The 55,806-nt window shown below is 67.9% G+C and carries 57 protein-coding genes (2 of these 57 cut by a window edge); 32 read left to right on the top strand and 25 right to left on the bottom strand.

The features are described 5' to 3' along the window. The 8 genes from xseA to OXM58_09425 form a co-directional block, all read right to left on the bottom strand. Nucleotides 1-956, bottom strand: the 5' portion of a protein-coding gene (gene xseA / locus OXM58_09460; GenBank protein ID MDE0148590.1) for an exodeoxyribonuclease VII large subunit. Its footprint begins 514 nt before the window's first position; the window shows 956 of its 1,470 coding nt (coding positions 1-956); its start codon is at nt 954-956; its stop codon lies beyond the left edge, outside the window. Further along, nucleotides 953-1,777, bottom strand: coding sequence for a pyrroline-5-carboxylate reductase (gene proC, locus OXM58_09455; protein MDE0148589.1), 825 nt, complete (start codon nt 1,775-1,777; stop codon nt 953-955). The genes xseA and proC overlap by 4 nt, the downstream gene beginning before the upstream one ends. Before the next feature lie 11 nt (nt 1,778-1,788). Continuing rightward, on the bottom strand, nt 1,789-2,289 hold the full coding sequence (locus OXM58_09450) for a YbjN domain-containing protein (GenBank protein ID MDE0148588.1): 501 nt from the start codon (nt 2,287-2,289) through the stop codon (nt 1,789-1,791). Between the two features lie 321 nt (nt 2,290-2,610). Then, nucleotides 2,611-2,895, bottom strand: a complete 285-nt coding sequence (locus OXM58_09445; protein ID MDE0148587.1) for an accessory factor UbiK family protein — start codon at nt 2,893-2,895, stop codon at nt 2,611-2,613. Nucleotides 2,896-2,994: 99 nt separating this feature from the next. Next, nucleotides 2,995-4,104, bottom strand: a complete 1,110-nt coding sequence (gene modC, locus OXM58_09440) for a molybdenum ABC transporter ATP-binding protein (GenBank protein MDE0148586.1) — start codon at nt 4,102-4,104, stop codon at nt 2,995-2,997. Then, the gene (modB, locus tag OXM58_09435; protein ID MDE0148585.1) at nt 4,097-4,804 is read right to left on the bottom strand and encodes a molybdate ABC transporter permease subunit; all 708 of its coding nucleotides are present in this window, start codon (nt 4,802-4,804) and stop codon (nt 4,097-4,099) included. The genes modC and modB overlap by 8 nt, the downstream gene beginning before the upstream one ends. Before the next feature lie 12 nt (nt 4,805-4,816). After that, nucleotides 4,817-5,611, bottom strand: coding sequence for a molybdate ABC transporter substrate-binding protein (gene modA, locus OXM58_09430; protein MDE0148584.1), 795 nt, complete (start codon nt 5,609-5,611; stop codon nt 4,817-4,819). A gap of 106 nt (nt 5,612-5,717) precedes the next feature. Next, on the bottom strand, nt 5,718-6,074 hold the full coding sequence (locus OXM58_09425; protein ID MDE0148583.1) for a hypothetical protein: 357 nt from the start codon (nt 6,072-6,074) through the stop codon (nt 5,718-5,720). 867 nt (nt 6,075-6,941) lie between these two features. On the opposite strand from OXM58_09425, the gene lgt reads away from it, so the two are divergent. From lgt to OXM58_09355, 14 genes are all read left to right on the top strand, one after another. After that, entirely contained in the window at nt 6,942-7,799 is an 858-nt protein-coding gene (gene lgt, locus OXM58_09420) for a prolipoprotein diacylglyceryl transferase (GenBank protein MDE0148582.1), read from the top strand. Continuing rightward, the gene (locus tag OXM58_09415) at nt 7,796-8,944 is read left to right on the top strand and encodes an SAM-dependent methyltransferase (GenBank protein MDE0148581.1); all 1,149 of its coding nucleotides are present in this window, start codon (nt 7,796-7,798) and stop codon (nt 8,942-8,944) included. Before lgt ends, OXM58_09415 begins: the two co-directional genes overlap by 4 nt. A 376-nt stretch (nt 8,945-9,320) precedes the next feature. Then, nucleotides 9,321-10,628, top strand: coding sequence for a type III glutamate--ammonia ligase (gene glnT, locus OXM58_09410; protein ID MDE0148580.1), 1,308 nt, complete (start codon nt 9,321-9,323; stop codon nt 10,626-10,628). A gap of 35 nt (nt 10,629-10,663) precedes the next feature. After that, entirely contained in the window at nt 10,664-11,452 is a 789-nt protein-coding gene (gene pgeF / locus OXM58_09405; protein ID MDE0148579.1) for a peptidoglycan editing factor PgeF, read from the top strand. Continuing rightward, the gene (locus OXM58_09400) at nt 11,452-12,603 is read left to right on the top strand and encodes a Xaa-Pro peptidase family protein (GenBank protein ID MDE0148578.1); all 1,152 of its coding nucleotides are present in this window, start codon (nt 11,452-11,454) and stop codon (nt 12,601-12,603) included. The genes pgeF and OXM58_09400 overlap by 1 nt, the downstream gene beginning before the upstream one ends. 198 nt (nt 12,604-12,801) lie before the next feature. Then, on the top strand, nt 12,802-14,220 hold the full coding sequence (locus OXM58_09395; protein MDE0148577.1) for a pyridoxal-dependent decarboxylase: 1,419 nt from the start codon (nt 12,802-12,804) through the stop codon (nt 14,218-14,220). Nucleotides 14,221-14,259: 39 nt separating this feature from the next. Further along, nucleotides 14,260-14,862, top strand: a complete 603-nt coding sequence (locus tag OXM58_09390) for a DsbA family protein (protein ID MDE0148576.1) — start codon at nt 14,260-14,262, stop codon at nt 14,860-14,862. Between the two features lie 18 nt (nt 14,863-14,880). Next, complete coding sequence (locus tag OXM58_09385) at nt 14,881-15,162, top strand: HigA family addiction module antitoxin (GenBank protein ID MDE0148575.1); 282 nt, start codon at nt 14,881-14,883, stop codon at nt 15,160-15,162. Continuing rightward, nucleotides 15,159-15,869, top strand: a complete 711-nt coding sequence (locus OXM58_09380) for an SDR family NAD(P)-dependent oxidoreductase (GenBank protein MDE0148574.1) — start codon at nt 15,159-15,161, stop codon at nt 15,867-15,869. The genes OXM58_09385 and OXM58_09380 overlap by 4 nt, the downstream gene beginning before the upstream one ends. Nucleotides 15,870-16,030: 161 nt before the next feature. Continuing rightward, complete coding sequence (locus tag OXM58_09375) at nt 16,031-17,818, top strand: extracellular solute-binding protein (GenBank protein ID MDE0148573.1); 1,788 nt, start codon at nt 16,031-16,033, stop codon at nt 17,816-17,818. Between the two features lie 19 nt (nt 17,819-17,837). Next, complete coding sequence (locus OXM58_09370) at nt 17,838-18,935, top strand: microcin C ABC transporter permease YejB (GenBank protein MDE0148572.1); 1,098 nt, start codon at nt 17,838-17,840, stop codon at nt 18,933-18,935. A gap of 66 nt (nt 18,936-19,001) precedes the next feature. Next, complete coding sequence (locus OXM58_09365) at nt 19,002-20,168, top strand: ABC transporter permease (GenBank protein MDE0148571.1); 1,167 nt, start codon at nt 19,002-19,004, stop codon at nt 20,166-20,168. After that, complete coding sequence (locus OXM58_09360) at nt 20,165-21,793, top strand: ABC transporter ATP-binding protein (GenBank protein ID MDE0148570.1); 1,629 nt, start codon at nt 20,165-20,167, stop codon at nt 21,791-21,793. Before OXM58_09365 ends, OXM58_09360 begins: the two co-directional genes overlap by 4 nt. A gap of 37 nt (nt 21,794-21,830) precedes the next feature. Then, nucleotides 21,831-22,775, top strand: coding sequence for a glyoxylate/hydroxypyruvate reductase A (locus OXM58_09355; protein ID MDE0148569.1), 945 nt, complete (start codon nt 21,831-21,833; stop codon nt 22,773-22,775). Between the two features lie 15 nt (nt 22,776-22,790). On the opposite strand, the gene OXM58_09350 is transcribed toward OXM58_09355, so the two are convergent. The 5 genes from OXM58_09350 to OXM58_09330 all read right to left on the bottom strand — a co-directional run bounded on the left by OXM58_09350 (nt 22,791) and on the right by OXM58_09330 (nt 27,533). Next, on the bottom strand, nt 22,791-24,182 hold the full coding sequence (locus OXM58_09350) for a leucyl aminopeptidase family protein (GenBank protein MDE0148568.1): 1,392 nt from the start codon (nt 24,180-24,182) through the stop codon (nt 22,791-22,793). 62 nt (nt 24,183-24,244) lie between these two features. Continuing rightward, a complete protein-coding gene (locus tag OXM58_09345; GenBank protein ID MDE0148567.1) occupies nt 24,245-24,817 on the bottom strand; it encodes a TetR/AcrR family transcriptional regulator in 573 nt (190 codons plus the stop codon). A 145-nt stretch (nt 24,818-24,962) separates the two neighbouring features. Then, the gene (locus tag OXM58_09340; GenBank protein MDE0148566.1) at nt 24,963-25,442 is read right to left on the bottom strand and encodes a peroxiredoxin; all 480 of its coding nucleotides are present in this window, start codon (nt 25,440-25,442) and stop codon (nt 24,963-24,965) included. 138 nt (nt 25,443-25,580) lie between these two features. Then, complete coding sequence (locus OXM58_09335; protein MDE0148565.1) at nt 25,581-26,981, bottom strand: amidase family protein; 1,401 nt, start codon at nt 26,979-26,981, stop codon at nt 25,581-25,583. Between the two features lie 39 nt (nt 26,982-27,020). Then, nucleotides 27,021-27,533, bottom strand: coding sequence for a DUF192 domain-containing protein (locus OXM58_09330; GenBank protein ID MDE0148564.1), 513 nt, complete (start codon nt 27,531-27,533; stop codon nt 27,021-27,023). Nucleotides 27,534-27,757: 224 nt separating this feature from the next. Here OXM58_09330 and clpB point away from each other — a divergent pair, with 224 nt between their 5' ends. From clpB to uvrB, 5 genes are all read left to right on the top strand, one after another. Further along, nucleotides 27,758-30,409 (top strand): ATP-dependent chaperone ClpB, encoded by a 2,652-nt coding sequence (clpB, locus tag OXM58_09325; protein MDE0148563.1) that lies wholly within the window; start codon nt 27,758-27,760, stop codon nt 30,407-30,409. 37 nt (nt 30,410-30,446) lie between these two features. Beyond that, nucleotides 30,447-31,082, top strand: coding sequence for a DNA-3-methyladenine glycosylase I (locus OXM58_09320; protein MDE0148562.1), 636 nt, complete (start codon nt 30,447-30,449; stop codon nt 31,080-31,082). 210 nt (nt 31,083-31,292) lie between these two features. Beyond that, on the top strand, nt 31,293-31,445 hold the full coding sequence (locus OXM58_09315) for a hypothetical protein (GenBank protein ID MDE0148561.1): 153 nt from the start codon (nt 31,293-31,295) through the stop codon (nt 31,443-31,445). A 30-nt stretch (nt 31,446-31,475) separates the two neighbouring features. Continuing rightward, nucleotides 31,476-31,772, top strand: coding sequence for a HigA family addiction module antitoxin (locus OXM58_09310; protein ID MDE0148560.1), 297 nt, complete (start codon nt 31,476-31,478; stop codon nt 31,770-31,772). 365 nt (nt 31,773-32,137) lie between these two features. Continuing rightward, entirely contained in the window at nt 32,138-34,282 is a 2,145-nt protein-coding gene (uvrB, locus tag OXM58_09305; GenBank protein MDE0148559.1) for an excinuclease ABC subunit UvrB, read from the top strand. 12 nt (nt 34,283-34,294) lie between these two features. Here the strand turns inward: uvrB and OXM58_09300 are convergent, their stop codons facing one another. Beyond that, nucleotides 34,295-34,732 carry a CBS domain-containing protein gene (locus tag OXM58_09300; GenBank protein ID MDE0148558.1) on the bottom strand — a complete coding sequence of 146 codons (438 nt, stop codon included), beginning with the start codon at nt 34,730-34,732 and terminating at the stop codon, nt 34,295-34,297. Between the two features lie 148 nt (nt 34,733-34,880). Then, nucleotides 34,881-35,618, bottom strand: a complete 738-nt coding sequence (locus OXM58_09295) for a glycosyltransferase family 2 protein (protein ID MDE0148557.1) — start codon at nt 35,616-35,618, stop codon at nt 34,881-34,883. Between the two features lie 226 nt (nt 35,619-35,844). Between OXM58_09295 and OXM58_09290 the strand changes: the two genes are divergently transcribed. After that, nucleotides 35,845-37,491, top strand: a complete 1,647-nt coding sequence (locus OXM58_09290) for a glycosyltransferase family 39 protein (GenBank protein ID MDE0148556.1) — start codon at nt 35,845-35,847, stop codon at nt 37,489-37,491. Nucleotides 37,492-37,507: 16 nt separating this feature from the next. After that, nucleotides 37,508-38,371, top strand: coding sequence for a MaoC family dehydratase N-terminal domain-containing protein (locus OXM58_09285; GenBank protein MDE0148555.1), 864 nt, complete (start codon nt 37,508-37,510; stop codon nt 38,369-38,371). Between the two features lie 7 nt (nt 38,372-38,378). Here the strand turns inward: OXM58_09285 and OXM58_09280 are convergent, their stop codons facing one another. From OXM58_09280 to ppk2, 4 genes are all read right to left on the bottom strand, one after another. Continuing rightward, complete coding sequence (locus OXM58_09280; GenBank protein ID MDE0148554.1) at nt 38,379-39,251, bottom strand: carbon-nitrogen hydrolase family protein; 873 nt, start codon at nt 39,249-39,251, stop codon at nt 38,379-38,381. Then, nucleotides 39,248-39,511, bottom strand: a complete 264-nt coding sequence (grxC, locus tag OXM58_09275; GenBank protein ID MDE0148553.1) for a glutaredoxin 3 — start codon at nt 39,509-39,511, stop codon at nt 39,248-39,250. Before grxC ends, OXM58_09280 begins: the two co-directional genes overlap by 4 nt. Nucleotides 39,512-39,684: 173 nt before the next feature. Continuing rightward, nucleotides 39,685-40,482, bottom strand: a complete 798-nt coding sequence (locus OXM58_09270; protein MDE0148552.1) for a ComF family protein — start codon at nt 40,480-40,482, stop codon at nt 39,685-39,687. Then, nucleotides 40,475-41,473: a polyphosphate kinase 2 gene (gene ppk2 / locus OXM58_09265; GenBank protein MDE0148551.1), complete on the bottom strand. Its 999-nt coding sequence runs from the start codon at nt 41,471-41,473 to the stop codon at nt 40,475-40,477. Before ppk2 ends, OXM58_09270 begins: the two co-directional genes overlap by 8 nt. A 135-nt stretch (nt 41,474-41,608) precedes the next feature. On the opposite strand from ppk2, the gene OXM58_09260 reads away from it, so the two are divergent. From OXM58_09260 to OXM58_09250, 3 genes are read left to right on the top strand one after another with little or no spacing between them, the layout of a single operon-like run. Beyond that, nucleotides 41,609-42,364, top strand: coding sequence for a glucose 1-dehydrogenase (locus OXM58_09260; GenBank protein ID MDE0148550.1), 756 nt, complete (start codon nt 41,609-41,611; stop codon nt 42,362-42,364). Between the two features lie 10 nt (nt 42,365-42,374). Then, nucleotides 42,375-42,794, top strand: a complete 420-nt coding sequence (locus tag OXM58_09255; GenBank protein MDE0148549.1) for a hypothetical protein — start codon at nt 42,375-42,377, stop codon at nt 42,792-42,794. A gap of 4 nt (nt 42,795-42,798) precedes the next feature. After that, complete coding sequence (locus tag OXM58_09250) at nt 42,799-43,728, top strand: methyltransferase domain-containing protein (GenBank protein MDE0148548.1); 930 nt, start codon at nt 42,799-42,801, stop codon at nt 43,726-43,728. Here the strand turns inward: OXM58_09250 and pheT are convergent. The 3 genes from pheT to OXM58_09235 all read right to left on the bottom strand — a co-directional run bounded on the left by pheT (nt 43,725) and on the right by OXM58_09235 (nt 46,976). After that, complete coding sequence (pheT, locus tag OXM58_09245) at nt 43,725-46,148, bottom strand: phenylalanine--tRNA ligase subunit beta (GenBank protein MDE0148547.1); 2,424 nt, start codon at nt 46,146-46,148, stop codon at nt 43,725-43,727. The genes OXM58_09250 and pheT overlap by 4 nt on opposite strands. 131 nt (nt 46,149-46,279) lie before the next feature. Next, nucleotides 46,280-46,678 (bottom strand): type II toxin-antitoxin system VapC family toxin, encoded by a 399-nt coding sequence (locus OXM58_09240; GenBank protein ID MDE0148546.1) that lies wholly within the window; start codon nt 46,676-46,678, stop codon nt 46,280-46,282. Beyond that, nucleotides 46,671-46,976 carry an AbrB/MazE/SpoVT family DNA-binding domain-containing protein gene (locus OXM58_09235; GenBank protein MDE0148545.1) on the bottom strand — a complete coding sequence of 102 codons (306 nt, stop codon included), beginning with the start codon at nt 46,974-46,976 and terminating at the stop codon, nt 46,671-46,673. The genes OXM58_09240 and OXM58_09235 overlap by 8 nt, the downstream gene beginning before the upstream one ends. Before the next feature lie 210 nt (nt 46,977-47,186). Here OXM58_09235 and OXM58_09230 point away from each other — a divergent pair, with 210 nt between their 5' ends. The 3 genes from OXM58_09230 (at nt 47,187) to OXM58_09220 (ending at nt 49,656) form a co-directional block, all read left to right on the top strand. Further along, complete coding sequence (locus OXM58_09230) at nt 47,187-47,603, top strand: Fur family transcriptional regulator (GenBank protein MDE0148544.1); 417 nt, start codon at nt 47,187-47,189, stop codon at nt 47,601-47,603. A gap of 192 nt (nt 47,604-47,795) precedes the next feature. After that, a complete protein-coding gene (locus tag OXM58_09225; GenBank protein MDE0148543.1) occupies nt 47,796-48,212 on the top strand; it encodes a rubrerythrin family protein in 417 nt (138 codons plus the stop codon). 109 nt (nt 48,213-48,321) lie between these two features. After that, nucleotides 48,322-49,656, top strand: a complete 1,335-nt coding sequence (locus tag OXM58_09220; GenBank protein ID MDE0148542.1) for a heterodisulfide reductase-related iron-sulfur binding cluster — start codon at nt 48,322-48,324, stop codon at nt 49,654-49,656. A 110-nt stretch (nt 49,657-49,766) separates the two neighbouring features. Here the strand turns inward: OXM58_09220 and OXM58_09215 are convergent, their stop codons facing one another. Beyond that, on the bottom strand, nt 49,767-51,101 hold the full coding sequence (locus OXM58_09215) for an aminotransferase class III-fold pyridoxal phosphate-dependent enzyme (protein MDE0148541.1): 1,335 nt from the start codon (nt 51,099-51,101) through the stop codon (nt 49,767-49,769). A 158-nt stretch (nt 51,102-51,259) separates the two neighbouring features. On the opposite strand from OXM58_09215, the gene OXM58_09210 reads away from it, so the two are divergent. The 5 genes from OXM58_09210 to OXM58_09190 all read left to right on the top strand — a co-directional run bounded on the left by OXM58_09210 (nt 51,260) and on the right by OXM58_09190 (nt 54,370). Beyond that, the gene (locus OXM58_09210) at nt 51,260-51,895 is read left to right on the top strand and encodes a TetR/AcrR family transcriptional regulator (protein MDE0148540.1); all 636 of its coding nucleotides are present in this window, start codon (nt 51,260-51,262) and stop codon (nt 51,893-51,895) included. Between the two features lie 120 nt (nt 51,896-52,015). Beyond that, entirely contained in the window at nt 52,016-52,468 is a 453-nt protein-coding gene (locus OXM58_09205; GenBank protein ID MDE0148539.1) for a DUF2852 domain-containing protein, read from the top strand. A 194-nt stretch (nt 52,469-52,662) separates the two neighbouring features. Then, nucleotides 52,663-53,595: a cation diffusion facilitator family transporter gene (locus tag OXM58_09200; GenBank protein ID MDE0148538.1), complete on the top strand. Its 933-nt coding sequence runs from the start codon at nt 52,663-52,665 to the stop codon at nt 53,593-53,595. A 152-nt stretch (nt 53,596-53,747) separates the two neighbouring features. Continuing rightward, a complete protein-coding gene (locus tag OXM58_09195) occupies nt 53,748-53,981 on the top strand; it encodes a type II toxin-antitoxin system prevent-host-death family antitoxin (protein ID MDE0148537.1) in 234 nt (77 codons plus the stop codon). A 2-nt stretch (nt 53,982-53,983) separates the two neighbouring features. Further along, nucleotides 53,984-54,370, top strand: a complete 387-nt coding sequence (locus OXM58_09190) for a type II toxin-antitoxin system VapC family toxin (GenBank protein MDE0148536.1) — start codon at nt 53,984-53,986, stop codon at nt 54,368-54,370. Between the two features lie 66 nt (nt 54,371-54,436). Here the strand turns inward: OXM58_09190 and OXM58_09185 are convergent, their stop codons facing one another. Then, nucleotides 54,437-55,648, bottom strand: a complete 1,212-nt coding sequence (locus tag OXM58_09185; GenBank protein ID MDE0148535.1) for an MFS transporter — start codon at nt 55,646-55,648, stop codon at nt 54,437-54,439. A gap of 48 nt (nt 55,649-55,696) precedes the next feature. Continuing rightward, nucleotides 55,697-55,806, bottom strand: the final stretch of a protein-coding gene (locus OXM58_09180; GenBank protein ID MDE0148534.1) for a fumarylacetoacetate hydrolase family protein. Its footprint extends 727 nt past the window's final position; only the last 110 of its 837 coding nucleotides appear in the window; its start codon lies off the right edge, out of view — the gene reads right to left on this strand; the stop codon is at nt 55,697-55,699.

Below are 55,806 nucleotides of genomic sequence, written 5' to 3'. Positions count from 1 at the left end.
TCCGGCAAGCCGCGGCCGGCGGACTCCAGGCGCAGGCGGTACTCCTCGCGCAGCCGCCCCATCGCCGACACCAGCCGCCGGCCGTCGTCCAGGATTTGGGCGACCAGTTCGCTGCGCACCGGCACGGCCATTTCGGCCGCTGCGGTCGGGGTCGGCGCGCGGCGGTCCGCGGCATGGTCGATCAGCGTCGTGTCGGTCTCGTGGCCGACCGCGCTGACCAGCGGAATGTCCGAGGCTGCCGCGGCCCGGACGACACTTTCCTCGTTGAACGGCCACAGATCCTCGATCGATCCGCCGCCCCGTGCGACGATCAGCAGATCGGGCCGCGGAATTCCGGAATCGCCCCGGATCGCATTGAAGCCCTCGATCGCGTCGGCAACTTCCCCGGCCGCCGAATCGCCCTGCACCCGCACCGGCCAGAGTAGGACGCGGCGCGGGAACCGGTCCTCCAGGCGGTGAAGGATGTCCCGGATCACGGCGCCTGTGGGCGACGTCACGACGCCGATGACGGCCGGCAGGAAGGGCAGCGGCCTCTTCCGGCTCTCGTCGAACAGCCCCTCGGCCGCCAGCTTGCGCCGGCGCTCCTCGAGCAGCTTCAGAAGCGCGCCCTCGCCGGCGGCCTCCAGCGCCTCGATGACAATCTGGTATTTCGAGCGGCCGGCGTATGTGGTCAGCTTGCCGGTCGCGATGACCTCGAGGCCGTCTTCCGGCTCGACCGCCAGGCGTCCGGCCGCGCCGCGCCAGCACACGGCGTCGAGGACGGCGCTGTCGTCCTTCAGGGCCATGTAGAGATGGCCCGATCCGGCCCGCTTGAATCCGGAGATTTCTCCACGTACCCGGACGCGGCTGAATTCGCCTTCGACCACCCGCTTGAGCGACGCGGACAGTTCCGAGACCGTGGCGACCGGGGTATTGTGACCGGGGCCGGTCTCCGGCCCGTCCTCGAAAGCGCTCATCCGCCCAGCTCCCGCGAGCGGCGGGCCGCAGCGGCGATGGCCCTTTTCATCAGGGCGCCGAGCCCGTCGTTGGCCATCAGGACTTTCAGTGCAGCCTCGGTCGTGCCGCCGGGGCTGGTGACGTTGCGGCGCAGGGTGGCGGCATCTTCCGGCGCGCGATGCAGCAGCTCGCCGGCGCCGGCCACGGTCGCCCGCGCCAGCGCACCGGCCGCTTCCGGCGAGAGCCCCTGGGCGATGCCGGCGTCGGTCATGGCCTCGACCAGATGAAAGACATAGGCCGGCCCGCTGCCGGATACGGCGGTGACGGCGTCGATCTCCGCTTCGTCCGTTACCCAGACCACCGCGCCCACGGCGCCCAGCAGGGCTTCGCACAGGGCGCGGCCATCCGGCGGCACATTGGCGTTGCAGATTGCTGCGGTCACGCCACGCCCGACGGCCGCCGGCGTGTTCGGCATGGACCGGACGACCGGCACGTCGCGCCCCAGAATCAATTCGAAGAAGCGGATCGGCGTCCCTGCCGCGATGGAAAGAAACACGGCGCCGGAACCGGCATAGGGCCGATAGTCGGGGACCACGGCGTCCATCACCTGCGGCTTGACGGCAAACAGGACGACGTCCGGGCGGAAACCCGAAGGCGTTTCCTCCACCCTGCGGACGAACACGGGGCCCGGACCTTCGGCGAAGGCACCTGCGGCTTCAGGTGCGGGCTCCACAGCGACGATGTTGCCGGCGCGGGCGCCGGCCGCGAGCCAGCCGCGCGCCAGGGCGCCGCCCATCTTCCCGCAGCCGACCAGCAACAGGCGCGCTGCGGCAAGGTCCATGATTTTGCCCCTTATGCTTCTCCAACGGTGTCCAGCAGGGAAGCGGTCACCGCCTCGTTGGCCGTCTTGCCGCCCCAGGTGACGAACTGGAAGGCGGGATAGAATCGCTCGCACTCGGACAGGGCGATGTCAACCAGGTCTTCGAGCTGTTCGACGCTGGCGCCCTGGTGGCCGCGCAGCAGCACCGTGTGCCGGAAGACCGGGTTCGAATCCTCTTCCGGAACGACGAAAGTGCCCAGCCAGAGCTTGTTGTTTATCTTCAGCAGTAACTGCGAGATATCGATCAGTTTCTTCTTGGGAATGCGCATGTCCATGAAACAGGAAAGATGAATGGCGTTCAGATCCTCGCTCCACACGAAATGCATGTGGTAGCCGCACCAGTGGCCCGGATATTCGACGGCCATTTCGTCGTCGCCGCTGCGCTCGAACGACCATTCGTTCGCAGCGACGATTTCTTCCAGTGTGTCCAGGGGGTTGGGCGTTGTCCAGGTATCGAGCGCGATGCCAGACATGAGTCGCTCTCCTGTAGCGGCTCCTGGAAAGAGAGGAGCCGGAGCGTGAACGCGGGGCGCCGCCCGCCGCGGCCGGCGATACCGCGCGCGACCGATCACTGACCTTTATCTTGTGGTATTGGAACGGCCGCATACCACCAGATGTGGAGCCTGCCACCGTACGTATTTTCTCGCAACAAGATTTATTAGTGCAAATCAGGTTTTACACAAGATATTGATTCGCCGTTTGCCGCAAGTTGCGGCGCTCCCGTATCGACATTGCGCCCGGCGGCGTCGCGGAAAAATTGCCGGTGTTTCGGCGTACAGATTTTTTGCGGGCGATCACGCGCCCTTGCGGCGGCCGCGCGCCGGTTTTTCGAGCTTTTCCAGGCGCTGCTGGAGTTCGGTCAACCGCGCTTCGAGGGCCTCCTGCCCGTCGCGCGCCTTTGCCGCCATGTCCCGGGCGACGTCGAACTCCTCGCGGGTCACCAGGTCCATGTCGGCCAGCAATCCCTGGAGCCGGGCCTTGACCATCGCCTCCGCTTCCGACCGGACACCGGCGGCGACGCCCAGCATACCCGTCGTGACCCGGGCGAAATCGTCGATCAGCTTGTTGTTGGCCTGCATGGCGATGCCTCCTGCCGCCCCGACTTTCAATGGCGCATTACATGGGCGCGCCGCCGCCGCACGGCAAACGCCGCGTCGCCGCGCCGGACGGAAGCCGGGTCATGTCACGATCTCGTCGCGCGGCGGCAGCGCCATGCTGCGCCGGTCCATCGCCACCGACTTGATCAGCGCGAAGACGTCCACGCCCGGCGCCAGTTCCAGATCGCGAACCGCGTTGGCGGTCACCGTGGCGGCGATGCGGCTTTCCCCCGTCTCGCCGGCGATGGAAATCGCCACGGTCCGGAACGGCCCGTCGGATTCCGTCACCGACCGGACCGTTCCTGGCAGGATGTTGCGGATGCTGACGCGGTCCGGCTTCTCCAGGGCGACGGAGACGTCCCGCGCCCGGATCCGCACCCGGATCGCGCTGCCCACCGGCAGCGGCACGGAGGGCACCCACAGGCTGCCGCCGGGAATGGCGAGCCGGCTCATCGCGCCGGCGACGTCCTGTTCGGCGACGCGGGCGGCCAGTACGGCGCCGGCCTGGAACCGGCCTGTCAGCGGCATCAGCTCCGGGCGGGTGAAGACCTCGTCGACCGAGCCGGTGGCCGCGACCGATCCGTCCGACAGCAGGACGACCCGGTCGGCAAGGCGCGCCACTTCGTCGATCTGGTGGCTGACATAGACGACGGGCAGGCCGGCCTCGTCGCGCAGCCGCTCGATATAGGGCAGGATTTCCGCCTTCCGGGCGGCGTCGAGGGACGCCAGGGGTTCGTCCATCAGCAGGATGTCGGGCTCGGACAACAGGGCCCGGCCGATCGCCACGCGCTGCTGTTCGCCGCCCGAAAGGGTCGCCGGCTTCCGTTCCAGAAGCGCTTCGAGGCCCAGCATGCCGATGACGCCGCTGAACCGGCCGTTGCGTCCGGCCGCTCTCGCGTAGAGCAGATTGCGGCGGACCGTCAGGTGCGGGAACAGGCGGCCTTCCTGGAACACGACGCCGACCCGGCGCTGCGGCGTTGCGATATCGATGCCCTTTGCGCCGTCGAACAGGATACGGCCGCCCAGCGCGATCCGCCCGGCGTCCGGCGTCATGAGCCCGGCGATCATCTGGACCGTGCTGGTCTTGCCGGCCCCGGACCGGCCGAACAGGGCCGTCACGCCGCCGGCACTTTCGAACCGTATATCGAGCGCCGTTTCGCCGAGGCGCTTTCTCGCGTCGACGTCAAGCATCGCCGGACCGCTCCGTGGCAGACAGGCCGCGGCGCGCCCGCCGGGCCAGGATTTCCGACGCCACGACGGCGAGAACCGAAATGGCGATGGCGATCAGGGTGAGGCGGAATACGGCGCTCTCCTCGCCCGGCACCTGGAGCAGCGCGTAGACCGCGAGCGAGAGGGTCTGCGTTTCGCCCGGGATATTCGAGACCAGGGTGATGGTTGCGCCGAATTCGCCCAGCGCCTTGGCGAAGCCGAGCACGGCGCCGGCCAGCACGCCGGGCATCGCAAGCGGCAGGGCGATCGTGGCGAAGCGCCGCCACCGCCCGGCGCCAAGCGTCGCGGCGGCCTGTTCCAGCCGCACGTCGACGGCTTCGAAGGAGAGGCGGATCGGCCGCACGATCAGCGGAAAGGCCATGACGCCGGCCGCCACCGCCGCCCCGGTCCAGCGAAAGGCGATCTCGATGCCGAACCAGTCCTTGAGCCAGCTGCCGATCCAGCCCTGGTTGCCGAACAGGATCAGCAGCACGAAACCGGTCACGACCGGCGGCAGGACCAGCGGCAGGGTGATGAAGGCATTGACGAGCAGCTTGCCGCGAAACTCTTTGCGCGCGAGCACCCAGCCGAGCGCAACGGCGACCGGCAGGGCGATCAGCAGGCTCCAGAAGGAGACCTTCAGGCTGAGCAGCAGGGCGTCGGTTTCCGCTTCGCTCAACATCGGCGCGGGGCCCTAGCGGTCCTTCGGCATGCCGTAGCCGGCATCGGCGAAAATCCTGCGGTAGGCCGGGCTGTGGAGCGCCTCGAGCCAGCGCCGGGCGCAGTCCGCGTCGCCGCCCCTGACGATTGCAGCGTCGTAGCGGATCGGCGGATGGGCGGCTGCCGGGATGCGCGCGGCGATGCGGACGCGCGGCTCGGCGATCGCGTCGGTTTCGTAGACGATGCCCAATGCCGTTTCCCTGCGGACGACATAGGCCGCAACGACGCGCACGTTCGCGGCCAGCACGATATTGCGCCGCGCCCGCTGCCACAGGCCGAGGGACTGGAGCGCCGCCTTCGCATAGCGCCCGGCCGGCACATGGCCCGGATCTCCGATGGCCAGACGCTCCCGCCCCAGGCGGCGCGCCGTCGCCGTGCCGGGCGCAAGCCGTTCGGCACGTCCGGACCGTCCACCGGGACCGTGGGCGATGGCGACCAGACGGTTGGTGAACAGCGTGCGCCGCGCCGCCGGATCGATCCGGCCGTTGCGTTCGAGATAGTCGAGCCAGCGCGGATCGGCGCTGACGAACAGGTCGGCCGGCGCGCCGAACCGGATCTGGCGGGCGAGGATGCCGCTCGATGCATAGGACACGCGGATCGTGCCGCCCGGCGCGAGGCAGCGCCGTTGCGTCACCAGCCGTTCGACCGCGCGGTCCAGCGGCGCCTTCAGGCTGGCCGCCGCGAAGATGACGCCGTTGCCGCCGATCTTCGCATGCGCCGGCGCTGCAACAAGCGGAAGGGCCGAAACAAGGGCGCTCGCAAGTCTCATGCCGCTTTCTATACGCAGGAATGCCGAAACGCCCAATCCCGAACATTGGCCCGAACATTGGCCCGGACACTGGACAGCGCCCCGGTAAGGCGCCGATCCCCGTCAGTCATTTCGACCCCGTCATTTCGACCGGAGCGGCGCAGCCGCGCAGTGGAGAAATCTTTTCAGTCTGATACTTCGGACCTTGCTCCGCCGGAAAAAGATTTCTCCGCTCCGCCCCGGATAAATCCGGCGCTCCGGTCGAAATGACGGCGAAGAAAAGGGCTCGGTTCGGCGCCACAAGTCGAACCGAGACGCTGCCGGATCGCCTGCCAGCATTCTTGTGCGGTCGTTCAATATTCGATTCCGGCAAATAGGGCAGAGAAACAGGAGGTTGGCCCGCTTCCCTGATCTGGACAGACCGTTCCATAAAAATAAAAAAATCCGGAACGGCCCGGCCATGGCCCGGCGGCGCTGCGCGCAAAGCCTTGTACCGCGTGGCTTTCCGGGCCGGCGGCGACTCGGAGCGTCAGGCCGGATTTGACGCAAATTCATTTCTTACAGGATCATATTCCTTGTTGACGTTCCCAATTGTTCCCCGTTTGTTTCCGACAAATGGGCCGGAAAAACAGAGGCTTGGCCGGTGTTCCTGACCCGGGCCCGGCCCGGAAAGGGCACCCCGCGTTGTGCAGAAAATTGGCCGAAAACGCCGGGTCGCGGCGTTTCGGGCTGCGCCCTGCTCTTTCTCCGTCATTCCGACCGGAGCCCCGGATTTAATCCGGGGCGGAGTGGAGGAATCTCGTCGCCGGACTCCGGGTTTCGCATTGTCGCGATCGAGCCGAGATCCCTCCGCTCGCTCCGCTCGGTCGGGATGACGATGAGGGGACGGTCGGTCGGGGTGACGGTCCCGGGATATGTCATGAAATGTCATGCCGCATCCTCCTACCTAAAGAGGGACGCGGTGTATTGCCGGCTGGATTGAACGGAAAGGCCGCCCGTGGGGCACTCCCGGATGCGTTTCGGGCGCAACTCGGGCGTTGACAGGGGCCGATATAGGAGACAAAAACTGGCATGTCAAGAAAAAAGTGATAAAATAGGTGAAAATTCTATAGCCTGCCCAAGCGCCATCCCGCCGGCGCCGCATGCCGAACCGGATACGGCCGGACATTGCCGCCGTTCGGCCGCAAACGTATAAGGCGTCCACAATTCCGGTTGCCGGGTCCGGTCGCCGGGTTCGGTCGTCTCGCCGTCTGTCCGGCGAACGTCCGGATGGCGGTGTGCGGGCTGACGCAACCCGCAGGTTACCGGCCGACGACCCCTGTTGCCCTGCTGCGGACCGCCGATGGATCCGATCCTCCTCGCGCTTGCCTATCCGTCGATCGATCCGGTGCTGGTCCGGCTCGGGCCGGTCGAAATCCGGTGGTATGCGTTGGCCTATGTCGGCGGGCTGGCCTACGCCTGGTGGTTCATGCGCCGCCTGGCCGGCACACGGCCGGCCGGATCGCGGGCCGGATCGCGGACCTTGGACGACCGGGCGGTCGACGACCTGATGTTCTGGGCGACGCTGGGCGTGATCGTCGGCGGCCGGCTCGGCTATGTGATTTTCTACAAACCGGGCTTCTATCTGGAGAACCCCGAACGGATCCTCGCCTTGTGGCAGGGCGGCATGGCATTCCATGGCGGGCTGATCGGCGTGGCGCTCGCCATCGTTCTGTTCTGCCGCAAGCGGCGCATTGACATGCTCTCCGCCGGCGACCTCGCGGCCTGCGCCGTGCCGCTGGGGCTGCTGCTCGGGCGGCTGGCCAATTTCATCAACGGCGAACTCTGGGGGCGGGTGAGCGACGTGCCCTGGGCGATGGTGTTTCCGGGCGGCGGGCCGCTGCCGCGGCATCCGTCGCAGCTCTACGAGGCCTTTCTCGAAGGGCTGCTGCTGTTCGTCGTCATCAACCTGTGGCGCCGGCGGACGGGCGCCCTCGACCGGCCCGGCGAATTGACCGGCCTGTTCTGCGCCGGCTACGGCATCGCCCGGTTCATCGTCGAATTCTTCCGCCAGCCCGACGCCTTCCTGCCCGGCAGCGGTTTCCTGTTCGGCTTCGTCACCATGGGCCAGCTGCTGTCCCTGCCGCTGGTCGCCCTGGGCGTCTGGCTGATCCTGCGCGCCCGGAAAAGAGCGGCCGTCGCCGTCAACCCGGCGGCGGACAAAGGGTGACGCCGCTCGACCGGCTGGTCCGGCGCATGATCGCGCAGAGCGGGCCCATGCCGGTCTTCCGGTTCATGGCGCTCGCCCTGCAGCATCCCGAGTACGGATATTACCGGCAGGCGGCGGCGATCGGGCGCGGCGGCGACTTCATCACCGCACCGGAAATCAGCCAGGTCTTCGGGGAACTGGTTGGCCTTTGGGCGGCGGAAGCCTGGGAGCGGGCCGGGCGACCCGATCCCTGTATCCTGTGCGAGGCCGGCCCCGGGCGGAGTGCGCTGATGGCCGATGCCCTGCGGGCGATCCGGCATGTCGTTCCCGGTTTCGCCGCTGCCGCGCGCCTTCACCTGATCGAGAGCAACGCGACGTTGCGCGCCGTCCAGGCGAAGGCCCTGGCCGGGGCGGCGCCGGTCTGGATCGAGCGGCTGGACGGGCTGCCGGAAGGCCCGGTGTTCCTGGTTGCCAACGAGTTTCTCGATGCCCTGCCGGCCCGGCAGTTCGTCATGACGCCGGACGGCTGGCGCGAGCGGACGGTGGCCCTGTCTGAACTGGGGTCTGAATTGGGGTCTGAATCGGGGTCAGAATCCGGGTCCGAATCCGGGTCCGAAGCCGGCCGGCTGGTCTTCGCCGCCGGCGACAATCCGGCCGATGCCGTCGCGGCGTCCGGCCTGTCGCTGCCGGCAAAAGCCGAACCCGGCGCGATCGGGGAAATACAGCCGGATGCGCTCGCTTTCGTTCGCGACCTGGCGCGGCGGCTCGTTGCAGCCGGCGGTGCCGCGTTGCTGATCGATTATGGCGGCAACCTGCCTGCCGGAAGGTCGACGCTCCGCGGCATCCGGGGGCACCGGCTGGTCGATCCGCTGGACGGGGCCGGCGAGACCGACCTGAGCGTCGATGTCGATTTCGCCCGACTCTGCGAAGCGGCGGGAACCGAGGGCGCCGCCGTCCTGGGCCCGGTCGGGCAGGCCGCCTTTCTCCGGTCGCTGGGGATCGAAGCCCGCCGGACGGCACTCAAGGCTTCGGCTTCGGCGGAAGACGCCGCCATCATCGACACCGCCATCGACCGGCTGATCGATCCGGCCGCGATGGGAACGGCCTTCAAGGCAATGGCGGTCACCGCGCCGTCCTGCGCCGCGCTGCCCGGGTTTCCGCCCTAGACGCCTTCGGCGGCAGTTCGCGGCGCGCCGCTTGGTAGTGTCTCGGATTGACTTTTCGTGGCGGCCAGAGTCGATTCCCTCTCCGTCATTTCGACCGAAGCCTCGGATTTATCCGGGGCGTAGCGGAGAAATCTTTCATCTGCGAAGCCTGGTCCCAAGCATTGTTCCGGAAAGATTTCTCCGCTACGCGGCTGCGCCGCTCCGGTCGAAATGACGGGGAACGAATGGATTCGGTCCAGCGTCGCAAATCAAGTTGAGTCACTACGCGCGCCTTCGCCGGTTTGCATATCGCGCCGAATTTCGGCAACATCCTTCGACCGGCGGCCGGGCGCGGCGAGCGCCCCGGCCGGCCCCGGGACAGGAGGAGGATGGAGCGATGGCCGTCAATCTTGCCGAGACCGCAAAACAGAAGGAAATCCGCTATTTCCTGATCAGCTTCGTGGACCTGTTCGGCGTGCTGCGGGCCAAGCTCGTCCCCGCCGAAGCCATCGCGGACATGCAGGAGGAAGGCGCCGGTTTCGCCGCCTTCGCCGCGTGGCTCGACTCGTCCCCCGCCGAGCCCGACATGCTGGTCAAGCCCGATCCCGGCAGCCTGATCCAGCTACCGTGGAAGCCGGAGATCGGCTGGCTCGCCGGCGATTGCTGGATGGAGGGCGAGCCGATGCGGGATACGCCGCGGCTGCTGCTCAAGGGCAGGCTGGCGGCGGCGCGGCAGATGGGCTACCGTGTCAAGACCGGCGTCGAAGCGGAATATTTCATTGTGACGCCCGACGGCGAGGCGATTTCCGACCCGCTCGATATCCAGGCCAAGCCCTGCTACGATCAGTCGGCCCTGATGCGCCGCTACGACGTCGTCTCCGAGATCTGCGACGCCATGCTGAGCCTCGGCTGGGGGCCCTACCAGAACGACCACGAAGACGCCAACGGCCAGTTCGAGATGAACTGGAGCTACGACGACGCCCTTGTGACGGCCGACCGCCACGTCTTTTTCAAATTCATGGTCAAGTCGATCGCCGAGAAGCACGGGCTGCGCGCGACCTTCATGCCCAAGCCCTTCCCCAACCTGACCGGCAACGGCTGCCACGCGCACATTTCCTTCTGGGACGACGCCGGCGAGACCAACCTTTTCGACGACGCGGACGAGGGGTTCGGCCTGTCCGCGCTCGCGTACAATTTCCTCGGCGGCATCGTCCACAACGCGCCGGCGCTGTGCGCGATCTGGAACCCGACGGTGAACAGCTACAAGCGCATCAACGCGCCGGTCACCCTGTCGGGCGCGACATGGTCGCCCAACATGGTCGCCTATGGCGGCAACAACCGCACGACCATGGTGCGGATTCCCGACGCCGGGCGCTTCGAGCTGCGCCTCATGGACGGCTCGGCCAATCCCTACCTGCTGCAGGCGGGCATCGTCGTCGCCGGGCTCGACGGCATCGAGAATGCGCGCGATCCCGGCAAGCGCACCGACCTCGACCTCTACGCCGAGGGCCACAAGCTGCGCGGCGCGCGCAGGCTGCCGCTCAACCTGCTCGATGCGCTGCGCCTGTTCGAGCGCGACAAGGTCGTGCGCGCCGGTTTCGGAGAGAGCTTCGTCAAGAGCTACGTCAAGCTCAAGACCGGGGAATGGAACGAATACGCCGGCGCCATCTCGGACTGGGAGCGGCGCAACACCCTCGATTGCTGAGGCCGATTGCTGAGGCGGAACGGGCCTGCGCCCGCATGTCCCTGACCGTTGCTTCCGTGCCACCGTTCGAGGGGCTGCCCGGCATCCGCTACGGCTTTTTCGGCAGCCGGGGCGGAGTCAGCGCCGGCATCTATGCCTCGCTGAACGGCGGGCAGGGGTCCGGCGACGACCCCGGCGCGGTCGCGGAAAACCGGCGCCGCGTGGCCGGTGAACTGGAGGTCGAAGAAAGCGCTCTCGTGTCGGCATTCCAGTGCCACAGCGACCGGACCGTGACGGTTTCTGAGCCCTGGACCCGCGAGACCCGCCCGCGCTGCGACGCCATGGTGACGGACCGGCCGGGCATCGGGCTCGGCGTGCTGGCGGCGGATTGCGGGCCTGTCCTGCTCGCCGACGCCGAAGCCGGGGTGGTCGGCGCAGCCCACGCCGGATGGAAAGGCGCCCTTGCCGGCGTGCTGCCGAACGCGGTCGCGGCGATGGAAAGGCTGGGCGCCGACCGGTCGCAGACCGTCGCGGCGCTGGGGCCCTGCATCCGGCAGGCCTCTTACGAAGTCGGCCCGGAGTTCCCCGCGCCATTTTTCGAGCAGGACCCGGACAATGCACGCTTCTTCGAGACCGGCGCCAGGCCGGGACATCACCAATTCGACCTGGGCGGCTACATCGTTGCGCAGCTGGAGGCCGCCGGCCTCGCCGCCGTGTACGACACCGGGCTCGATACCTATGCCGACCCCGACCGGCTGTTCAGCTTCCGGCGCAACACCCATCGCGGCCATCGGGATTACGGCCGCAACGTCTCGGCGATCTGCCTGACCGGGGACGCCGGATAATGCCGCTGCATTTCTCCGAAGCCGAACTGGCCGACCGGCGGCGGCGGACCTGCGCGGCGATGGCCGAGGCCGGCTTGGACGGCCTGCTGTGCTTCCGCCAGGAATCGATGTTCTGGCTGACCGGCTACGACACCTTCGGCTTCGTCTTTTTCCAGTGCCTCTATCTCGGCGCGGACGGCACGATGACGCTGCTCACCCGCGCGCCCGACCTGCGCCAGGCGCAACAGACGTCCGTCATCGAGGACATCCGCATCTGGGTCGACCTGCCCGACGCCGGCCCGGCGGAACAACTGCGCGCAATTCTGGACGAACATGGCTGCCGCGGCAGGCGCCTCGGCGTGGAGTGGGAGGCCTACGGTCTCACCGCCAATAACGGGCGCGCCGTCGAGGCTGCGATGGACGGGTTCTGCACGCTGGAAGATGCGTCGCGGCTGGTCAGCCGGCTGCGGCTGATCAAGAGCCCCGCGGAGATGGGCTATGTCCGCCGCGCCGCGGAGCTGGCCGACGCGGCCTGGGCGGCGGCGGTCGACCTCGCCGAACCCGGCGCCTTCGAAGGCGATATCCTGGCCGCGATGCAGGGCGCGGTCTTCCGCGGCGGCGGCGACTATCCCGGCAACGAATTCATCGTCGGCTCCGGGCCGCAGGCGCTGCTGTGCCGCTATTTCACCGGCCGGCGGCACCTGGATGCGCAGGACCAGCTCACCCTGGAATTCGCCGGCGTCTACCGGCGCTATCACGCCTGCCTGATGCGCACCCTGTGCATCGGCGCGCCGCCGGCCCGGCAGGTCGAAATGCACAAGGTCGCCGTCGAGGCGCTCGACGCCGCAAGGGACGCGCTCCGGCCCGGCCGGTCGGTGGGCGAGGTGTTCGACGCCCATGCACGGGTGATCGATGCGGCCGGCATGCAGGCGCACCGGCTCAACGCCTGCGGCTATTCCCTCGGGGCCACCTTTGCGCCGATCTGGATGGACTGGCCGATGTTCTTCCACGGCAATGCCGTGGAGGCTGCGCCCGGCATGGTCTTCTTCATCCACATCATCATCTTCGATTCGGACGCCGGCCTTGCCATGACGACCGGCCAGACCGTGGCCGTCACCGGGACGGGGTGCGAGGCGCTGACCGGGGCGCCGCTCAACCTCGTCGTGAAATAGTGGTCGTGAAGTAGCCGGCCGATGCCCTGGATGTTCATGTTTCTGCTGTTCTGCCTGCTCGGGCTGGTCGCGACCTGCGTGCTGATCTGAACGCTGCCACGGTTCCGCCGCCGGGCGTAATCTGCACGGCTTCGATCCGGCATCCGGCCTGCCCCGGACGGGCGCAAGTTCGACGGGATACCGACCCAGGAATTCGATATGGACGATTTCGATTTTCGCCACTGGTCGCACAAGGCGGCGGACTGGAGCGCCGACTATCGCGAGACGTTGCGCGACCGGCCGGTGCGGGCGCAGACGACACCCGGCGAGATTGGCGCCGCGATCGCCGATGCGCCGCCGGAAGCCGCCCACGACATGGCGGACATCTTCGCCGACTTCGAACGGCTGATTCCCGGCGGCATGACCCATTGGCAGCATCCGCGCTTCTTCGCCTATTTCCCGTCCAACGCCGCGCCCGCCGCGGTGGTCGCCGAGCAGCTCGCCGGCGCCATGGCGGCGCAATGCATGCTCTGGCAGACCTCGCCGGCAGCGACCGAGCTGGAAATCAAAATGGTCGACTGGCTGCGCCAGGCGGTCGGCCTGCCGGCGGATTTCAAGGGCGTGTTCCAGGATACGGCCTCGACCGCCACCCTGTGCGCCGTGCTGACCATGCGCGAGCGCGCCCTCGACTGGCAGGGCAACCGGGAGGGGCTGTTCGGGAAGGCGCCATTGCGCATCTACGCTTCGGACCAGACTCACAGCTCGATCGACAAGGCCCTCTGGGTTGCCGGCCTCGGGCAGGACAATCTGGTCAAGCTGCCGACCGATGCGGCGCTGGCGATGGATGTCGATGCGCTGAAACGGGCGATCCGCGACGACCGGGCAGCGGGGATGACGCCGGCCGGCATCGTCGTCTGCGTCGGCGGCACCTCGGTCGGCGCGATGGACGATGTGCGCGCCGTCTGCACCGTGGCGGCGCAGGAGGGCCTCTACAGCCATGTCGACGCCGCCTGGGCCGGTTCCGCCATGATCTGTCCGGAGTACCGGCATTTCTGGGACGGCGTGGAGCTGGCCGACAGCATCGTGCTCAATCCGCACAAATGGCTCGGCGCGCCGGTCGAATGTTCGGCCCATTTTGTCCGGTCGCCGGAGACGCTGGTGCGCACGCTGGCGATCCAGCCGGAATATCTCCGGACCCACGGCAGGGACGGCATCGTCAATTTCAGCGAATGGTCGGTCACGCTCGGCCGGCGGTTCCGCGCGCTCAAGGTCTGGTTCCTGCTGCGCGCCTACGGCCTGGACGGCCTGCGCCGCCGCATCCGCAACCATGTCCGCTGGACCGAAGCTCTTGCCGCCCGGCTGGCGGTGGAACCCGGATTCGAAATCGTCACGGCGCCGGTCCTGTCGCTGTTTTCCTTCCGCTATGCGCCGGACGGCGTTTCCGAAGACGATCTGGACGATCTTAACCTGCGGCTGGTCAACGCGATCAACGACGACGGCGCGATCTACCTGACCCAGACCGTCCATGGCGGCCGGGTGGCGATCCGGTTCGTCGCCGGGCAGTTCGACGCTGCGGAAGAGGATGTCGCGGGCGCGTTCGACGCAATCGCAGGGGTTGCGCATTCCCTGCCGACCTGATTGCTTGACGCGCGTCAGCAAAACCGAAGAGACCGCCTCATGGCCGACCCGATTACCCTCTACTTCGACCTCCCCTCCGCCCATACCTATCTGGGCATCGCGGAATTGCAGAGGGTGGCGGCGAAACACGGCCGCGGGATCGACTGGGTGCCGATCTCGCTGATGACGGTCTGGAAGATTCACGACTACATGCCGATCGGCAATCCGATCGCCAAGGGCCGCTACATCAAGAAGGATTTCACGCGCACCGCCGGCCTGCTCGGCCTGCCGCTCAACATTCCCAAATCCTTCCCGCGTGGCGATCTCAGCCAGGCGCGCCACCTGATCTGGCGCATCCGGTTGCAGGACCCGGAGCCGGCCAACCGCCTGTCCGCCGCGCTGATGCAGGGCTACTGGGCCGAAGGGGCGGACCTGTCGGAGTCGGACGCGCTGAAGGAAGCCGCCTCCGCGGCCGGGGTTTCGACGGCCGATGTCGACGCCGCGGCAGACGATGCGGCAGCGGCCGAAGCCTGCGCCAACACCAGCCGGGAGGCCGCCGAAGCCGGGATATTCGGCACGCCCCACATGGTCGCCGACGGCGAACCGTTCTGGGGCCACGACCGCATCCGCTATCTCGACATGTGGCTGGACAGGAATTCGTAGGGCAGGGCGATAGAACCGATGGAGAATCCCTCCCATCCGGGCGAGGTGCTCGCCCAATTGTTTCTCGAACCGCTGGGCATGAGCGCGATCGCGCTTGCGAAACGGCTGAACGTGCCCCGGACCCGGATCGAACGGCTGGTCAGGGGCGAGACGTCGCTGACGGTCGATACCGCCATGCGGCTGGCAAGGTTCTTCGGCAATACCCCCGAATTCTGGATGAATTTGCAGCGGGCTCACGACCTCGCCCAGGCCCGCAGGACGCTCGATCTCTCGAACATCGTCCCCCTGGAGGCGGCATGACGGACCGGAAACCCGCCTGCCTCGTCATCGGCGTCGGCCCCGGCACGGGCGAGGCGCTGGTCCGGCGGTTTGCCGAGGGCGGCTATGCCGTCGCCATGATCGCGCGCAAGGCCGGGCGGCTGGAGCGGATCGCCGGCGAGGTTGCGGACAGCCGCGCCTATCCGTGCGACGTGACCGATCACGAGGCGCTGCGGGCGACGCTCGCGCGGATCGTCGCCGATCTCGGCGTGCCGAAGGTGGCGATCTACAACGGGGCTCTCGCGGTCTTCGCGCCTTACCGGGAGATCGACATCGGCGACTTCGAGCGCACCTTCCGGGTGAACGTGTCCTCCCTGCTGGTCGCGGCGCAGGAACTGGCGCCGGCCATGGTCGAGCGCGGCGATGCCGCCCTGCTGGTCACCGGCAACACCGGCGCCTGGCGCGGCAAGCCGCATTTCACCGGCTTCGCGCCGACCAAGGCGGGCCAGCGCATCCTCGCCGAAGCGCTGGCCCGGGAGCTCGGGCCCAAAGGGCTCCACGTCGCCCACATCACCGTCGACGCGATGATCGATATCCCCTGGGTGCGCGAACGGATGGGCGGGGACCGGCCGGACGACGCCTACGCCAAACCGGCCGACATTGCCGGCGAGTTTTTCCGCATCGCCCACCAGCCGCGCAGCACCTGGAGCTTCAACGTCGAACTCCGGCCGTATCGCGAGCCGTGGTAAGCGCGGCAAAGATCTTACCCGTTCGAGCGTGCCTGAATCTCTCGCCTTACTTTCGCCATCGGTTTACCGCGAATAGCCTCATGCGCTGGATCGCTGCAATTCCGGCTGCTCTCGCTTCGCTTGTCGCTCTGTCGGCACATAGCGTCGCCGACGAAGCTGCCTTGGCGTCAGGCATCGTCGAGAGCCACGCCATCGCCATGCACGGGACGCCGAAATATTCGGCCGGCTTCCCGCATTTCGACTATGTCAACCCGAAGGCGCCGAAGGGCGGCAGCCTGTGGCTGGCGGCCCAGGGCACCTTCGACAGCCTGAATCCCTACATCGTCAAGGGCACGGCGGCGAGCGGGGCCGGGCTGATCTACGACACGTTGATGCGCCGGGCGGATGACGAACCGTTCACGCTCTATCCGCTGCTCGCCGAATCGATCCGCTATCCGCAGGGCCGGTCCTGGATCGAGTTCACGCTCAATCCCGCGGCGCGCTGGCACGACGGTCGGCCCGTCACCGTCGATGACGTGATTTTCTCCATGAACATCCTGCGCAAGCAGGGCCGGCCGTTCTACCGCTACTATTTCCGCGATATCGCCCGGATGGAGCGGACCGGGCCGCGTTCGGTGAAGTTCGTCTTCCGCGGCGGCACCAACCGCGAGCTGCCCCTGATCGTCGCCGGAGACCTCAACATTCTGCCCAAGCATTATTGGGAAAAGCGGGACTTTTCGAAATTCTCCCTCGATCCGCCGCTCGGCAGCGGACCCTACCGGATCGGCAAGGTCTCTCCCGGCCGCCGGATCGAATTTCTCCGGGTCAAGGACTATTGGGGCCGGAACCTGCCGGCGAATGTCGGCCATTACAATTTCGACCTGATCCGCTACGAGTATTTCTTCGACGCCTCGGTGATGCGCGAGGCGCTGAAGGCGGGCCAGTTCGACTATCGCGCCGAGAACACGGCCTCCGCCTGGGCGCGGGCCTACGACATCGCCGCGAAGCGCGAGGGGCTGCTGGTCCAGAAGACCTTCCCGACCGGCCAGCCCAGCGGCATGCAGGCCTTCGTCTACAATTTGCGCAATCCGCTGTTCCGGGACTGGCGGGTGCGGCGGGCGCTGGTCTACGCCTTCGATTTCGAATGGACCAACCGCAACCTGTTCTTCGGCCAGTATGCCCGGACCCGGAGCTTCTTCGACAATTCCGAACTCGCATCGCGCCCCGGCAAGCCCAGGGGCGCGGTGCTGAGGCTGTTGCAGGATTTGAAGCGGCGCTATCCCGGCGCGGTGCCGGACCGGATATTCGCATCGCCCTACACGCTGCCCGTCTACAGGGACAGCAACATCCGTCCGGGCCTGCGCGCGGCCTTCAGTCTGCTGAAAGAGGCCGGCTGGGTCGTCCGCGATTTCCGCTTGGTCAACGCAAAGACGGGCCGGCCGTTCAGCTTTACCCTGCTGTTGCGCTCGCCGGCCTTCGAAAGGATCGTGCTGCCCATCCGGCGCAATCTGAAACGGCTGGGCATCGACATGCGCATCCGGCTGGTCGATTTCTCCCAGTATGTCAACCGGGTGCGCAAGTTCGATTTCGACGTCGTCGTCCTCGGCTGGGGCCAGTCGCTCTCGCCGGGCAACGAGCAGCGCGGTTTCTGGACGACGGCTGCCGCCAAACGGCCCGCCAGCAACAACTGGAGCGGCCTGCAGAACCGGGCCGTCGACGACCTGGTGGAGCAGTTGATCGCCGCGCCCGACCGGAAGAGCCTGGTGCTGCGGACCCGGGCGCTCGACCGGCTGCTGCTCAGCCAGCATTTCGTCATCCCGAACTGGCACATCCCCTATGATCGCATCGTGTTCTGGGACAAGTTCGGCTATCCGGACAAACCGACGATCGGCGGCGCGGATATCATGACCTGGTGGTTCGACCCTGCGAAGGCGGCCCGGCTGCGCGGCCGGATCGCGAGCCTGAAATAGCGGTCGCGGGAAACGCGCGATGCTGGCCTATATCGTCCGCCGCCTGCTGCTGATCATCCCGACCTTGCTCGGGATCATGGTGATCAACTTCGTCATCATCAACATGGCGCCGGGCGGGCCGATCGAGCAGCTGATCGCAAACCTGCGCCAGGGCGGCGACCAGGTCGCGGAGCGCACCGGTTCGTCCCGCGGGCAGGAGGCCGGCATCGGGCAGCAGGAGCGGCAGCCGGGCGCCGAATCGCGCGCCGGCCGGGGCCTCGATCCGGAGCTGCTGGAGAAGCTGCGCAAGCAGCTCAATCTCGACAAGCCGCCCCACGAACGGTTCGTCCTGATGGTCGCCAACTACGCGGCCTTCGATTTCGGCCAGAGCTTCTTCAAGAACCGGCCGGTGGTCGATCTGGTGCTGGAGAAGATGCCGGTCTCGATATCGCTGGGGTTGTGGACGACGCTGATCGTCTATCTGGTCTGTATCCCGCTCGGCATCCGCAAGGCGGTGCGCGACGGCTCGGCCTTCGACATCTGGACCAGCGGCGTCGTCGTGGTCGCCAACGCAATTCCCGGATTCCTGTTTGCTATCATGCTGGTCATCCTGTTCGCGACCGGGGCGGTGTTCCAGTGGTTCCCGCTCAAGGGGCTGGTGTCGGAGAATTTCAGCGAGCTTTCCACGGCCGGGCAGGTGCTGGACTATCTGTGGCACATTGCATTGCCGGTGCTGGCGCTCGTGATCGGCGGCTTTGCGGCGCTGACGCTGCTGACCAAGAACAGCTTTCTCGAAGAGATCAACAAGCAGTATGTCGTGACCGCGCGCGCCAAGGGCATGGGCGAGCGGCGGGTGCTCTACGGCCATGTCTTCCGCAACGCGATGCTGATCGTGATCGCCGGCTTCCCCGGCGCCTTTATCGGCATCCTGTTCACCGGCTCGCTGCTGATCGAGATCATCTTCAATCTCGACGGCCTCGGCCTGCTCGGCTTCGAGGCGATCGTCAACCGGGATTATCCGGTCGTCTTCGCAACCCTGTTCTTCTTCTCGCTGATCGGCCTGCTGGTGAAGCTCATCACCGACCTCACCTACATCTGGGTCGATCCGCGGATCGATTTCGAGGCCCGGCAAGCATGAGACTCCAGGCATGAGTATCCGGGCATGAGTATCCGGCCATGAGTATCCGGCCATGAGTATCCGGCCATGAGCGTCGCCCCGGCCCGGAAGGACAGCGTCCTGTGGTGGCGGATCACGCCGGTGACGGCGCGGCGGCTGGCCAATTTCCGCGCCAACCGGCGGGGCTATTGGTCACTCTGGATCTTCGCCGCGCTCTTTGTCCTCAGCCTGTTCGCCGAGTTGATCGCCAACGACCGGCCGATCGTCGTCTGGTACGACGGCGGCCTCTACCTGCCCTCGGTCAGCCGCTATGCCGAGACGGCCTTCGGCGGCGAGTTCGAGACCGAGGCCGACTACACCGACCGCTTCGTGCAGCAGAAGATCGGCGAGAAAGGCTGGATGGTCTGGCCGCTCATCCCCTACCGCTACGATTCCCAGGTCATCGGCCTGCCCGAACCGTCGCCGACGCCGCCATCGGCCGCCAACCCGCTCGGGACCGACGACCAGGCGCGCGACGTGCTGGCCCGGGTGATCTACGGTTTCCGCCTGTCCGTCCTGTTCGGCTTGGTCCTGACGCTGCTCAGCAGCGTGATCGGCGTGGCGATGGGCGCGATCCAGGGCTATTTCGGCGGCTGGACCGACCTGTCCCTGCAGCGCTTCATCGAAATCTGGGAATCCGTCCCGATCCTCTACCTGCTCATCATCCTTTCGGCCATCGTGGAGCCGAATTTCTGGTGGCTGCTCATCATCTTGCTGCTGTTCAGTTGGATGGCGCTGGTCGGCGTGGTGCGCGCGGAATTCCTGCGCGCGCGCAATTTCGATTATGTCCGCGCCGCCCGGGCGCTCGGTGCGAGCAATGTCACCATCATGTTCAGGCATGTCCTGCCCAACGCGATGGTCGCGACCCTCACCTTCATGCCCTTCATCCTGTCCGGCTCGATCGTCGCGCTGACGTCGCTCGATTTCCTGGGCTACGGCCTGCCGCCCGGCTCGCCGTCGCTGGGTGAATTGCTCAAGCAGGGCCGGTCGAACCTCGAATCGCCCTGGCTCGGCGTCACGGCGTTCTTCGTGCTCGCCGCCCTGCTGAGCCTGCTCGTGTTCATCGGCGAGGCGGTGCGCGACGCCTTCGATCCGCGCAAGGGCATCGCCGCCGCCGCGCCGCCGCCGGAGCAGGATCCGGATTCCGCAGCAGCAATTTCGAACGTCCGCCAGCCGGCCGACGGCGCGCTCGCCGCCGCGGGACGGGTCCCATGAGCGCCGAACGCCTGCTTACCGTCGACAATCTGAAGGTCGATTTCAACGTGCCGGACGGCACGGTCCATGCCGTCAAGGGCGTTTCCTTTCATGTCGATAAAGGCGAAACGCTGGCGATCGTCGGCGAAAGCGGCTCGGGCAAGTCGGTCTCGGCGCTGTCGGTGCTCCAGCTCCTGCCCTACCCGCAGGCGAGCCATCCCGCCGGCGCCGTCGACTTCCAGGGCGAAGAGCTGATCGGCGCATCGAAGCAGGTGCTGCGCCGGATTCGCGGCAACCGCATTTCGATGATCTTCCAGGAGCCGCTGACAGCCCTCAACCCGCTGCACACCGTCGAGAAGCAGATCGGCGAAATCCTGCGCATCCACAAGGGCATGGTGAAAGGCGCGGCGCGCAAGCGGGTGCTCGAACTGCTGGAGAAGGTCGGCATCAAGGAGGCGGAGCGGCGGCTCGGCTCGTTCCCGCACGAACTCTCGGGCGGTCAGCGCCAGCGGGTGATGATCGCCATGGCGCTCGCCAACGAGCCCGACCTGCTGATCGCCGACGAGCCCACGACGGCTGTTGACGTGACGATCCAGGCGACGATCCTCCAGCTCCTGAAGGACCTCCAGAAGGACATGGGCCTCGGCATCCTGTTCATCACCCACGATCTCGGCGTGGTCGAACATTTCGCCGACCGGGTCGCGGTCATGCGCCTCGGCGAGATCGTCGAGGAGGGCGCCGTCGCCGACGTGTTCGGCCGGCCGCAGCACGAATACACCCAACGCCTCCTGGCCTCGGAGCCGAAGGGCACGCCGCCGGAGGTGCCGGACAGCGCCGCCGAAATGCTCGCCACCGAAGGGTTCCGGGTCTGGTATCCGATCAAGGCCGGCGTGTTCCGCCGCACCGTCGATCACATCAAGGCGGTCGACGAGGTGGCCTTGCGCGTCCGGGCCGGCGAGACCGTCGGCGTCGTCGGCGAGAGCGGGTCCGGCAAGTCGTCGCTCGGGCTGGGCCTGCTGCGGCTGATCTCGAGCCGCGGGCCCATCGTCTACCAGGGCCGGGACATCCAGGGCCTCGGCTGGAAGGCGCTGCGCCCGCTGCGGCGCGAGATGCAGATCGTGTTCCAGGATCCGTTCGGCAGCCTGAGCCCGCGGCTTTCGGTCGGCGAGATCGTCGAGGAAGGACTCAAGATCCACGGCCTGGGAGACCCCGATGCGCGCGAGCGGGCGGTCATCGATGCCCTGGCGGAGACCGGCCTCGATCCCGATACCCGCCACCGCTATCCGCATGAATTTTCCGGCGGCCAGCGCCAGCGGGTTTCGATCGCCCGCGCCATCGTGCTCAAGCCGAAGGTCGTGGTGCTGGACGAACCGACCTCCGCGCTCGACCGGTCGGTGCAAAGCCAGATCATCGACCTGCTGCACCAGCTTCAGCGCGATCACGATCTGGCCTATCTGTTCATCAGCCACGATCTGAAGGTCGTCCGGGCGATGAGCCACCAGGTCATCGTCATGCGCGACGGCAAGGTGGTGGAGCAGGGCCCGGCGGCCGACGTGCTCGACAATCCGCAGGCGGCCTACACGCGGGCCCTGATGGATGCGGCCTTCGATTTCAAGGCCGACGAGACAGGCATCGTCGCGGCTTGACGGCCTGCGGCGGACAACGAAGAAGGACGGCGCGACGATGACTTTGCTCCTGGCCTCCTCCTGGGGCGACATGGACCCCTATTTCGGCAAATGGCGCGAAATGCTGATCGCGCAGCCGGGCGGGATCGAGGTGCGGCTGTATCCGGACGAACTGGGCGACGCTGCGGACATTACCGCCGCGCTGGTCTGGGATCCGCCGCCAGGCCTGCTCGCCGGCCTGCCGAATTTGAAGCTGATCCAGTCCCTGGGCATGGGCGTCGACCATATCTTCAGGCACGACGACCTGCCCGAGGGCGTCCCGGTGGCGCGCCTGGTCGATCCCGACCTCGTGGCGCGGATGAGCGAATATTGCGTGCACAGCGTGCTGCATTATCACCGCGACGCCGACCGCTACGACCGGGACCAGGCGGCACGGCGCTGGAACCCGGTCTCCTATCCGGCCGCGAGCACGCGCCGGGTCGGCATCATGGGCGTCGGCGCGATCGGCGCCGATACCGCCGCAAAGCTGAAACATCTGGGATTCGACGTCGCCGGCTGGAGCCGGACGCCCAAGGACCTTCCGGGCGTCGTCGGCTTCCACGGCGCGGAGGGGTTCGCCGGCTTCCTGCAGCGCTCGGAGATCGTCGTCTGCCTGCTGCCGCTGACCGCGGAGACGGAGGGCATTCTCGATGCAAGGGCCTTCGATCTGATGCCCTTCGGCGGCGGCATTATCAACGCGGCGCGCGGCGGCCATGTCGTCGACGCCGACCTGATCGCGGCGCTGGATTCGGGCAAGCTCGGATTCGCCAAGCTGGACGTGTTCCGGGAGGAGCCGCTGCCCGGGGACCATCCCTTCTGGCGCCACCCGAAGATCCGCATCACGCCGCACAATGCCGGCATCACCAATCCGACGACTGCAGCGGCCGAGGTCGCGGAAAACTACCGCCGGGCGATGCGCGGCGAGCCGCCGAACAACATCGTCGACCCTGCGCGGGGCTATTGAGGGGCCGCCGGCCCGTCAGCCGTAGCGCGCTTCGATCGCGGCGAACAGGGCGCGCAGGGCGAGCGCCTCGCCGCCCTTGGGCCGGCCAGGCCGGGCGGTCATGTTCCAGCCCATCGTGTCGATGTGCGCCCAACGGGCCGCACCGTCGACGAACCGTTCCAGGAACAGGGCGGCGGTGATCGCGCCGCCGAACGGGCCTTCCGGCGCGTTGGTGATGTCGCCAGCGTCGCCCTCGATGCGCTTGCGGTAGCCCGGCCACAGCGGCAGGCGCCACAGCGGGTCGTCCGCGGCTTCGGCCTGCACGAGGATATCCCCGGCCAGCGCGTCGTCGTTGCAGAACAGCGCCGGCAGTTCGGTCCCCAGCGCCACCCGGGCCGCGCCGGTCAGCGTGGCGACGTCGAGCAGAAGGTCCGGCTCCTCGCCCGCCGCGTCGGCCAGGGCGTCGCTCAGGATGACCCGGCCTTCCGCATCGGTGTGGCCGATCTCGACCGTCGTGCCGCTGCGCGTGCGGATCACGTCCATCGGCCGGTAGGCGTTGCCGGCAATCGCGTTCTCGACCGCCGGGATCAGCAGGCGCAGGCGCACCGGCAGTTTCATCGCCATGATCATGCCGGCGAGGCCCAGGACCGTCGCCGCGCCGCCCATGTCCTTCTTCATCAGCTTCATGCCGGACGCCGGCTTGATGCCCAGGCCGCCGCTGTCGAAACACACGCCCTTGCCGACCAGCGTGACCTTCGGCCGGTCCGGATCGCCCCAGGCCATGTCGATCAGGCGGGGCGCGTCTGCGGCGGCCCGGCCGACGGCGTGGATCGCCGGATAGTTCCGCTCCAGCAGGTCGTCGCCGACCGTGACGCGGAATTCGGCGCCGTGCCGCCCGGCGACCGTTTCGGCGGCGGCGGCCAGATCGCTCGGTTTCATGTCCTCGGCCGGCGTGTTGATCAGGTCGCGCGCCAGGAACACCGCCTCGACGGTCGCGATCAGCCGTTCGCGGTCGATACCTTCCGGCAGTCCCAGGACCGGCCGCGCCTTCGTCTCCGTCGTCTTGTAGCGGTCGAACCGGTAGGCGCCGAGTATCCAGCCCAGCGCGGCCTGCGCCGGGTCGGCGCCGGAGTCGAGCGCGTAGTCGCCGGGGGGCAGCCGCTCCGGCAGCGCCGCGATGCGCCAGATGTCCGGCGTGTCCGCGTCGCGGCCGCACAGGATGCGCTCCACATTGCCGGCCGCGCCGGGGACCGGGCAGACGGCGCCGGCCTTCACCTCGAAACCGGACGAGTCGACCCAGGCGCGAATGCGCGGCTCCCGGCCGGCGAGCCAGGCCTCCAGTTCGCCGGCGTCGAGCACCGAAATCGGCACCGCCTCGCCGGCAGGTTGCGGTGCGGTGCTGGTCGCTGTGTCGAAGTTCGGGTCCATGGCGCCGTTCTATAGCCGGCGTTTGCCGCGCACGCTACAGGACGCGCCGGCGGTTCGGCGGCTCAGACGCTCAGCGCCGCGCCGGCGACCGAAACGGCGCGGCGGATCATCGGGCCGTCGGCGCCGCCGCGGATCATGACGAACATGCCGAGGTAGGTGGCGAGCGCAAAATCGGCGAGGATCGCCGCCGCGTCGGCCGTCCGTGGATCGCCCTTCAGCCGGTCGAGGAAAACCTGGCGCAGCGGGGCCATGTTGGCGCTGACCCGGGCGGCGATGACGGGGTCGTGCGCCGCCTGGTCCGCAGCGGCGTTGCACAGGAAGCAGCCGTCGCTGTAGGCGCCGGATTCGACCTGAGCCGCGATCATCTTGAGAAATCCGGCGACCGCTTCCGCGCCGCGGCAATCCTGCCGCGCGATCCAAGCGACCGCTGCGGCGACTTCCTTTTCGCCGTAGCGGTCGAGGGTCTTCAGGTAGAGCGCGTGCTTGTCGCCGAAGGCGTTGTACAGGCTGCCGGTCTTCAGCCCCGTCGCTGCTGCGAGTTCGCTGATCGACGATCCTTCGTAGCCTTTCGCCCAGAAAACGGCCTTGGCCTTGTCCAGCACGGCGCCGGAATCGAAACTGCGCGGTCGGGCCATGTGCGCCCTCTGCGTTGGTTTTTTATCGTTCGATCATAATGGAAAATGGAGAGAAAAGAAAGGCTTGGCCGAATCAGGGGGCCGCAAACGCTGTAGGGGAGGGTTTCAAACCCTCCCCTACAAAATCCGGCGGTGCCGGAGAAGACTACAAAGCCGTGAGAATCGCCTCGGCCCTGGAGACGTCGAAGGCGCCCGGCTGTTCGACATTCAGGGTGGTGATCGTCCCGTTCTCCGCGACCAGGGCATAGCGCTGGCTGCGCGTGCCGAGCCCGAAGCCGGAGCCGTCCATTTCCAGCCCCATCGCCTTGGTGAAGTCGCCGTTGCCGTCGGCCAGCATGGTGATGTCGGCGGCATTCTGCGACTTGCCCCAGGCATCCATGACGAAGGCGTCGTTGACGGAAATGCAGGCGATCTCGTCGACGCCCTTGCCCTTCAGTTCTGCGGCGTTATCGACGAAACCGGGCAGGTGCTTGGCCGAGCAGGTCGGGGTGAAGGCCCCCGGTACGGCGAACATCACCACCTTCTTGCCGGCGAAGTAGTCGCCTGTATCGATTTCCGACATGCCGTCGGCCGTCATGGTCTTGATTTTCGTGGACGGAATTTTGTCTCCAACACTGACTGTCATGCCAATCCCTCTCTCCGTTGGGTGGTGTCGATGATGTGCAAATTCATATAACGAGCGCCCCGGCCCGGTAAGGCCCGGATGGCGACGCTTTCAAATTACCCGTTGGCGACCCCGATTCCACGCGTCCCGCCGCCGCGGCTAATGCCGGACGACCGGATCGATCGGCACACGGGATGCGATTCCCAACAGGTCTTCGAGCTGCGCCGCCGCGGCGAGCAGGGCGGCCTCACCGCGATGCCTGCCGACGAGCTGCAGACCGACGGGCAGCCCGTCTTCCGTAAAGCCGCAGGGCAGCGACACGACGGGCAGCCCGGTCAGCGTGATCGAGAAGGTGATCGCGATCCAGTCGATGTAGCTCGCCATCTTCCGGCCGTCGATTTCCTCGACATAGGTCCGTTCGACCGGGTAGGGCCGGGCCTGCATGACCGGGCAGGCCAGGATGTCGTAGTCGTTCATGAAGGCGGCAACCCGGTGGTAAAGCGCCGTCCGCTCGCGCTCGGCCCGGCCGATCTCGTCGGCGGTGAGCGCCAGGCCTTTTTCGATATTCCAGACGACGTCGGGTTTCAGCTTGTCGCGATGCGCCGCCAGCAGCGGCGCCGCCCGGCCGGCGAAGAAGGCCGCGCGCAGGGTCTGGAAACAGTCGTAGGCACCGGCGAAGTCCGGGCAGGCTTCTTCGACGATCCCGCCAAGGCCGCTGAAGCCGGCTATCGCTTCGGCGCAGACGGCCTGGATTTCCCGATCGACGACCGTGACACCCAGGTCGGGCGACCAGGCGATGCGCAGGCTTGCCGGGGGTTCGCGCAGGGCTTCGACATAGGAGGAGACCGGCGGCGCGAAGCTGCGCGGATCGCGCGGGTCGGCGCCGGCCAAGGCGTCCAGCATAAGCGCGACGTCGGCCACCGTCCGCCCCATCGGCCCTTCGACGGCCAGGTCCTGGAAAGTCAGCAGGTCCGGCCCGCTCGGCACCAGGCCGGGGCTGGGCCGCAGGCCGACGACTGCATTGAAGCCGGCCGGCGTGCGCAGGCTGCCGCCCAGGTCGGAGCCGTGGGCCAGCCAGGCGGTTCCCGTGGCGAGCGCGACGGCAGCGCCGCCCGAGGAGCCGGCCGCGCTCATCCGCGTATCCCACGGGTTGCGGGTGACGCCGAACACCGGGTTGAAGGTGTTGGCGCCGGCGCCGAATTCCGGCGTATTGGACTTGGCGTAGACCACGCCGCCGCGTTCCTCCAGCCGTTCGACGACATAGTCCGAATGGTCCGGCACGTTGTCGGCGAAGATCGGCGAGCCGAAGGTGGTGCGCACGCCCTTGACCGGCGCCAGATCCTTGATCGCGACCGGCAGGCCGGCGAGCAGGCTGTGCCGGTCCGCCCGTCCGGCCGCCGCCTCCGCCCGGTCCCGGCACAGGGTCGGCAGGGCGTTGACCGCGCCGTCCACGGCCTCGATGCGCGCGCGCAGCACGTCCAGCAACTCGGCGGGCGAGACCGCGCCGGCCTTCAGCAGCGCGACGGTCTCGGTCGCGGTCTTCTTCCAGAGATCGCTCATGTCGGGTTTCCGATTGGGGGATTGTTCGGACGGCCGCGGTCAGCTCTTCTTGCGCAGCGGTTTAGGCTTGTAGCTCGGCGGCTTCTTGAGCGGTGTGCCGAACATTGCGTGGCGGATCCGGTCGCCGGGCCGGATGCCGAGTTTCTCCGCCGTCCCGTGCAGGATTTCCAGTACGGCCCGCACCGGGGCGCCCGACCGGACGATCCTGAGCGAGAAGGGCTCGCCGAAGCCGATGCTTTCGATCGTACCGTCGGCCCTGATGAACAGGATGTCGAGCGGGATCTCGGTATTCTTCATCCATATCCGCGCGAGGACCGGGCTGCCGAAATCGAACAGCATGCCTTTCCACGGGTCGAGCGTCTTGCGGAACATCAGGCCCTGGGCCATCTGGGCGGCGGAAATGGCCTGCTGGACGCGCCATTTGTAGCGCTTCTTGGCGGTGACCACTTCGATGGTGGTGTCATCGAAGACCAGTCGGGACTGAGCCGGGGCCGCGGCGCCCGACGCCAGGAACAGCAGCCCGGCGAGCGCCGGTGCCAGCAAAGACTTCATGCGGAACTCCCTGAACATCGACTGATTGTAGCGGCCGGTTCGCGGCGATTCCAATACGGGTCCGGCGCGCGTTCCCGGCTGTGGCATTTTTGCAACACCCGTCTCTTGTGTGCCGTCGGCGGGCGTCCCACATAGCGCACGGGATGCTGCCGAAGCGGGTCCCGCCCTGCCTGTTCTATTGCCTGTCCCGCCGCGTGCCGGGGGACGCGTCACAGGAAGAGACGATGGATTTCGAGAACTATACCGAGCGTGCGCGCGGTTTCGTGCAGGCTGCGCAGACGATCGCGCTCCGGGAAAATCATCAGCAGTTCGTTTCCGAACACTTGCTCAAGGCCCTTCTCGACGACCCGGAAGGTCTGTCGGCAAACCTGATCCGGGCCGCCGGCGGCGATCCGGCGCGCGCCCTGAAGGCGACCGATCTTGCGCTCGGCAAGCTGCCCCGGGTCCAGGGCGGGCAGGGCCAGATCTATCTCGGGCCGGAGACCGCCCGTGTGCTGGACAGTGCCGGCAAGCTGGCCGGGAAGGCCGGCGACAGTTTCGTGACGGTCGAGCGGCTCCTGCTGGCGCTCGCCATGGCCGCCGGGTCGAAATCCGCAGACATTCTCAAGGAGTCCGGCGTCAACCCGCAGGGGCTGAACGCGGCGATCGACGACATGCGCAAGGGCCGGACCGCCGACAGCGCGACCGCCGAGAACGCCTATGACGCCCTGAAGAAATACGCCCGCGATCTCACCCAGGACGCGCGCGACGGCAAGCTCGACCCGATCATCGGCCGCGACGACGAAATCCGCCGGTCGATGCAGGTTCTCTCGCGCCGGACCAAGAACAACCCGGTGCTGATCGGCGAACCCGGCGTCGGCAAGACGGCGATCGCCGAAGGCCTCGCGCGGCGCATCGTCGAGGGCGACGTGCCGGAAAGCCTGCGCGACAAGCGGATCATGGCGCTCGACCTCGGCGCCATGGTCGCCGGCTCGAAGTTCCGCGGCGAATTCGAGGAACGGCTGAAAGCGCTGCTCCAGGAAATCGAGGCCGCCGCGGGCGACATCGTCCTGTTCATCGACGAATTGCACACGCTGGTCGGCGCCGGCGCGGCCGAAGGCTCGATGGATGCCTCGAACATGCTCAAGCCGGCGCTCGCCCGCGGCGCGCTGCACTGCGTCGGCGCCACGACGCTCGACGAATACCGCAAGCATATCGAGAAGGACGCCGCGCTCGCACGGCGCTTCCAGCCGGTCTTCATCGGCGAGCCGACGGTGGAGGATACCGTCTCCATCCTGCGCGGCCTGAAGGAGAAATACGAGTTGCATCACGGCGTGCGCGTCGCCGATTCGGCGCTGGTCGCCGCCGCGACGCTCTCCAACCGCTACATCGCCGACCGCTTCCTGCCCGACAAGGCGATCGACCTGATGGACGAGGCGGCGGCGCGCCTGCGCATGGAGGTCGATTCCAAGCCCTACGAGATCGACGAGCTAGACCGCCGGATCGTCCAGCTCAAGATCGAGCAGGAAGCGCTGAAGAAGGAAAGCGACGACGGTTCCCGGAAACGGCTCGACAAGCTGTCCGGCGAACTCAGGGAACTGGAAAAGAAAAGCGCCGACCTGACGGCGATCTGGCAGGCGGAGAAGGAGAAGATCGCCGATTCGCAGAAGCTCAAGGAAGGGCTGGATCAGGCCCGGATCGAGCTGGAACAGGCCCAGCGCACGGGCGACCTCGCCCGGGCGTCCGAGATCAAGTACGGCCGTATCCCCGAACTGGAAGCCCGGCTGCGCGACCGCGACGAGGCCGAAAGCCGGATGCTGAACGAGGAGGTCGGCGCCGAGGCCATCGCCGCCGTCGTCTCGCGCTGGACCGGCATCCCGGTCGACAGGATGCTCGAAGGCGAGCGCGAGAAGCTGCTCAAGATGGAAGCGGCAATCCAGCGGCGCGTCATCGGCCAGGACGAGGCGGTCGCCGCCGTCGCCAACGCCGTGCGCCGGGCGCGGGCCGGCCTGCAGGACCCCAACCGGCCGGTCGCCAACTTCCTGTTCCTCGGTCCGACCGGGGTCGGCAAGACGGAACTCGCCCGCGCGCTTGCCGAATTCCTGTTCGACGACGAGCACGCCATGGTGCGTATCGACATGTCGGAATACATGGAAAAGCACGCCGTCTCCCGCCTGATCGGCGCGCCGCCGGGCTATGTCGGCTACGACGAGGGCGGGGCGCTGACCGAGGCGGTACGCCGGCGGCCCTACCAGGTCGTGCTGTTCGACGAGATCGAGAAGGCGCACCCGGACGTCTTCAACGTCCTGCTCCAGGTGCTGGACGACGGCAGGCTGACCGACGGCCAGGGCCGGACGGTCGATTTCCGCAACGTCCTGATCGTCATGACCTCCAACCTGGGCGGCGAATTCCTCGCCGCGCTGGCGCCGGGTCGGTCCGTCGATGACGCGCGCAGCCAGGTGATGGATGTCGTGCGCGCCAGCTTCCGGCCGGAATTCCTCAACCGGCTGGACGAAATCCTGCTGTTCAACCGGCTGAGCCGCGATCACATGGCGGCGATCGTCGAGATACAGATCGCCCATTTGCGCAAGCTGCTGACCGACCGGCATATCGCGATCGAGGTCGACGAGCACGTCCTGATCTGGCTGGGCGACGCCGGCTACGATCGGACCTTCGGCGCCCGACCGCTCAAGCGGGTCATTCAAAAGTATCTGCAGGATCCGCTGGCGACGCGGCTTCTGGAGGGCCGGATCGTTGACGGCACCACGGTCCGGGTAACGGTCGCCAAAGGCGCCCTCGTCATCGACGGCGAACCGGTATCGGCGCAGGAACCGGACCTGGGCGCGCCACGCGGCGACACGGCGGCGACCGGCGAAAGCGGCTGGGTCGTCCACTGACCTCGGCGGTGCTGCAGGTGAATGGCGCGGAGGACAGATGACTGCGCAGGACGGCCTGACAACCGGCGCCGACGGCCTTGCGCGTTGCTGGTGGTGCGGCGGCGACGACCTGTACCGGGACTATCACGACCGGGAATGGGGCCGGCCGGTCGCCGACGACCGGCGCCTGTTCGAGAAGATCTGCCTTGAAGGGTTCCAGTCCGGCCTGTCCTGGCTGACGATTCTGCGCAAGCGCGAGAATTTCCGCGCCGCCTTCGACGGCTTCGACTTCCATACGGTCGCCAGTTATGGCGAAACCGATGTCGAGCGGCTGCTGGGCGACGCCGGCATAATCCGCCACCGCGGCAAGATCGAGGCGACGATCAACAACGCCGTCAGAGCGATCGAGCTGGTGCAGGAAGCCGGTTCCCTCGCTGCCTTTTTCTGGCGCTACGAAACGCCGCTGGAAAACCGGCCCGAGCGGCTGAACCGGGCTGCGCTCGCCGGGCTGGCCCAGACGGACATGTCGCGCGCGCTCAGCAAGGATCTGAAGAAACGCGGCTGGAAATTCGTCGGCCCGACGACCTGCTACGCCTTCATGCAGGCCATGGGGCTGGTCAACGACCATCTCGAAGGCTGCGCCTTCCGCGCGGAGGTCGAGGCCGAACGCCGCGCCTTCGTCCGGCCGAAATAGCGCGGTTTGCCGCCGAACCTCCTTTCCCGTCATATCGACCTTTTGCCCCTCCCCGTCATTTCGACCGGAGCGGCGCAGCCGCGAAGTGGAGAAATCTTTCCGGAACAGGGCTTTTGACCAAGCACAGCAGGTGAAAGATTTCTCCGCTCCGCGAACCTGCAGTTCGCTTCGGTCGAAATGACGAATGGATGACGGACGGCTTCGGTCGATATGACGGGTTGGGGGATCGCAGGCGGCTCCGTCTGGCCGGCGATCAGCCTCAGGCAATTCCCCTCCTCACGGCGTAACGAGATACGCGACCTCGCACGCGCGGACTTCGAAGACGGCGATGTCTACGACGTCGACCTGGTCGACTACCGTTAGGGTCGATTGCCACTAACAGGAGGCGGCAACATGACGATGCGCAATCCCCCGCATCCCGGGCGCAGCATCCGGGAGAACTGCCTGGAACCGCTCGGTCTGAACGTCACCGAAGCGGCCAAGGTACTGGGTGTGGCCCGTCACACTCTCTCGCGGGTGCTCAACGGGCATGCAGCCATCTCTCCGGAAATGGCCATTCGGCTGGAGAAGGCAGGCTGGTCGAATGCGGAATTCTGGCTGCGTCGGCAGACCACCTACGATCTCGTGCAGGCCCGCAAGGCAGAAAACAAAATCGACGTCGAGCGATACAAGCCGCAGCCGGCAGCGTGAAGCGCTGCGGATCGAACGCGGTGCCGGAGACCACGCCGCGCCGGCGAAGCGGTTCACCGCGTTCGTCGAATGCTGGAAGTGACCGGTAGAGGGCCGGTTCCCCTTCCCGTCATTTCGACCGGAGCGGGCGTCAGCCGGCGAAGCAGAGAAATCTTTCAACCGGAGCGCAAGGTCCGAAGCGCTGTGCCGGAAAGATTTCTCCGCTCGCTTCGCTCCGATCGAAATGACGGGTGGGGGAATGCGCGGTCGGGCAGCCGGCCCGTTTGCCGATGGCGCGCGCCAGCACCGGGCCATATAGTCGGCCCATGCCGGACGATCTTCCGCTTGCCCTCGAGGAACCGCCGCTCAAGGCGGAGCGGCTGGCGATGCTGCGCGAGCGCGGCGTCGGCCGGCGCGTCGAGGTGGTGTCCGGCTTCCGGCCGGCCGGCGACCAGCCCCAGGCCATCGCCGAACTGACCGAAGGCATGCGCGGCGGCGAGCACAGCCAGGTCCTGCTCGGCGTCACCGGCTCGGGCAAGACCTTCACCATGGCCCATGTCATCCAGAACATGCAGCGCCCGGCGCTGATCCTGGCGCCGAACAAGACGCTGGCCGCCCAGCTCTACGGCGAGATGAAGGGCTTCTTCCCGAACAACGCGGTCGAATATTTCGTCAGCTACTACGACTATTACCAGCCCGAGGCCTATGTGCCGCGCTCGGACACCTATATCGAGAAGGAATCGAGCATCAACGAGCAGATCAACCGGATGCGCCATTCGGCGACCCGGTCGCTGCTCGAGCGGGACGACGTCATCATCGTCGCCTCGGTCTCCTGCATCTACGGCATCGGCTCGATCGAGGCCTATTCGGAGATGATCTCGCGCTTCCAGGAGGGCGACCGGGTTTCGCGCCAGGATATCCTCAAGCGGCTGGTCGAGCTGCAGTACAAGCGCAACGACACCGATTTCCACCGCGGCACCTTCCGGGCGCGCGGCGATACCGTGGAGATCTTCCCGGCCCATCTGGAAGACCGGGCCTGGCGCCTGTCGCTGTTCGGCGACGAGATCGAGAGCATCCGGGAGTTCGATCCGCTGACCGGCGAGAAGATGGAGCCGCTGGACGATATCGTCGTCTTCGCCAACAGCCATTATGTGACGCCCAAGCCGACGCTGCGCCAGGCGATCGCCGGCATCAAGATCGAGCTGAAGGAGCGGCTGGCCGAACTGAACGCCGAGGGCAAACTGCTCGAAGCCCAGCGCCTCGAACAGCGCACGACCTACGACCTGGAGATGCTGGCGGCGACCGGCTCGTGCAACGGGATCGAGAACTATTCCCGCTATCTCACCGGGCGGGCGCCGGGCCAGCCGCCGCCGACCCTGTTCGAGTATCTGCCGAAGCACGCCATCGTCTTCATCGACGAGAGCCACATCACCGTGCCGCAGCTGCACGGCATGTACCGGGGCGACTATGCCCGCAAATCGGTGCTCGCCGAGTTCGGCTTCCGCCTGCCGTCCTGCGTCGACAACCGGCCGCTCAAGTTCGAGGAATGGGACGACATGCGGCCGGAGACCGTGTTCGTCTCGGCAACGCCCGGCGACTGGGAACTGGCGCAGGCCGGCGGTGTCTTCGCCGATCAGGTGATCCGGCCGACCGGCCTGACCGACCCGGTCGTGGAAATCCGCCCGGTCGAGAGCCAGGTCGACGACCTGATCCACGAGGCGAAGGACAGGGCCGGGCGCGGCGAGCGGGTGCTGGTGACGACGCTCACCAAGCGCATGGCCGAAGACCTGACCGAATATCTCCACGAATCCGGCGTCAAGACCCGCTACATGCATTCGGACGTCGATACGCTGGAGCGCATCGAGATCATCCGCGACCTGCGCCTCGGCGTGTTCGACGTGCTGGTCGGCATCAACCTGCTGCGCGAGGGGCTGGACATTCCCGAGGTCTCGCTGATCGCCATCCTCGACGCCGACAAGGAAGGCTATCTGCGCTCGCGCACCTCATTGATCCAGACCATGGGCCGGGCGGCGCGCAACATCGACGGCCGCGCCATTCTCTATGCCGACGCCGTAACGGACTCGATGAAGGCGGCGATCGAGGAGACCAACCGGCGGCGCGAAAAGCAGCAGACCTTCAACGCCGAGAACGGCATCACGCCGGAATCGATCCGCAAGGAGATCGCCGACATCCTCGAGAGCGTCTACGAGCGCGACCGGGTGACGGTCTCGACCGGCGATGCCGGCAAGTCGCATATGATCGGCCACAATCTCAAGGGCTATCTGGAAGAGCTCGAAACCCGGATGAAGGAGCATGCGGCCAACCTGGAATTCGAGGAGGCCGCCCGGCTGCGCGACGAGTTGCGCCGGCTCGAAGCCGAAGACCTGGGCCTCAGCCCGTCGGCCAGCCTGGAAAACCGCGCCCAACGCGCCAAGGCTCTGCTCGACCGGAGCGGCGGCCGGCCCGGCGGCGACAAGCGGACGCCGCGCAAGGGGCGAGGCAAATACGGCAGGCGCCGGCGCGGACCGTAGCGGCGACGGGCGTCAGTCGTATTGCCCCTGGACGTATTTCTGCATTTCCTCGACCTCCCGCGTCGCCTCGGCGAGGCGGTATTTGACGACGTCGCCGATCGAGATCATGCCGGCCAGCCTGCCGTCGTCCATGACCGGCAGATGGCGGAAGCGGCCCTGGGTCATGATTTCCATGGCCTGGGCGATGGTCGCGCCCGGTCCGATCGTAGTGACCCCGCGGGTCATGAGCTGGGAGACCGGCCCGTCGAGGCATTCCGGGCCGAAGGTCGCGATGCCGCGTACGATGTCCCGCTCCGAAAGAATACCGGCGAGACCCGCGTTATCGTCGAGAACGAGCAGGGAGCCGATCTTGCGCCCGGTCATCTCGTTGGCGGCCCGGCCGACCGTCATGTCCGGCGTGCCGGAATGGATCGCGTTGCCCTTGGTGCGCAGGATATCCGATACGAACATCGATGGTCCTCCGATGGCGCGATGCGGCGCGGCGATTTCGGCCGCCCGCCATGGTCGCGCCGGACGGGCCGCAAGGCAAGCGGGTTCCGTCGGGGCAGGTTCCGTCGGGGCCGATTTCCGGCAACCGCCATATCGACCGGAATGCGCTTCAGTCCGTTTCCTCCCGAACGTCCGGATAGCGCATCCGGCGCATCACCCACATGACGCCGATCAGGTCCCACAGTCCGGCCCACAGGCGGTCGAAGGTGCCGTATTTGCTGACGCCGGCATTGCGGGGCCGGTGCGTCACCGGCACCGAAACCGCCCGATGCCCGCGCCGGGCGAACAGGGCGGGGAAGAAGCGGTGCATGTTCTCGAAATGCGGTAGTTCCAGGAATGTCGCCCGGTTCATCAGCTTGAGGCCGCAGGCGGTATCCGGCGTCCCGTCGCCGAGCAGCAGGCGGCGGACCGCGTTGGCGATCCGCGAAACCAGTTTTCGCCGGAAACCGTCCTTGCGTTCGCGCCGCCAGCCGCAGACCAGCAGCCGGGGGTCCGGCGCGCCGCCTTCGCAGAGTGTCTCCCACATCTTCAGCAGGCTGGCGGGGTCGTCCTGGCCGTCGCCGTCCATCGTCGCCATGAAGGGCCCGCGCGCCGCCTTCGCGCCGTTGATGAGCGCCCGGCTCTTGCCGCCGCGCGTTACGTGGGTCACCGCCCGCACGAGGCCGGGCGCCGCCGCGGCCTGCGCGGCGATCTCGGCCGCGGTCCCGTCGTCGCTGCCGTCGTCGACGAACACGATCTCGTAGCCGACCCGTCCGTCCAGCGCCGCCCGCACCTCGCCGACGACCCCGGCGATATTGCCGGACTCGTTGTAAACGGGAATGACGATGGATAGCTCCGGAGCGGACATGAACGCCGAGTGTCTTCTCCCGATGGTTGATCCCGGACCTGCGGCGGGGCCGTTCGCCCGTTCCGGATTCCGGCCGGCGGCCCGCCCGGCCGTCCCCGGTTTGACGGTCCGGAACGATTGTCGTACCTAGCCGGCCATCCCGATCGGGGACCGATTAGCACGCGGGCGGGCGCGGCGTCACCCTGCGGCGGCGGTCGCCGGCGTTTGCGGAAAGGACGCCGAAAGGGTGCTCACCGGGTATCGCGCATGGTTGTGGCTGGTGCTGCTGTGCGCGGCGCTCTACCTGCCGGGACTCGCCTCGCTGCCGGCCATGGACCGCGACGAATCCCGATTCATGCAGGCGTCGCGCCAGATGGCGCAGACCGGCGATACGATCCGCATCCGTTTCCTCAACAAGGCGCGCAACAAGAAGCCGGCCGGCATTCACTGGATGCAGGCCGCTTCGGTCAAGCTGCTGAGCACGCCGGAGAGCACGGCCCTGTGGCCCTACCGGCTGCCCTCGGTGCTGGGCGCCACCGCCGCCGTCCTGTTCGCCTTCGCCCTCGGCCTGCTGTTCCTCGACCGGCGCGGCGCGTTTCTCGCGTCGGCGCTGCTGGCGTCCTCCTTCGTGCTCGTCGTCGAGGCCCATACCGCCAAGACCGACGCGGTCCTGCTCGGCGCCATCGTCGCGGCGCAATATGCGCTCGCCCGCATCTATCTCGACGGGCGCAGCGGCGCGGTCACCGGCTGGCGCATCGCCATCCTGTTCTGGGCCGCGCTCGCCGTCGGTATCCTCATCAAGGGACCGGTCCCCGTTGCGGTCGTGTTCCTGACCCTGGCGGCCCTGCTGGTCACCGACCGGCAGGCCCGCTTCTGGCGCGGCCTGCGGCCGCCGGTCGGCCTGCCGCTGCTCCTGCTGATCGCCGCGCCCTGGTATCTCGCCATCATCCTGGCCGACGACACCTTCCTGCGCGAAGCCGGCGGCCGGGATTTTCTCGGCAAGCTGCTCACCGCCCAGGAACAGCATGGCGCGCCGCCGGGCGCCTATGCCCTGATCCTTGTCATCGCCTTCGCCCCGGCCTCACTGTTCGTCTGGCAGGCTCTGCGCTGGAGCTGGACCTGGCGGCGCGAGGCGGCCGTGCGCTTCTGCCTGTGCTGGATCCTGCCCTTCTGGCTGGTGCTGGAACTGACGCCGACCAAGCTGCCCCACTATATCCTGCCGACCTTCCCCGCCCTGGCGCTGCTGATCGCGATGGCGGTCCGGGCCGCCGAAGCCGGCGAGTTCCGCTGGTTGCAGCATTGGGCGTCGCGCACCCTCTACATCGCCGGGCTTTTGCTGATCGGCGGATTCGCCGTCCTGGCGTTCCTGCTGCCGATCGTGACGGGAAACGGCTTCGTCTGGGCCGGCCTTGTCCCGATCCTGGCGGTCGTTGCGGTGAGCCTCTACACGGTCCCGCGCCTGTGGCGGGGTGAGATCAGGGCGGCGCTGCTGGCGTCGGCCTTCGCCGCGCCGCTCGTTTTCGCGCCGGTCCTGTCCGCCGTGGCGCCCGCGGTAAACCAGCTCTGGATCAGCCGCGAGATCGGCCGCAAGGTGGCGGCGCTCGACCTGCCGGCCGGAACGCGTTTCTTCGCCAGCGGCTATACCGAGCCGAGCCTGGCCTTCTACCTGGGCAGCGGCCTGCGCTTGACCTCGCCAGCGGCCCTCGGCGCCGGCCTGCCGGAGCAAAGCTGGCTGGCCGTGATCCGCGACGACAGGGTCGGGAAGTTCCGCGATGCGATGGCCCGGCGGGGACTCGCGGTCCGCGCCGTGGCAACGGTTTCCGGCCTGAACTATTCGCGCGGCCGGCGCACGACGGTCACGCTGTTCCGGCCGGCGCGTCCGGACGGCCGGTAGGCGCAGGAGGCATCGGATGACGCAAGCCAGCCCTGACCCGCGCGACTGGATCGGCCGGACGGAAACGGTTGCGGACACGATCACCCCGACATCCGTTTTCCGCATGAGCCGGACGCTGGACCGCGACGACCCGGAGCCGCAGGAGGGCGATCCGCTGCCGCCCTGCTGGCACTGGCTCTATTTCGCACCGGCCGCGCAGCCCGCGGATATCGGCCATGACGGCCATCCGGCAAAGGGCGGGTTCCTGCCGCCGATCGCCTATCCGCGGCGCATGTGGGCGGGCAGCCGGATCCGGTTCGACCGGCCGCTGCGGGTCGGCGACCGTGCCGCCCGGCGGTCCGAAATCGCCGACGTCGTTTTCAAGGAAGGGCGCACCGGCAAACTGGGCTTCGTCACCGTCAGGCACACCTATTCCGGCAGCGAAGGGCCGTCGATCGCCGAGGAGCAGGACATCGTGTACCGGGAGCCGCCGGCCGGCGGCCCGAATGCCGGAAACGCCGCGCCGCCGCCGCAGGAGCCGCCCGGCAAAGCCGAGATCGAGCGGGAGATTGCGCCGGACCCCGTGATGCTGTTCCGCTATTCGGCGCTCACCTTCAACGGCCACCGCATCCACTACGACCATCCCTATGTCACCGGCGTCGAAGGCTACCCCGGCCTGATCGTCCACGGCCCGTTGATCGCCACCCTGCTGGTCGACCTGGTGCGCTGCAACCTGCCCGGCGCCGATGTCGCGCAATTCCGGTTCCGCGGCCTGCGGCCGACCTTCGACACCGGCCCGTTCATGGTGAAGGGTTTCCGCGAAGGCGACGAATTCAGCTTGTGGTCTCTGGACAATGGCGGCGCCGTCGCGATGACCGCGCGTCTCGCCCTGCGCTCCTGAGCGGCGCCTATTCCGCGGCGCTGCGCCGGGCCGTCAGATCGTTGACGGTGAACGCACGCTCGGCGTGCAGGGACGGAATGCGGCGGCGGCTCTTCTCCACGAGATCCAGGTCGAGCGTGCCGAAGACCAGGTTTTCGCCTTCGCCGCCGTCGGCGATCACCTCGCCCCACGGATTCACGATCAGCGAATGGCCGAAGGTCTTTCGCCCTTCCGCATGGTTGCCCCACTGGGCCGGCGCAATGACGAAACAGCCGGTCTCGATCGCCCGGGCGCGCAGGAGCATGTGCCAGTGCGCCTGGCCCGTCGTCCGGGTGAAGGCGGACGGGACCGTCAGGATATCGGCGCCCGCCTGAGCCAGAGCGCGGTACAGGCCGGGAAAGCGCAGGTCGTAGCACACGGTCATGCCGATCCGGCCCCAGGGCGAGGGTGCGAGAACGGCCTCCGTCCCGGCCTGGATGGTATCGGATTCCCGGTACCACTCGTCCTCGCGCAGATTGACGTCGAAGCAATGCAGCTTGTCGTAGCGCGCCACGATGGCGCCGCTGTCATCGACCAGGAAGGAGCGGTTGGCCAGCTTGCCGCCGGGCAGTTTGATCGAGAGCGAGCCGATCAGCAGCCAGACGCCGGCCTTGCGCGCCGCTTCCGTCAGCGCCGGCAATGCCGGATGGTCCTCTTCCGTCTTCGCCTTGCGTAGCGCCGCAGCGGCGACCGGTTCGATCATCGTGGCGTTTTCCGGCGCCAGGACGAACTTCGCGCCTTCCTCCGCGCTGGTGCGGATCATCCGGCCGAGTTTTCTGATATTCGGCTCGAACTCGCGTTCAGCGGTCACCTGCAGGCAGGCGACCTTGACGCTCCCGCCGCCGGCCGCCTTCGCCGTCATCGCGCGTCCTGGGCCAGCATGGGATCGAGCCGGCCGTTCGCGTCCAGGGCATGCAGTTCGTCGCAGCCGCCGATATGCCGGCCGTCGATCCAGATCTGCGGCACGGTTTTGGCGCCGGCCCGCTCGGCCATGGCCCGGCGCACCTTGGGCCGGAAAGTGACGTCGACCTCGGTATAGTCCGCACCGTTGCGCTTGAGCAGCGACAGCGCCCGGGCGCAGTACGGGCACATCATCGTCGTGTAGATTTCTACCTTTGCCATCGCGCCCCGGTGCGTTCGTATCGTTTCTGCGTTCGTATCGTTTCGGGCTTACATGGACCGCCGCCGCAGCGGTGTCCAGTTCCCGGCCCATGACCGCGCCGCATCCGGCACTGCATCCGCACCGTATGTTTTCCGCGGGAGATCCGGCGGAATCGAGCGCGTTTGCATGGCGGTCATTCCGGCTGCGCGCTGCGGACGACCCGGGCCAGCACCAGAACGTCGACCCGCGACGCTCCGGCCCGCTTCAGCGTCCGGGCGGCCGCTTCGACCGTGGCGCCGGTCGTCATAACATCGTCGACCAGCAGAATGCGCGCATCCCGTATCGCGGGCCGCCGGCGCGGCGCGACCGCGAATGCGCCGCGGACATTCAGCCGCCGGGCCCTTCGGGTGAGGCCGCCCTGGCTCGGCGTCGCCCGGGTCCGGCGCAGCAGGTCGACGCACAATCCGATGCCGGCCGCCGCTGCGACGCCGCGCGCCAGTTCGGCGGACTGGTTATAGCGGCGCGCGGCGAGCCGGCGCCAATGCAGCGGCACCGGCGCGACCAGATCGGCGTGCGGCGCCAGTTCCGCCCCGGCCCGCGCCATCCAGCCGCCGAAGTGGCGGCCGGCCTGCATCCGGTCGCCGTGCTTGAACGACAGGATCAGCGGCCGACTCGCATCGTCGTAGCGCAGCACGGCCCGCGCCGCATCGAACGCCGGCGGACCGGCGGCGCAGCCTCCGCACAGGGCGCCGTCTTCGATGTCGAATTCGAACGGCAGTCCGCAACAGGCGCACCAGGGCCGCTCGATGAACGACAGGCCGCCCCAGCAGGCGCCGCACAGGGCGCCGTCGCTTGGCGCGATCGCGCCGCAGCCCAGGCAGCGCGGTGGCAGGAGCGCATCCGCGGCCTGGAGGGCGGCCGTGCGCAGAAGGCCGACCGCCCGGCCGGGTGCATTTCCGGCCTGCGATACGCCGCTGCTGCCGTCAGTCACCGCGTTGGCTGCGCCTGGCGCCGCGGCGCTGGTCGGGATGGACCGCGCGGCCCAGAATGTGGGTGCCGTCTCCGATAGCGTGGGCGGTACCGCCGACGATCAGGGGATCGGGCTCGCCGACGAGCCGCCTGTCCTTGCCCGGAAAGGGCAGGCTGCTGAGGAAATGCCGCATGCAGTTCAGCCGCGCCCGCTTCTTGTCGTCCGACTTGATGATGGTCCAGGGCGCATCGGCGGTATCGGTGTAGAAATACATCGCCTCCTTGGCCTCGGTGTAGTCGTCCCACAGGTTGAGCGATTTCCGGTCGATCGGCGACAGCTTCCACTGCTTCAGCGGTTCGTTCTCGCGCGATTTGAAGCGGCGCAACTGTTCGTCCCGGGTCACCGAGAACCAGTATTTGAACAGGCGGATGCCGCTGCGCACGAGCATCCGCTCGAATTCGGGCGTCTCGCGCATGAATTCGAGATATTCGTTGGGGGTGCAGAAGCCCATGACCCGCTCGACGCCGGCCCGGTTGTACCAGGAACGGTCGAACAGGACGATTTCCCCGGCCGAAGGGAGATGCGCGACGTAGCGCTGGAAATACCACTGGGACTGCTCTTTCCCGGTCGGCTTGTCGAGCGCGACCACCCGCGCGCCGCGCGGGTTGAGATGTTCGGTAAACCGCTTGATCGTGCCGCCCTTGCCGGCGGCGTCCCGGCCCTCGAACAGGCAGACGATCTTCTGCCCGGTCTCACGCACCCACTCCTGCACCTTGAGCAGTTCGATCTGTAACTCCGCCTTGCGCTTCTCATAGTCCTTGCGGCCGATCTTCCGCCGGTACGGGTATTCGCCGGATTCGAAGACCTGCCGGATGGCCTCCCGGTCCCGGCGGATTTCCGCGGCGGTCGGCTTTCCCGGCGCCGGATCTTCGGTCAACTCGGGCAGCGGTTCGGCGTTCGCGCCTGCCGTTTCCGCCTGCTTGCCGCGGCTGCTCCGTTCGGCGTTGCTCATGACTGCCGACCTCCCTAGAGTATCGCCGAACCTGACGCAGTCATGCGCCGGATGGCAGGATGCCGACAGGCGTCGCATCCCGCTGCCGGTACCGGTTTCCCGGCGCGCCGCTGCCCTTCTTGAACGGATGATAGCATGAACCTTACGGGAAAGACCGCAATTGTGACCGGCGCCGCGCGCGGCCTCGGACGCGCCTATGCGCAGAAAATGGTGGAAATGGGTGTCAGCGTGGTCGCCGCCGACATCGCGGACTGCGGCGAGACCGTGGCTGCCGCCTATGGCCCCGGCAAGATCGTCGGCACGAGCGTCGACGTGGCCAGCTTCGACAGCGCGGAGGCGATGGCCGCGCTGGCCTGCGAGCGCTTCGGCGGCATAGATATTCTGGTGAACAATGCGGCGCTTTACGGTTCCCTCACCGGCGGCCGGATCGAGACGATCGACGAGGCGGACTGGGACGCCTGCATGGCGGTCAACGTCAAGGGCCTGTGGAACTGCGCAAGGGCCGTGATCCCCTCGATGCGGGAGCGCGGCGGCGGCAGCATCATCAACATTTCCTCGCTGGCCGCGGTCTACGGCCTGCCCTACGCGCTGCACTATTCCACCTCGAAGGGCGCCGTGATCGGTATGACCCGGGCCATGGCGCGCGAGTTGGGGCGGGACTGGATCCGGGTGAACGCGATCGCCCCGTCGGCCGTGCTGACCGAAGGGACGGACGAATTCTTCGGCGAGAAGAAGGAGAAGGGCATGCAGGTGATCGCCGCCTCGCAGAGCCTGCAAAAGAACCTGGAGACCGACGATCTGGTCGGCACCGTGCTCTACCTCGCCGGCGACGCCAGCAAGTTCGTGACCGGCCAGACGATCATGGTCGACGGCGGCACGGTCTATCTTTGATGGATCATCCGTGACGGTCCGCCGCCTGACGGGTGCCGGCCTGCTTGCCTTCGCCCTTGCGGCGGTGGCGCAGCCGGCCGGGGCGGTCACGGTGGCGGACTATCAGAAATGGCGCCATGCAACGCGCACCGTGCGGGCGACGCCGACCGGTCTGGTCGAGGTGCGCCTCGGCGGAATCCTCAGCGGCTTGCTGCTGGCCAACGGGAGGCTCGGCCGCGCCGGCGGCCCGGTGCTGTTCTGCCCGCCCGCCGGTGCGGCGGCCGGCGGCATGGCAAGCGTCGACCTGCGCAAGCGTGTCGATGCGGAACTGAAATCCCCGTCGCGGCCAAGTGGCGAGCCCTGGCCCGCGGACACCGGAATCGGGGCGGTCGTCCTGCATATCCTGCAAAGGGACTGGCGCTGCCCGGCCGGCCGCCGGGTCGTGAAATAGCGCCGTGACCGGCCCGGCCCGGATCTTCGACCGCCGCGCCGTCCGCCTGCACCGCGACCGGGCGGCCCGCCGCTGGTCCGGATTTTCCGGTTCGCGCAACCCGGAATTCCTGCACGAGGAAGTCGCCGCCCGGCTCCTCGAAAGGTTGGGGGAGGTGCGCGAACCCTTCGCGGACTGCCTCTATCTGGGCTGCCGGCGCGGTTACGCGACGCGGCGGCTTGCTGCGCGGACCGGGATGCAGCGGGTCGTGCAGGCCGATCTGAGCCCGGCGATGGCCGCCGCCGCGCGGACCGCCAACCGTTTCTTTCCCGCCCTGTGCCTGGACGAGGAATGCCTGCCCTTCGCCGACGGCAGCTTCGACCTCGTCTTCGCGCCGCTGTCGCTGCACTGGGTCGACGACCTGCCGGGAACGATGATCCAGCTCAACCGCCTGCTCCGGCCGGGCGGCCTGTTGCTGGCGGCATTGATCGGCGGCGGCGCGCTCGCGGAACTGCGCGAGGCGCTGGCCGAGGCCGAACTGGCCGGCGAAGGCGGAGTCTCGCCGCGGGTCTCGCCCTTTGCCGACGTGCGCGACGGCGGCGACCTGCTGCAACGGGCGGGGTTCGCCCTTCCGGTGGCCGACCGCGAGCGGATCGGCGCGACCTACGAACACGCCTTCGGCCTGATGATCGACCTGCGCCAGATGGGCGAGACCAACGCCGTCTGCGCCCGGCGCAAATCCTTTACCCGCCGCGCCACCCTGGTCGAGGCGGCGGAGGTCTATCTGCGCCGCTTCGCCGACAGGGGCGGCCGGCTGCGCGCCACCTTCGACATCCTCTTCCTGACCGGATGGGCGCCGGCAGAGGGCCAGCCCCGGCCGCTGCGCCCGGGCAGCGCCGCAACCCGCCTCGCCGATGCGCTGGGCGGGACGGAAGCCGACCCGGAGGCCGGCTAACCGCGCAGTTCGCCGCCGGCCTGTTTCTGCACGGCGGCGACGATTTTCTCGGCCACGGCGTCGATTTCTGCGTCGGTCAGGGTTTTTTCCTTCGGCTGGAGGGTCACGGCGATGGCGACGGACTTGCGGTCGTCGCCGATTCCTGCGCCCTCGTAGACATCGAATACCGACACGTCGGCGACCAGCGCCTTTTCGGCGTTCTTCGCCGCCCGGACCACCTTCTCGGCCGGTGTCGACCGGTCCAGCACGAAGGCGAAATCGCGTTCGACCGGCTGGAAGGGCGGCGGATCGAGCAGGGCGCGCGCCCGGGTGCCCTTGTCCTTGCGCGGCGGCAGCGCATCGAAAAAGACCTCGAAGCCGACCATCGGGCCCTTGGCGTCGAGCGCGCGCAGAACCCGCGGATGCATCTCGCCGAAGGCGGCCAGCACCCGGTTGCCCAGCTTCAGGACGCCGGACCGGCCCGGATGGTACCAGCCGGGCGCTTCGGGCGCGGTCTGCAGGCTGCCGACCGGGGCACCGGCCGCATCCAGCGCCGCCAGCGCATCGGCCTTGGCGTCGAACGGGTCGGCGGCGCGCAGCGCCTCGAACCACGGGCGGCCGTTGCGATCGCCGGCGCGCAAACCCCCGGCGACGGTGGCCTGGTCCTCCGGCTCGTTGCCGGCGAACTGCGGCCCGATCTCGAACAGCGCAACATCGGGCGACCCGCGGTCGGCGTTCCAGCGCGCCGCCTGGATCAGGTTCGGCAGGATCGACGGCCGCATGACGTCCAGATCGGTCGTGATCGGATTCTCGAGCGTGGTCTTCGGGGTCGCCCCGCCGAACAGTCCGGCGTGGCCGGCGTCCATGAAAGACCAGGTAACGGCCTCCAGCATGCCCCGTGCCGCCAGGGCGCGCCTTGCCATGCCCAGGCGGCGCTGGTCCGGCGTCACCGTGCGCGTGGCGACGCCTTCGGGCACGACCGGGACGGCCGGGATCCGGTCGTAGCCGTAGACGCGCAGCACGTCCTCGACGATGTCCGCCTCGCCGTGGGCGTCGATATCGAAGACGCGCCAGGAGGGGATGGCGACCGTCCACGTCTCCTCGCCGTTCACCGGCGCCTTCTCCCGGACGGTGTAGCCCTGCGCTTCGAGGATGCGCTCGATTTGGGCGTCGGGCACGGCGAGGCCGCCCAGACTCTCCAGCCGCGCCGGCCGGAAGCGCACGGTGCGCGGCCAGTCCGGGACGGCGCCGGCGCTGAAGACGTGGCTCGCCTCGCCGCCGCAGAATTCGAGGATCAGGCGCGCCGCCACCTCGGCGCCCCACAGAGCCGATTCCGGATCGACGCCGCGCTCGAAGCGGTAGCGGGCGTCCGAACTCAGACTGAGCTTCCGGCCGGTTGCCGCGGTGCGCAGCGTGTCGAACAGGGCGACCTCGAGGAACACGTTCGTCGTACCGGGCTGGCAGCCGGTCTCCTCGCCGCCCATCAGGCCACCGATGGCGTGGACCGCCCGGTCGTCGGCAATGACTGTCATTTCAGAAATAAGAGAATATTCGTTGCCGTCGAGCGCCTGGAGCGTTTCGCCGTCGCGCGCCATCCGCATGGTGAGGTCGCCGGCCAGCCTGTCGGCGTCGAAGACATGCAGGGGCCGGGCCAGGTCGTGGGTCACCAGGTTGGTGATATCGACCAGGGCCGAGATCGGCCGCAGCCCGATCGCCCGCAGGCGCCGCTGCACCCAGTCCGGGCTCGGCCCGTTGGTCACGCCGCGGAAGAACCGGCCGACGACGAAGGGGCAGGCGCCGGCATAGTCGCCCGGCAGGTCGCGCTTCCAGACCAGCGGGCTGTCAAACGTGCCCGGCACGGGCGCGGCGTCGAAGGGCTTAAGCTGCCCGACACCGGCGGCGGCGAGGTCGCGCGCGATACCGTGGACGCCCAGCGCATCCTGGCGGTTCGGCGTGATCGCGACTTCGATTACCGGGTCGTTCAGGCCGAGCCAGTCGGCGAACGGCGCCCCGACCGGGGCGTCGTCCGGCAGGTCGATGATGCCCTCATGCTCGTCGGACAGGCCCATCTCCCGCTCGGAGCACAGCATGCCGTTCGATTCCTGGCCGCGGATCACGCCCTTCTTCAGGTCCAGCCCGGTGCCGGGGATACGCGTGCCGGCCGCGGCAAACACGCCCTTCATGCCGGTCCTCGCATTCGGCGCGCCGCACACCACCTGGATCCGGTCCTCGCCGGTATCGACGATGCACACGCTCAGCCGGTCGGCGTCCGGATGCTGCCGCGCCTCGACGACCCGGGCGATCCGGAAGGGGGCGAGTTCGGCGGCCTTGTCCTCAACGCTTTCGACCTCGAGGCCGATGGCGGTCAGCTTCGCGGCGATCTCGTCCAGCGGCGCATCCGTCTCCAGATGCTCCCTGAGCCAGGACAGGGTGAATTTCATGTCGGGCGTTCCGTGGCGGTGGGGCCGGGATTATCTGGCGACCCGCTGCCATCCGGCAACCGGCGGCAGGGCCGCACCGCCCAAATCATCGGCGATGCGCAGGACACCGGGCAAGGATTCGAAGCGGTCGGTCACGCTACAGCTTCGAAACCATCCAGTTTCAGTGCGGTTCTTTCGAAGGTCAGCGTGGTATCCGCGCCCAGACTGCGGTTGAGCCCGGTGACGATTGCGTCGGCAAAGTCGCCGCCCATCCGGAGCCATTGCGTCGCCTCGGCGACGAGGACCGGATCCTGGAAAATAACGGCCGGACTGTTCCCGATCGTCTCGATGCAGTCGGCAATTTCCGCCCTCGAATAACCGTACGACCGGCGCAGGACCCAGGCGAACTCGCACAGCACGACGAGGTTCAGCATCAGGGGCGTTCCGGTATCTGCCGCCCGGCGGACGGCCGTTTCTGCGGCGCGGGTCTGCTCCGGCTCGTCCGCGACGACCAGACGGAGCAGCACATTCGTATCCAGGCCCTTAGTCATCGCCCGCCGCGTCACGTCCCGGCAGCGGCCCCAGCGCCCGTTCGGCGCGCTCGACCGCCGCTCCCGCGATGGCCTCGTTCATCTCCTCCACGCTGATGGCCGGTCCGTCATAGTAGGGCTTAAGCATGCCGACGATGTCGTCGATCGACCGGTTCATCGCCCGCATCTGCGCGCAGCCCTCCTCCCCGATCTCGAAACGCACCTTGTCGCCCGGCTGGAGCTTGAGCGACTCGCGCACATGTTTGGGGATGGTGATCTGGCCTTTGGAAGTGACCTTGGCGGTAAGCAACCGTTCCATATTCCTTACTCTTTCAAAATTCCTTACTTTCTTGGTATTCCTTACAATTTTGAAAAGTAAGGAATGGCGGCGGCATTTCAAGCGACCTGCGGAGCGCTCTGTTGCGGTTTTCGCTTGCGCCGAATCGGGACGGGCTGCCTTTCGCGTCTTGCCGGCGCCGGGCAAATTCAAGATTGATTCTAAACTACGCGATACCATATCATAGGCGTTATGAAAGACCGCCCGTTCGCTCCGATGCTGGAACGCCTGCGCAATGCCGGGCTGCGGCCGACGCGGCAGCGGCTGGCGCTGGCGCGCCTGCTGTTCGAGGGCGGCAACCGCCACGTCACCGCCGAGCAGCTCCATGCCGAGGCGCGGCGCGAGGAGATCCCGGTCTCGCTGGCGACCATCTACAACACGCTCAACCAGTTCCGCAAAGCCGGCCTGCTGCGCGAGGTCGTGGTCGATTCCGGCCGCTCCTGGTTCGATACCAACCTGGAAGACCATCACCATTTCTTCCACGAGGCGACCGGCGCGCTGACCGATTTCGAGGCCGAGGGGCTGGCCGTTGAAGGCGTCCCCCGGGCGCCGGCCGGCACGGAGGTTGCGCGCGTCGAAGTGATCGTGCGCCTGCGCGATGCCGGTTAGATCCGGCGCGGCCTGTCCGTTCGGGGACGGTGTCCGGTCGCCAGGCAGATTAGAACAAATCTAAACTGTTGACTCGGCGCCCGCCCCGGACTAGACAGGCCCCGGCGGCGCAGAATGCGCCCTGTCCAGTAGTCTAAAACTTCCGGGGAACGCTTCCCCGGTAATGCACCGGCCCAGAGAGGAGAGCCATTCATGTCCCTGAAAGACAGCAAAACCGAACAGAATCTCAAGGACGCGTTCGCCGGCGAGAGCCAGGCCAACCGCCGGTACCTGTATTTCGCCCAGAAGGCCGATGTCGAAGGCTACAACGACGTCGCCGCCGTGTTCCGCTCGACTGCCGAGGGCGAGACCGGCCACGCCCACGGCCATCTGGCGTACCTCGAAGAGACCGGCGATCCGGCGACCGGCGAGCCGATCGGCGACACCGAGAACAACCTGAAGGCCGCCATCGCCGGCGAGACCCACGAATATACCGACATGTATCCAGGCATGGCCCGCACCGCCCGCGACGAGGGCTTCGACGAGATCGCCGACTGGTTCGAGACCCTGGCGAAGGCCGAAAGAAGCCACGCCGGCCGCTTCCAGAAGGCGCTCGACGAGATCGCCTGACGCCCTGTCCGGGCCGGGCAGGCGGGGTCGGGCGGTCAGCCGCCCGGTCCCCGCTCCGGCCCGCGCCTTGCGCGCTTCCCGCCAAATCCCGACGTCCGAAACAGGAGCCATGACCGAAGGCAGCCTGGAAGCCCCTGTCCGCCACACCATCCCGTGGCAGGACGAGGCGTGGTATGACGAAGCGGCCCTCGACGCCGAGTTGCGCCGGGTCTTTGACGTCTGTCACGGCTGCCGGCTCTGCTTCAACCTGTGCGATTCCTTTCCGACCCTGTTCGACCTGATCGACGCGGCCGGCGATGCCGAGCTTGAAGGCGTCGACAGCGCGGACTTCCGGAAGGTCGCCGACGGCTGCACGCTCTGCGACATGTGCTTCATGACGAAGTGCCCCTATGTGCCGCCGCACGAGTTCGACGTCGATTTTCCCCATCTCATGCTGCGTTACCGGGCAGTCGAACATCGCGGCGGCAAGCGCGGCTTCCGGGAGCGCCAACTCACCCGGACCGACCGCAACAACCGGCTCGGCCGCGCCGCATCCGGCCTCGCCAATTGGGCGACGCGACGCGGCAACCGGCTGACGCGGCCGGCCCTCGAGGCGGTCGCCGGCGTGCATCGGGACGCTGCCCTGCCGGCATTCGCGCCCCGGACCCTGGAGCAGCGCGCCGCCGCCGAGACGCTGGAGATCAACCGGGATGCGCCGGCGTACGGCCGCAAGGCGGCGATCTACGCGACCTGCTACGGCAACGGCAACAACCCGGAGATCGGCATCGCCCTGCTCAAGGTGCTGGCGCGCAACGGCGTCGAGACGGAGGTCGTCTATCCCGGCTGCTGCGGCATGCCCCAGATCGAGCAGGGCGACCTCAAGGCCGTCGCCGCCGGCGCCGCGCGGACGGCCGCCGCGTTCCGGCCGTGGATCGACCGGGGCTACGCCATCGTGGCGACGGTCTCCTCCTGCGCCCTGATGCTGAAATTCGAATGGCCCCTGATGCTGCCGGACAATGAGGATGTCCGGTTGCTCTCCGAGAACTGCTTCGACGCGGCGCAGTATGTCGTCGACATCGCGAAGACGGAGGGGCTGGCCGAAGGCCTGGAGCCCCTGGACGGCGGCGTGACCCTGCACGTCGCGTGCCACGCCCGGGCGCAGAATATGGGCGTCAAGGCCGCCGAACTGCTGCGCCTGATTCCCGAAACCAAGCCGAAGATCCTGGCCCGCTGTTCGGGCCACGGCGGCTCGTGGGGCGTGATGAAGGACAATTTCGAAACGGGGATGAAGGTCGGCAAACCGGTCATGCGCGACGCCGCCAAGGCCGGAAACCCGTATATCGCTTCCGAATGCCCGCTCGCCGGCGCCCATATCCTGCAGGGCATGGAACGGATCGACGGCGCCGAAGTGCCGGACCGCGCGCCCCACCCGATCGAACTGTTCGCCAAGGCCTACGGATACTAGGCATTTGCGCGCCCGGCCCCGGCCCGGTCCTGGCATGTCTGGCACCAATGTTAATCTCTTTAACATACCGTTCCACCGAAACGCGTGGCCGCCGGCCTGGCAGGGTCCGGTCACTCTGGCGGCGCGATGTCCAGCAGATGGCCGTGGCGGGTCAGGAATCCGTCGACGGCCTCAATCAGTCCGGTACGGTCGGGCCCGGCGATAGCGAGCGAGAGGGTGATGTAGCCGCGCCGGGTCGTGAAGAAGCCCTTGTCGATCAGGTCCAGATGCAGGAGCTGGCGCAGGCGCGGGTCCCTCGGCGCGATATCGCGGATGGAGCGGATCGGCGCACGCTGCAGGTGCAGGTGCATGAGCGAGCCCAGTCCGGTAGCCTGGAACGCCACGCCGTGCCGGGCGGCAAGGTCGTTCAGCGAGGCGCGCAAGGCATCGCCGGCGTCGTTGAGCGCGGCCTGCACCGGCCGGGTAAAGACATTCTCCAGGCCCGCGGCGCCGGCGGCCAGCATGAACACGTTGTTGTTGAAGGTGCCGTGGTGAACGAAGGAATCCGGCCGGGCGGGGTCGTAGACCTTCATGATCTCCGCGGGACCGCCGAACGCGCCGCAGGAGAAGCCGCCGCCGATGAACTTCCCGAGCGTGGTCATGTCCGGAACGATGCCGAGCTGCCCCTGGCGTCCGCCCGGCGCGAGCCGCGAGGTCATCACCTCGTCGAATATCAGCAGGACGTTGCTGGCGCTGCACGCGTCGCGCAACGCCCCGAGAAAATCGGCCGATGCCGGAATTGCGCCGGACGCGCCCTGAAACGGCTCAACCAGGACCGCGGCGAGGCGGTGCGCATTCTTCCGGATCAGGCGCTGCGCCTCTTCCGGATCGTTGTAGGGCGCGATCAGGAAGGGGAAGGGCACGACGATCGGCGCCGCCTCCCGGCCGAAGTAGACGGTGCCGCCATGGTAGCCGCCCTCGAACACCATGATCGAATCCCTGCCGGTCACCGCGCGGGCGGTGACCAGCGCCATCAGGTTGGCCTCGGTGCCGGAGGTGGTGAAGCGTATCCGCTCGATGGACGGAAATCGCGCACACAGCAATTCGGCAAGCCGCGCTTCGTAGGGGCTCGTCGAGCCGTAGGCCATCCCGCGGTCCAGCGCCTCCATCACCGCCGCGCGGATCGCCGGATGCGAGTGGCCGTAGAGGCCGGCGGAGAAGTCTCCGACGAAATCGGTATAGGTATGGCCGTCGACATCGGTCAGCGTTGCGCCGGCCGCGGTCTCGATCGCGAGCGGGAAGGGCGCATAGAACATGCCGGTGCGCGTGTTGCCGCCCGGCAGGCTCTTTCGCGCGCGTTCGTAGTGCGCCCGGCTGGCGGGATTGGCGGTCTCGTAGCGCGCCGTCACCGCGTCAACCGCGCGCTCCAGATCGAGGTTCCGGCCGCCTGTCCCGGGATTTGCCATCACGCCATGCTCCGCCGTCGAACGACCGCCGGACGATAGCCGGCCCGGCGGAGAAGCGGCAAGGCCGGCGGGACGCGGGGCCGGCCGGTCCCGGTTGCTCCCGGAATTTTCCGGTAGCGGGCCTTGGCAAGCGCAACGGTTATGTTAAATATATTAACATGGCAGACTCCAGACAAAAGAGCCGGGCCGGCGGCCTGCGCAAGAGCGGCTACCACCACGGCAACCTGAAGGAAGCGCTGGTCTCTGCGGCGCGCGTGCTGATCCTGGAGAAGGGACCGCACGGCTTTTCGCTGATCGAGGCCGCGCGCCTGGCCGGCGTCAGCCCGGCCGCGCCCTACCGGCATTTCAGGGACCGGGAAGCGCTGCTGGCCGAGGTGGCGCGGCGCGGCTACGCCAAATTCTCCGACAGTCTGGAAACGGCCTGGGCCGGCGGCGATCCGGACCGGCTGACCGCGTTCCGGCGCCTGGGCCACGCCTATCTCGATTTCGCCCTGACCGAACGGGCCTATTACGCCGCCATGTTCGAGGCCGAACTGCCGCCCGACGGCGACCCGGCCTTTCATGACGCGGCCGACCGCGCCTACCGTACTCTTTCCACGGTGACGGAGGGGCTGAAGGGCGACGGTCCGGCCGGCCAGTCCGTGCCGCCGGAAGCGGTGTTCTTCCATATCTGGTCGCTCGCCCACGGCGCGGCGACGCTCGGCCGGAGCGGCGGCGCGCCGGCCCTGTCGCGCCACCGGATGCTCGATCTGGGCGTCGAGATTTACCTGAAAGGCCTGGGCGTCACGGCGTAACGCGGCGTCGGAAAACCGCCCGCAGGATTTTTTCGACGGACTTCTTGTAACCGCGCGTTCGATCCCCATCTATGTAAAGTCGTTTTACATTGACGGCAAAACCAACCGAGGAGGACTTCAATGACCGCAGCATCGATGGCCCGGGAAAATCCCGCCCGCCACAGCCGCGAGTGGACCGGACCCAGCCTGCCGAAACCGGCATGGATTGCGATCATGGTCCTGGGATTCATCGTGTTCTGGCCGATCGGCCTCGCGATTCTGGGTTTCCTGCTGTTCACCGGCCGGCTCGGCAGCTGCGCCGATTCCTGCGACTGGGTGAGCATGAAGAGCAGGATGCGCCGGGGCCCGTCCACGGGCAACGCCGCCTTCGACGAGTATCGCGAGGAAACCCTGCGCCGGCTGGACGAGGAACGCCGCGAGTTCGCCATGTTCATGGACCGTCTGAGGCGCGCCAAGGACCAGGCCGAGTTCGACCAGTTCATGGCCGAACGCAACGGCGGCGGCTTTGCCGGTGGCGGGTCGAACGGCAACGGCAACGGCGACGGCCCGAACGGCAAGCCGGCCGCGTCCTGACCCTTGCGGGCTTCGGCCCGCTTTCCGCTTCCTTCCCTCTCCTCCCAAGCCCGGTCCGGCGCCGACCGGGCTTTTCTTTGCCCGGAAGCGCCCGGAGCCTGCGCCGGGCCGGGCGCGCGGCGCCGGCGCGGCCCGCCCCGGCGGAGCCGGCTGTTGTTGAGGCGGGTCGGCGGCGGGCCTATGTTCTGCCGGCCATGACCGAACCCGCCGACGCCCGCGCTGCCGAAGCCGCCGCCCGGATCCGCCTCAAGAAGCTGGCGACCATCGCATCGGTCGCCGTCGCGACCCTGCTGATCGCGGCCAAGCTCACCGCCTGGCTGATGACGGATTCGGTCGCCGTCCTTTCCGCGCTGGTCGATTCCCTGCTCGACGCCGCTGCCTCCATCGTGACCCTCCTTGCGGTGCGTTACGCGGTCGAGCCGGCCGACCGCGAGCATCGCTTCGGCCACGGCAAGGCGGAGGCGCTCGCCGGCCTCGGCCAGGCCGCCTTCATCTGCGGCTCCGGCGCCCTGCTGTTGATCGAAGCGGTGCGCCGCTTCTTCGATCCCCGGCCGGTCCATGACGAAGCCGTCGGCATCGCGGCGATGGTGTTTTCCGTCGTGCTGACCCTGGCGCTGGTCGCCTTCCAGCGCCACGTCGTGCGACGCACCGGCTCCGTCGCGATCGAGGGCGATTCGCTGCACTACGCCGGCGACCTGGCGCTCAACGGCAGCGTCATCGTCGCGCTCGGCGCCCACGCGATGTGGGGCTGGACCTGGCTCGATCCGCTGTTCGCCGTCGGCATCGTGCTGTGGCTGCTGTGGAACGCACGCAAGGTCGGCATGGCGTCGCTCGACATGCTGCTCGACCGCGAATTGCCGGACGCGGAGCGAGAAGAGATCCGCCGGATCGCGCTGAGCCACCCGGAAGCGCGTTCGCTGCACGACCTGCGTTCGCGCCGTTCGGGCGGCGACACCTTCATCCAGTTTCACCTGGAGATGGACCCGGACATGTCGCTGATGCGCGCCCACACTGTCGCCGACGAGGTCGAAGCCGCCATCATGGAGGCCTTTCCGAGCGCCGAGGTCATCATCCACCAGGACCCGGAAGGCCTGGAAGAGGAACACCCGACCCTGGCGGCGAGTTAGCCCCGACGGAATCGGCGACTGCGGCGCAAACGCGGCAAGCGATCCGGGCCGAATTCGCCGTCTACGTCGTCAGCCGCAATGAAAGCGCGTTGCGCCCGTTGGCAACCTAGCTATATTGTTAGTCATCACGATTCAATTCGGGGAGAAAAGCGATGTCGGTCGTCAACGTTCACGAGGCCAAAACCCACCTGTCCCGCCTGCTGGCGCGGGCTGAGGCGGGCGAAGAAATCGTGATCGCCCGCCGGGGCGAACCCGTGGCGCGTCTCGTCGCTTGCCAACAGCCGGGCAGGCGGCAGCCGGACATCCTCAAGGGCAAAATCGCGATTCCCGAGAGCTTCTTCGATCCGCTGCCGGAAGAGGAACTGGCGGCGTGGGAAGGCCGATAACAGTGCACGCACTGCTGGACACGCATGCTTTTCTCTGGTGGCTTGCGGCCAGCGAGCGCCTTTCGGAGCCGGCGCGGCGCGCAATCGCGGACGACGCGAACGAGTTCACGGTCAGTGCGGCGTCGGCCTGGGAAATCGCGACAAAAGCCCGGATCGACAAGCTCCCCGACGCAATGGATCTTGCGGGCGATATCGCGGGCCATATCGCACGCCAGGGCTTTCAGGAACTGGCAATCAGCGTCGCCGACGCCGAACGCGCCGGTGGTCTGCCAGGTCCGCACCGAGATCCGTTTGATCGAATGCTCATCGCCCAAGCGCTGACATACGACCTGCCGGTGGTATCGGTCGATACGATGTTCGACCGTTACGGCGTCGCACGCTTTTGGTGACATGACCCCTTTCGCCGGTCGGAAGGCCGGCTAAAGTCTCAAGATATCCGTGCGAGCAACCGCCCCTCAGCCCCGCCGCTCCAGCCGGCGCAGCAGCAGGGCGAAACCGATGGCGGCGGCCGCCAGCCCCACGATCAGCCACGGACCCTGCGGCCAGCCGCCGGCAGCGACCAGCATGGCGAACAGCGGCGGCGCGGCGAGTTGGCCGACGTTGGTGCTTTGCTGGATCAGCCCGTTGATGCCCGCGACCCGGTTTCTGTCCGGCGCGTGGCGGGTCACGCTGCCGAAGATCGACGACGGCAGCAGGCCGCCGACGCCGGAGAAGACGAACGCGAAGACCAGGCGCGCCTCGCCGCTGAAGCCGGGCTGGTAGGTCAGCCAGCCGGCAACGCCCATGGTCGTCAGCGCCACGATCATCAACAGCCAGCGCGGCGCCCCGCGATGCCCGAGCCAGCCGCCGGTCAGGTTTCCGGCCGCGTTGGCCCAGATCGCCAGCGCCACCCAGGCCGCCGCGGCGGCCTGCGAATAGCCGTGATGCTCGATGAGGTATTTGGGCAGGAAGCCGAGGATCGGCAGATAGGTCGCGGCATAGAGGCCCATGACCAGCGTGAGCAACCACGGCGCGGCGCGGCGCAACACAACGGCCAGTTCGCGCCATGGCCCCGGCCCGGCGCCGCCCCGTCCCGCCGGATCCGGCGCCCCCCGGGTGGCAGCCCAGAACAGGCCGGCGAACAACCACACCAGGCCGGCGTTGACGAACCAGAGGCCGCGCCAGCCGGCAAGCGCGAGCAGGAGCGGAGTCAGCAGGGTCATGACCGCCATCCCGGTGGGCATGAAGGAGCCCCACATGCCCATGGCGAGACCCTGGTCGGCCGGCCGGCTCGCCCGCAGCATCAGCGCCGGCGCTGAGACCAGGACGGTTATCGACCCCACGCCCTCGACCATGCGCGAGAGCAACAGCAGGGTCAGACCGTCCGAAAGCCCGCCGACGGCCGCGCCGAGCCCGGTCGCCAGAAGCCCTGCGAAGGCGACTCGGCGGATGCCCCAGCGGTCGGCATGAACACCGGCAATCGCGCCGATGGCCGCGGCCAGAGCGTGGAATACGGCCAGCACCCAGCCCGCTTCGACCAGATCGAGACCGAGCTCCCGCTGCAGCGTCGGAATCGCCGCCGGCAGCTTGCCGATCTGGAACGCCACCATGATGCCGGCGAACACGCCGAGCAGGACAACCGTCCAGCGGGTGCGCATCCCGGCGCTCTCGGTCTGCGGCGCCGGCATGGCGGCTCGTTTTCCGGCGGACCGGGATCGCCGGTCCGGGCCGGCGGTCTATTCGTCCCGAACCGGGTTCGAAAGCACGCCGATGCCGGAGATATCGACCTCGACCGTGTCGCCGTCCTTCATGAACAGCGGCGGATTGCGCTTGAAGCCGACGCCGC

Source organism: Rhodospirillaceae bacterium (assembly GCA_028819475.1).
Lineage (GTDB): Bacteria > Pseudomonadota > Alphaproteobacteria > Bin65 > Bin65 > Bin65.
This window is presented reverse-complemented; position numbering and strand designations above follow the sequence as displayed.

Coding starts and splice junctions, on each gene's coding strand:
- pheT (MDE0148547.1), bottom strand. CDS start 46,148: ATGAAATTCACCCTGTCCTGGCTCAGGGAGCATCTGGAGACGGATGCG.
- OXM58_09300 (MDE0148558.1), bottom strand. CDS start 34,732: ATGTTCGTATCGGATATCCTGCGCACCAAGGGCAACGCGATCCATTCC.
- OXM58_09365 (MDE0148571.1), top strand. CDS start 19,002: ATGAGCGTCGCCCCGGCCCGGAAGGACAGCGTCCTGTGGTGGCGGATC.
- OXM58_09400 (MDE0148578.1), top strand. CDS start 11,452: ATGCCGCTGCATTTCTCCGAAGCCGAACTGGCCGACCGGCGGCGGCGG.
- ppk2 (MDE0148551.1), bottom strand. CDS start 41,473: ATGAGCAACGCCGAACGGAGCAGCCGCGGCAAGCAGGCGGAAACGGCA.
- OXM58_09195 (MDE0148537.1), top strand. CDS start 53,748: ATGTCGGTCGTCAACGTTCACGAGGCCAAAACCCACCTGTCCCGCCTG.
- modB (MDE0148585.1), bottom strand. CDS start 4,804: ATGTTGAGCGAAGCGGAAACCGACGCCCTGCTGCTCAGCCTGAAGGTC.
- OXM58_09220 (MDE0148542.1), top strand. CDS start 48,322: ATGACCGAAGGCAGCCTGGAAGCCCCTGTCCGCCACACCATCCCGTGG.
- OXM58_09215 (MDE0148541.1), bottom strand. CDS start 51,101: ATGGCAAATCCCGGGACAGGCGGCCGGAACCTCGATCTGGAGCGCGCG.
- OXM58_09210 (MDE0148540.1), top strand. CDS start 51,260: ATGGCAGACTCCAGACAAAAGAGCCGGGCCGGCGGCCTGCGCAAGAGC.
- OXM58_09320 (MDE0148562.1), top strand. CDS start 30,447: ATGACTGCGCAGGACGGCCTGACAACCGGCGCCGACGGCCTTGCGCGT.
- OXM58_09260 (MDE0148550.1), top strand. CDS start 41,609: ATGAACCTTACGGGAAAGACCGCAATTGTGACCGGCGCCGCGCGCGGC.
- modA (MDE0148584.1), bottom strand. CDS start 5,611: ATGAGACTTGCGAGCGCCCTTGTTTCGGCCCTTCCGCTTGTTGCAGCG.
- OXM58_09360 (MDE0148570.1), top strand. CDS start 20,165: ATGAGCGCCGAACGCCTGCTTACCGTCGACAATCTGAAGGTCGATTTC.
- clpB (MDE0148563.1), top strand. CDS start 27,758: ATGGATTTCGAGAACTATACCGAGCGTGCGCGCGGTTTCGTGCAGGCT.
- OXM58_09445 (MDE0148587.1), bottom strand. CDS start 2,895: ATGCAGGCCAACAACAAGCTGATCGACGATTTCGCCCGGGTCACGACG.
- OXM58_09385 (MDE0148575.1), top strand. CDS start 14,881: ATGGAGAATCCCTCCCATCCGGGCGAGGTGCTCGCCCAATTGTTTCTC.
- OXM58_09450 (MDE0148588.1), bottom strand. CDS start 2,289: ATGTCTGGCATCGCGCTCGATACCTGGACAACGCCCAACCCCCTGGAC.
- OXM58_09335 (MDE0148565.1), bottom strand. CDS start 26,981: ATGAGCGATCTCTGGAAGAAGACCGCGACCGAGACCGTCGCGCTGCTG.
- OXM58_09350 (MDE0148568.1), bottom strand. CDS start 24,182: ATGGACCCGAACTTCGACACAGCGACCAGCACCGCACCGCAACCTGCC.
- OXM58_09295 (MDE0148557.1), bottom strand. CDS start 35,618: ATGTCCGCTCCGGAGCTATCCATCGTCATTCCCGTTTACAACGAGTCC.
- modC (MDE0148586.1), bottom strand. CDS start 4,104: ATGCTTGACGTCGACGCGAGAAAGCGCCTCGGCGAAACGGCGCTCGAT.
- OXM58_09240 (MDE0148546.1), bottom strand. CDS start 46,678: ATGACTAAGGGCCTGGATACGAATGTGCTGCTCCGTCTGGTCGTCGCG.
- OXM58_09230 (MDE0148544.1), top strand. CDS start 47,187: ATGAAAGACCGCCCGTTCGCTCCGATGCTGGAACGCCTGCGCAATGCC.
- glnT (MDE0148580.1), top strand. CDS start 9,321: ATGGCCGTCAATCTTGCCGAGACCGCAAAACAGAAGGAAATCCGCTAT.
- OXM58_09330 (MDE0148564.1), bottom strand. CDS start 27,533: ATGAAGTCTTTGCTGGCACCGGCGCTCGCCGGGCTGCTGTTCCTGGCG.
- OXM58_09380 (MDE0148574.1), top strand. CDS start 15,159: ATGACGGACCGGAAACCCGCCTGCCTCGTCATCGGCGTCGGCCCCGGC.
- OXM58_09310 (MDE0148560.1), top strand. CDS start 31,476: ATGACGATGCGCAATCCCCCGCATCCCGGGCGCAGCATCCGGGAGAAC.
- OXM58_09355 (MDE0148569.1), top strand. CDS start 21,831: ATGACTTTGCTCCTGGCCTCCTCCTGGGGCGACATGGACCCCTATTTC.
- OXM58_09280 (MDE0148554.1), bottom strand. CDS start 39,251: ATGACGGCGAAGGCGGCCGGCGGCGGGAGCGTCAAGGTCGCCTGCCTG.
- OXM58_09395 (MDE0148577.1), top strand. CDS start 12,802: ATGGACGATTTCGATTTTCGCCACTGGTCGCACAAGGCGGCGGACTGG.
- proC (MDE0148589.1), bottom strand. CDS start 1,777: ATGGACCTTGCCGCAGCGCGCCTGTTGCTGGTCGGCTGCGGGAAGATG.
- OXM58_09200 (MDE0148538.1), top strand. CDS start 52,663: ATGACCGAACCCGCCGACGCCCGCGCTGCCGAAGCCGCCGCCCGGATC.
- OXM58_09235 (MDE0148545.1), bottom strand. CDS start 46,976: ATGGAACGGTTGCTTACCGCCAAGGTCACTTCCAAAGGCCAGATCACC.
- OXM58_09285 (MDE0148555.1), top strand. CDS start 37,508: ATGACGCAAGCCAGCCCTGACCCGCGCGACTGGATCGGCCGGACGGAA.
- OXM58_09315 (MDE0148561.1), top strand. CDS start 31,293: ATGACGGGTTGGGGGATCGCAGGCGGCTCCGTCTGGCCGGCGATCAGC.
- OXM58_09185 (MDE0148535.1), bottom strand. CDS start 55,648: ATGCCGGCGCCGCAGACCGAGAGCGCCGGGATGCGCACCCGCTGGACG.
- OXM58_09390 (MDE0148576.1), top strand. CDS start 14,260: ATGGCCGACCCGATTACCCTCTACTTCGACCTCCCCTCCGCCCATACC.
- OXM58_09225 (MDE0148543.1), top strand. CDS start 47,796: ATGTCCCTGAAAGACAGCAAAACCGAACAGAATCTCAAGGACGCGTTC.
- pgeF (MDE0148579.1), top strand. CDS start 10,664: ATGTCCCTGACCGTTGCTTCCGTGCCACCGTTCGAGGGGCTGCCCGGC.
- grxC (MDE0148553.1), bottom strand. CDS start 39,511: ATGGCAAAGGTAGAAATCTACACGACGATGATGTGCCCGTACTGCGCC.
- OXM58_09345 (MDE0148567.1), bottom strand. CDS start 24,817: ATGGCCCGACCGCGCAGTTTCGATTCCGGCGCCGTGCTGGACAAGGCC.
- OXM58_09205 (MDE0148539.1), top strand. CDS start 52,016: ATGACCGCAGCATCGATGGCCCGGGAAAATCCCGCCCGCCACAGCCGC.
- uvrB (MDE0148559.1), top strand. CDS start 32,138: ATGCTGCGCGAGCGCGGCGTCGGCCGGCGCGTCGAGGTGGTGTCCGGC.
- OXM58_09370 (MDE0148572.1), top strand. CDS start 17,838: ATGCTGGCCTATATCGTCCGCCGCCTGCTGCTGATCATCCCGACCTTG.
- OXM58_09340 (MDE0148566.1), bottom strand. CDS start 25,442: ATGACAGTCAGTGTTGGAGACAAAATTCCGTCCACGAAAATCAAGACC.